This window comes from Neorhizobium sp. P1_A6 (genome assembly GCF_056406795.1).
The window spans coordinates 114298-168581 of the sequence record NZ_JBFTZM010000008.1 but is presented as its reverse complement, the minus strand read 5'-3'; the positions used below and the strand labels follow the sequence as shown (position 1 = coordinate 168581).

Below are 54284 nucleotides of genomic sequence, written 5' to 3'. Positions count from 1 at the left end.
CGCGATCGTCGCCCCGCCGGATGCCGCCGCCGCGACGGCGGTGCTGTCGTCGATGTCGATCCCGCGCACAACCGATACGGTCCTTCGCGGCGAAAGCCTGTTCAACGATGCGGCTGCGCTGCTGATCTTCGACGCCGCTCTCTCCGTGCAATCGGCCGGCAGTCTCGATGCGGGCGTGGCGCTGCATCTTGCCGTCGCGGTGCCTGGCGGCCTGCTGCTCGGCATCCTGGCCGCCTGGGTGGTCCGGCATCTCATGCGGTTCGTCGCCGGCACGCTCGGCGGCATCCTCCTGCAGTTCGTCCAGACCTTCCTTCTCTGGATCCTCGCCGAACGGCTCGGCCTGTCGGCGGTGCTTGCCATCGTTGCCTTCGCGATGACGCTCGCGAGAAGCAGCGAAGCCCGCTCCTCGGCGCGCATGCGGGTGCAGTCCTATGCGGTCTGGACGGCCGTCGTCTTCGTTCTCAACGTCATGGCGTTCCTGCTGATGGGCATGCAGGTTCGCGACATCGTCGGCGGAATGCCGGCGGATCACCTCTGGGATGCGGCCCGCTTTTCGCTGCTGACGATCATGATCGTCATCGTCGTGCGGTTTGCGGTCTGCGTCGGCTACAATCGGCTCACCGCCTGGCATGAGCGCAGCCGCGGCAGGCCGGAACCCGCGACGACGACCCAGGCACTGCTGGCCGGCTGGTGCGGCATGCGCGGTCTGGTGACGCTTGCGACCGCCTTCGCCCTGCCTGTGGACTTTCCGCAGCGCGACGTGGTGGTGCTGACCGCTTTTTCGGTGGTGCTTGCGACCCTCGTCGTCCAGGGATTGACGCTCACCCCGATCATCCGGTGGCTCGGCCTCGACCGACGCGCCGAGGGGCATGGCGAACTCGCCGTCATCCGCGGCAAGATCGCGCTCGCCGGCCTTTCCAGGCTCGACGGTGCGACCGAAACGGAAGCCGAATTGCTGCGCTCCAAATTCCGCATCGAGCAGCTGGCCGCTTCCCGGATCGAGGACGCCAACTCTCTCGAGACCTACCGGCGGCTGGCCTTGAAGGCGATTGCCGCACAGCGGGAAGAGCTGGAAAAGCTTCGCTCCGTGCACAAGGTCAATGTCGACGAATACAATCTGCTGCTCGAAGAGATCGACTGGCGCGAGCTTTCGGTCCTGCCGGAAGATGCGCGCCGGATCGAGGAGAGCTGATCCACCCGCCAGTCAATATCGTCTCCTTTTATCGAACGAACTGTCAATCATTGTTCATCTTCCGGATACGGGCGAAATGGGGCACATACGGTCCCAGAGAATTCAACCCGCGTGTCCAACCAGAGACACCGATCCGGAGATCTGAAAATGTCCACCACTGCCACCAATTCCCTGCTTCTCGTCGGCCGCGTTCTTCTGGCCGGCATGTTCGTCATGTCCGGCTTCCAGAAGCTCGTCGATCCCGCCGGCACCGCCGGCATGATCACCGGCGCCGGCCTTCCCGCCGCCACGCTGCTCACCTATGTCGCAGGCCTCTTCGAACTGATCACCGGCCTTGCCGTGCTGACCGGCTTCCAGACGCGTATCGCAGCAATCCTGCTTGCGCTCTTCTCGGTCTTTACCGCGCTGGTCTTCCATTCCGGCGCCATCAACGTCCCGGGTTTCCCGGAGGCCGCCAACGGCCTGCTGACGGTGTTTAACAGCCTGATGATGATGAAGAACCTGACGATTGCCGGTGGGTTCCTGGCTCTCGCCGCCATCGGCGCCGGCGCATTTTCTGTCGACGCCCGCCGTGGTTCTGTCGCAATCGCTGCCTAAGCTTTCAAAATTCCCTGCCCAAGACTGCCCGCCGGATGAGAAGTCCGGCGGGTATTTTTTATGATCAATCGGTCTGGACTGCCGGCAGTTCCGTCATGTCGGGCAACCAGGAAACGGCCGAGCGGCACCAGATCTGGCGCTGCGGCTTCAACTCCGCCCGCTGGTCGATGCTGCCCCAGCGAATGCCCCAGATCCTCGCCGCCTCACCTTCGCCATTGACGAAAAGCGGCGAGCCGCATTCGGGGCAGAAATACTGCTGGCGGACGCGGCCGCTCTCGGCCACCTTGCGATAGAGCTTTGGCTCGTGCCCGGTGAGCTTCAGATCGCTTTCGGGGACGACGGCGGTGACACGAAACGGCGAGCCGCTGAGCAGCTGGCAATCGGTGCAATGGCAGATACCGACCCGCTTCGGATCGAGTTCCGCCTCATAGGTCACATGGCCGCAATGGCATCGACCGGTTACATGCATCGTCCTTCCTCCTCTTCAAAAAACTCAGAGCACGGCGCGGACTGCCTCGACGATCCTGGCGATCCGCGGATCGTCTTCGTGAGCCGGCTTGCGGGCCCTGACCAGGCAGGCTTCCGACTTCAGGATCACCCCATCCGACAGGATCTTCAGGTGATTGGCCCTAAGCGTCGATCCCGTCGAGGTGATATCGACGATGATATCCGCCTGGCCGGCGGCCGGCGCGCCTTCGGTGGCGCCGAGGCTTTCGACGATGCGGTAGAGCTGGATGCCGTGCTGGCTTGAAAAGAACTGCTGGGTGAGCCGCCAGTATTTCGTGGCGATTGCCAAACGACGGCCGTGGCGGGCGCGAAAATCCGCCGCCACGTCGCCGAGGTCGGCCATCGTTTCGACGTCGAGCCAGATTTCCGGCACCGCGACCACCACATCCGCGTGGCCGAAGCCGAGGCGGGCGCAGAATTCGACCCGTCCGTCGGCGCCGGCCATGCCTTCGCGCACCAGGTCTTCGCCGGTGACGCCGAAATCGACGGCGCCGCTCGCAAGCTCGCGGGCGATCTCGGAGGCCGAGAGATAGGCGATCTCGACGCCTTCCATGCCCTCGATGCGGCCGCGATAGGAGCGGTCGTTGCCGACGGCGGAAATGGCGAGCCCGGCGCGCTCGAAGATCTCGGATGTCTCTTCCTTGATACGGCCCTTGGAGGGCAGAGCAATGGTGATCGTGCTCATCTCAGTGCCCTCGCAGCTTCAATCCGGTCGAGCCAGAGCGAGAAACCGACCGCCGGAATATGCTCCCTGGCGCCGAGCAGGGTCAGCAGCCGGTCGAAACGGCCGCCGCCGGCAAGCACCGCGGACGACCCCGCCTCGGTCACTTCGAAAACGAGGCCGGTATAATAGTCGAGCGGACGGCCGAAGGCGGCGCGGTAGGTCATGGCGGAGAGATCGGCACCGGCATTGGCGAGTGCCGCCAGCCGGGCGTCGAAGCGGGAAACCGCCGTCCCGAGCTTCAGGCCGGCGGCATCGGCAAAACCGGCCAGAGCGGCCGGCGCTTCGGCGAGCGGCAATTGCAGCGTCAGGAACTCGCGCAGCAGCAGCAGCGCGGTGCCGTCCAGCCGGGTTTCGGCCAGTTCCAGCTTCTCCTTGAGCCTTTTTGCGATCTCGGTCGGCGAACGGCTGGCATTGGTGGAATAACCGGTTTCCTGCATGGTGCGGTCGATGCGGGCGACGAGATCCGCCTCGTTGTCCGAAGCGATCAGTTCGGCGATCTGCAGATCAAGGCCGGTGACCGGCTGGGGCTTGGCGAGCCGTTCCAGCAGCGCTTCGAGATGGGCCATGTCGCCGAACGCGTGGATCAGCCGCCGCTGCCAACCGAACGGCAGGCCGAGCGCCTTGACCACCGCCTCGAACACCGCCTGGTCGCCGAGTGTGAGCGCGAGCTTGCTGCCGGGCAGCAGCGCTTTCAGGATGCCGGTCGCATCGCCAATGGCGCGGGCGTCGGAACTGGCGATATCCTTATTCCCGAGATCCTCGATGCCGGCCTGATAGAATTCGTGGGAACCCTCGCGGCGCTGGCGAAACACTTCGCCGAGGTAAGAATACCGTTTTGGCGTGCCGGTTGCGGTTTCAATGTGTCGCAGGCAGACGGGAATGGTGAATTCCGGGCGCAGGCAGAGATTGGCGCCGGTCTCGCTTTCGGTGAGGAAAATCCGGCGGCGCAGATCCTCGCCGGCCATGTCGAGGAAGGGTTCGGCCGGCTGGATGACCGGCGTGTTGACCCGCTCGGTGCGGCGTGCGGCGAATTCGGCGAGGAGGTCGGCGGAGAAGTCGGGCATGTCGATCAGGGGCATGGGATTGCTCCGAAGATAAGTCCCCTCCCCAACCCCTCCCCACAAGGGGGAGGGACTAACCCGCGGCGCTCCAAGAGCGCAATCGCAGGCGTCACCGTATCCGGGCGAGGCAGGCCCGCGCCGCGTAAAGCCCCTCCCCCTTGTGGGGAGGGGTTGGGGAGGGGTCTACACTCAAGCATTGCCCGCCCTTTTCCGATCCTCCGCCTGAGCCGCGAGAATCTCCTTCACCTTGGCGACCAGATCCGCCTCGGGAACGGTTTCCTGCGCCACGCGGGCCTCGCGCCAGCTGGCATTGTCCTCGATCTCGCCGGAAAGGCGCTTGCCTTCGATCAGGTCCTTCAACTGCACGACGCCCTCTGCCCGCTCATCGCCGCCCTGGATGATGGCGATCGGGCAGCCGCGGCGGTCGGCATATTTCAACTGGTTGCCGAACTTCTTCCAGTTGCCCTGGTACATCTCGGCGCGGATGCCTTCGTTGCGCAGGGCCTGGGTGAAGCGCTGGTAACGGCCCATGCTCTCGACGTCGCCATCCATGACGGTCACCAGAACCGGGGCGATCACCTCGTCCTGGCCAAGCTTGCCGAGGTTCTTCAGCGCCGTCATCAGGCGCGAGACGCCGATCGAGAAACCGGTCGCCGGAACCGGCTGGCCCATGAAGCGCGACACGAGGCCATCGTATCGTCCGCCGCCGCCGACCGAACCGAACACGACTTTTTCGCCTTTTTCGTTGGTGACGTCGAAGAGAAGTTCGGCTTCGAAGACCGGGCCGGTGTAGTATTCGAGGCCGCGAACGACGGAGGGATCGATCTTGATGCGGTCGGGTCCGTAACCGGCCGCATTTACAAGGCTCTTAATCTGCTGAAGCTCTTGGAGTCCGGCCATATAATTCGAACTTATCGCCAAGTCCATTCGCTGAGTACCAAGCGCATCCGGGCTTCGCAACAACAGCATGCTATTGGGATCGTCACCTTGTCCCGATAGTATGATGTCGGGTCGCAACGACTCCAAGACGGCATCAATTTGGTTCTCCTGCAGCTTCGCGCCCTTGGTGAAATCGCCGGACTCGTCTTTGCGGCCGTCACCGAGTAGCAGCCTCACCCCTTCCGGGCCGAACTTGTCGAGCTTGTCGATAGCACGCAGAACATTCAACCGACGCCCCGCATTCTCCTCGCCGCCAAGCCCGATCGCTTCCATGACGCCATCCAGAACCTTGCGATTATTGACCCGGATCACATAATCGCCGCGCTTGATGCCAAGCGCTTCCATCGTATCGGCCATCATCATGCACATTTCGGCATCCGCCTGGACGCCCGGTGCGCCGACCGTATCGGCGTCGAACTGCATGAACTGGCGGAAACGGCCCGGGCCCGGCTTTTCGTTGCGGAAGACGTAACCGGCGCGATAGGTGCGGAACGGCAGCTGGATCTCGTTGAAGTTTTCCGCGACATGGCGGGCGAGCGGCGCGGTCAGGTCGTAGCGCAGGCTCATCCACTGGTCGTCGTCGTCCTGCAGCGAGAACACGCCCTCGTTCGGGCGGTCGCTGTCGGGCAGGAATTTTCCAAGCGCATCGGTATATTCAAACAGCGGCGTCTCGACCGGGTCGAAACCGTAACGCTCGTAGACTTCGCGGATCTTCGCGGTCATCTCGTTGGTGGCATGGATATCGGCAGCGGAACGATCGACGAAGCCGCGCGGCAGGCGGGCTTTCAGTTTCTGAGGTTTCTTGCTCTTGTCGTTCATGATCGGAATTCCATTGCCAAAGGCCCCGGAGAGGCCGGATTTGTGTGCGGTTTCTTAGAGGATAGAGGCCTGAGCGGCAAGGGCGGCGGCTGGTGAAGACGCGGACGCGATGCTATATATTATACCACTGAAGGGGCAAAGGTCATGAGCAAACGCGTCGCCATTGAAATCCCGGAGGCAATGTATGGCTTGCTCAGCCGCTATGCGGATATCCATGGCTTCGATACCGATGCCTATGTCGCGCAAGTCCTGCATCGTCATCTGGAAGATCTGCATGACATTGCTGCAGCAGATCGTGCGATGGAAGAAATTCGAAATGGTAATTCCAGTACCTACACGATGGAACAGCTTGAACGCGAGCTTGGATTAGAGAATTGAAAGCCGGCCACCGCAGCAAGGTCTATCGCTAACCCATGCTCACCGAAGCTCTCCAATACGCCGCGACCTCCTTGGTCACGCCCAAAAAATTCCGTCCCTTTATCCATTCATCGGTCAGCCTGTGGTCGCGGGCCGGACGGTGTGCGAAGGATTGGGTGGCGCATGAGGAGAACTGCAAAGCCTTCATTCGCGAAACGGCGGCCGGAATGAAGCAGCGGCGGACCTGCGTCGTGCTGGGTTCGGGCCTGCTGCGCGATGTGCCGATCGATGATCTTTCGGAAAAATTCGATACGGTGGTGCTGGTCGACCTCGTGCATCTGGCGAGCGTGCGGATGCGGCTGAAGGCGAAGCGGTTCCGAAATGTCCGGCTGATTTCGCGCGACCTCTCCGGGTTCGACGATGCGGTCACGGCCAAAATTCCGGAGCCGCTCTCCTTCCTGCGGCAGGTGCCGTATCTCGATCTCGTCGTCTCGGCCAATATCCTGTCGCAGATCGGGGTGGGATCGAAACGCCGGCTGGAGGCCGAAAACACTCCCGCGCGCGAAGAAATCTTGCAGCGACTGGTCCGGGCGCATCTCGATGGCCTTGCCGCACTGCCCTGCAAAACGGCTCTGATCACCGACACCGCCTATCGCGTCGCCGATCGGGCAGGCCAGGTGCTGGAAGAGGCCGACCTGCTCTGCGGCGTGCCGGCGCCGGCGGCGAAACGGGCCTGGACCTGGCCGGTCGCGCCTTATGGCGAACTCAGCAAGGTGTATCAGGCGGTGCACGATGTCATCGCCTTGTGATGTCCGCGCGGTTGATTTCCGCAAGGATGACCGTAGATTCAGAACCATGTCACGTTCCGCCGCCATTTTGATGTTCTTTGCCTGGCTCCTTTACGGGGCCATGCCGGCCGTCGGCATGCCTTACATGCCCGTGGCGAGCCCAGCGGCCGTGCAGGATCATTCGCAACATCACGACCATGGCAAGGCGACCGAGACGGCGAAGGCCGGGCATTCCCATGGGTCATCGCAGCAGCCATGCCCGCATGGCGGCAAGACCTGCGTGACGCCGTTATGCGCCGCCTGCCTGACGCTGCTGCCGGAACTGGCGATCGGCGGCGATGGCCGGTTCGCCCATGCCTACCCTTCGCCGGCCATCGAACAGGCGCTCGCCTCTCCGGCAACGGCGCCGCTGACGCCGCCTCCCCGAGGCTGACGTAATGTCGGTTCACCTCATCATCAAAATTCTGTCGGACACGGAAAAGGAAACCCTATGTCTGCGAAAATCATTCTCATGACCGCTGTCCTCTCCACTCTCATGACCGGCTCGCTCGCCGCGCAGGAGATGAAGGGAATGGACCACTCCAAGATGGGCACGCCGACCGGCGGCAGCCCCTCCACCAAGGGATTCGAAGATGCGAATGCCAAAATGCACAAGGACATGGCGATCCAGTATTCCGGTGATACGGATACGGATTTCGTGCGCAGCATGATCCCGCATCACCGGGGCGCAATCGACATGGCCAAGGTCGAACTTGCACACGGCAAGGATCCGGAAATCCGCAAGCTGGCGCAAGCCGTCATCAAGGCGCAGGAGGCTGAAATCGCCGACATGCAGTCCTGGTTGAAGGCGCACGGCAAGTAACAAGTCCTCATGCAGATCGGCGCCGGGCAGGCTTTCGTCTTGCCCGGCGCTTTCTTTTTCGCCATATCAGCAGGTGGAGGCAGATCCATGCGCCCGATTACCGCCATCGGCTTCGATGCCGACGATACGCTCTGGCAGAACGAACAATATTACCGGCTGACGGAGGAACATTTCGCCAGGCTGCTCGGCGAGTTTGCCGAAGGTGCGCAGATTGCCGAGCGGTTGCTCGAAGCGGAAAAGCGCAATCTTTCCCATTACGGCTTCGGCATCAAAGGGTTCACCCTGTCGATGATCGAGACGGCGATCGAAATCACCAACGGCAAGGTGCCGACCAGGACGATCAGCGAGATCCTCGATATCGGCCGCGACCTTTTGCGCCATCCGGTCGAAACCCTGCCGCATGTGGAAGAGACGCTGGAGACCTTGAACGGCGAATATCTGCTGGTGCTGATCACCAAGGGGGACCTGTTCGACCAGGAGCGCAAGCTCGCGCAATCCGGCCTCGGCGATTTCTTCGATGCGGTCGAGATCGTCAGCGAGAAAAACGCCACCACCTATCGTCGCATCTTTTCCAAAGTGGCGGACGGGCCGGAACGGGCGATGATGGTCGGCAATTCGCTGAAATCCGATATCGTGCCGGCGATTGCGGCGGGAAGCTACGGCGTGTTCGTGCCGCATGCGCTGACCTGGATCCTGGAGCACGTGGACGCGCCGACCACGGCGCCGCGCTTCCACCAGATCGAACATCTCGGCGAGCTGCCCTCGATCCTCCAGAAAATCACGGCCGCCTGAATTTCAATCTCAGTTCATCGACCTCGCGCTGGCAAAAACAGCCTTCGAGATGGTCGTTGACCATGCCCATGGCCTGCATGAAGGCGTAGACGGTGGTCGGGCCGACGAAGGTCCAGCCGCGTTTCTTCAGGGCCTTCGACAGTTGCACGGAAACCGGCGTGGTGGGGTTGGCCCGGAGCGTGGCGAGGTCCATCACAGCCGGACGCAGATGCGGGCCCGGCTCGAAGCTCCAGAAGAACTTGGCGAGCGAACCGAACTCGCGCTTCAGTTCGATGGCGCGGGCGGCGTTGTTGATGGTCGAGACGATCTTGCCGCGATGGCGGATGATGCCGGCATCGGCGAGGCAACGGGCGATGTCCTCCTCGCCGAACTGGGCGATTTTTTCGAAATCGAAACCGGCAAAGGCGGCGCGGAAATTCTCACGTTTCCTCAAGATCGTCAGCCAGGACAGGCCGGACTGGAACCCTTCGAGGCAGATCTTCTCGAACAGGCGGATATCGTCGGTCACCGGCCGACCCCATTCCTCGTCGTGATAGTGCCGATAGTCTTCGAGACCGCCATGCCAGGCGCAACGCCCCTTGCCGTCTTCGCCGACTATGATTCCCGCCTTTTCCATCCTCGCTCCCTTGCTGCAAATCTTTTGGTTAACCGGCTTTGCGCCGGCTTTAACATTGGTCAACCATGTTTCAAAACCGGGCGGTAACCCTGCCAAAAGGTTTATAGGCCGGCCGGCTTTGAATGTTCCACCCGTTTACCATTCGCTTTCACCTCGCGGTCACCATGTTCGTCAACACCGACGCCAAATTATCCAAAAGTTTGAGGGGCGTCCGGTCGGTGATTTGTAACGTGTGGATCCGATCATGAAGAAAACCCTTTTCCTGGCCTTCGGCCTTGCTGCCGCCTTTTCCAGTTCCGCCACGCTTGCCCAGGACCGCTATCGCGAACGCCCGCCCGTGGTCGTCAGCCCCGATCTTGCAGCCCCGTGGGTGATGCAGCTTGCCGGCCCGAACGGCCGCCCGGTCGTCTATCCGCGCCAGGCTGCCCAGCCGCGCCCGGTCTACCAACAACGTGAAGCCTACCAACAGCGCGAGCAGCAGCCGATGGTTCGCCGCGGCATCTTCGACCGCTCGCCGGCCCAACAGGTCGCGATGCGGCCGCAGCCGATCCGCGGCCAGATCGAACCGCAGTTCCTGCCGCAGACAGTCGCCTACGACAGCAAGGAAAAGGCCGGCACGATCGTCATCGACACCAATAACCGCTTCCTCTATCTGGTGATGGGCAATGGCCAGGCTCGCCGCTACGGCGTCGGCGTTGGCAAACCGGGCTTCGAATGGGCCGGGGAGCACCGGGTGACCCGCAAGTCCGAATGGCCGGACTGGACGCCGCCATCCGAAATGATCCAGCGCGAAGCCGTCAAGGGCCACTATCTGCCGGCCCGCATGGACGGCGGCCCGGAAAACCCGCTCGGCGCCCGCGCCATGTATCTCGGCTCGACGCTCTACCGCATCCACGGCACCAACGCCCCCTGGACGATCGGCAGCGCGGTCTCTTCCGGCTGCATCCGCATGCGCAACGAAGATGTGACGGATCTTTATGAACGGGTGAATATCGGCACCAAGGTCATCGTCATGTAATGCCGGCAATTGCCGAAGGTGAGGCGGCGGAGACACAGTCCCGCCGCCTTTTTGCCATCACATGTTCTTTATTAGACCTGTCCCTGCTTGCTTTGATGCCCGAGTCGGCTAGTTTTTGCCGCTCAAACACATCGGAGAGGATTTGGGAATGAGGACAGGCAAGACCCTTGCTATGGCCATGGGGATGGCTGGCGTGATCTTCTTTACCGCCGGGCATGCGAGCGCAATCAGCCCGGCAGCGCCGTTGATCGAACGCCCGGCAAGCGACGTGACGCTGGTCGCAATACCGCGGGAAGTGCCGGAAGAATTCAAGCGCCGCATGGTGCGCTTCTCTTCGACCGAAAAGCCCGGCACGATCATCATCGATACCAACAACAAGTTCCTCTATTATATCGAAGGCCCCAACCGGGCGACCCGCTACGGCATCGGCGTCGGGCGCGAAGGGTTCGGCTGGTCGGGCGTCGTCAATGTCGGCCGCAAGGCGGAATGGCCCTCCTGGACGCCGCCGGCCGAGATGCGCGTTCGTGAACGTCGCGCCGGCCGTATTCTGCCGGCCGTGCAGGAAGGCGGCATCGACAACCCGCTCGGCGCCCGCGCCATGTATCTCTACAAGGGCGGCCGCGACACGATCTTCCGCATCCACGGCACCAACCAGCCCTGGACGATCGGCCTCAACATGTCGTCCGGCTGCATCCGCATGATGAACAAGGATGTCGAGCATCTTTATTCGCGCGCCGACATCGGCACCAAGGTGATCGTCATCGGCCCCGGCAACCGGCAGGGGAAAGTCGATTTCGAAGATCGCGGGATCGACATTTTCGCCACTATTTTCGGCGGTTGAACCACCAAGCAAAGATCCGGAGAGCGGCGAAAGCCGCTCTTTTTCATGGGTTTAGGTTTCGTTAACCATAACTGGCTTAGCTTCGTCGGCGACTGGTGCAAAAAAAGCACAGACCGGCGATGCATCCGCCGCTAAACATTGAGTCATCAAAGAGCCAACGTCCCTCCCTGCAGGCTGATTCATGCGCAAAATTCTTTCTCTCGCCTTCGCATCCACGCTTCTCACCGCTGGTCTTGCTTATATTGCTCCGGCTCAAGCGGCCGACCTGACCCCGGCCAATCCCGCCTATGTCGCCCCCGTCAGCACCGGAGGATTTGAAGTCTCCGTTTACGGCGGCTACGAATTCGCGCCGCATTCCCATGTGGACGTGTCCGACGGACCGGATTTCGCAGCCGGCTGGGATACCAATCCCTTCCAGATGCCTCCCTACTGGGGTGTCCGCGGCACCTACTGGTTCGATGGCGGCGCCCTCTCGAACTGGGGCGTTTCGCTCGATTACACCCACGCCAAGGTTTATGCCGACGACGAAACGATGGCCAAGGCCGGCGGCTGGAGCGTCTTCGAATTTACCGACGGCCTCAACCTCCTGACGGTCAACGCGCTCTACAAGTTCCCGATCGAGGGCAGCCGGTGGACGCCTTATGTCGGCGCCGGCGTCGGTATCAACGTGCCGCACGTCGAAGTGACCCGCGCTTCCGGCCGCACCTTCGAATATCAGTTCGGCGGCGCGACGATCCAGGCCCAGGCCGGCGTGAAGTACCAGCTGACCGAAAAGTGGGCGATGTTTGCCGAATACAAGGGCAACTACTCGTTCGTGGACGTGGATATCGACAGCGGCGCTTCTCTGAAGACCAACATCCTGACGCACGCCATCAACCTTGGCGTCTCCTACAAGTTCTAAGGCTTCAGGCCTATGTCGAAAAAGCCGGCGATTTCGCCGGCTTTTTTATTGGGTCTTTTTATCTGGCCGGGATCTTTTCCGGCTTCGGTCCGCCATAGGCCCAGTCCAGAAGCTCCACCGTGTGCAGGATCGGGATTGTGGTGCCGGAGGCGATCTGGGTGATGCAGCCGATATTGCCGGTGGCGATCACGTCCGCCTTGGTGGCCTCGATATTCCTGACCTTGCGGGCCTTCAACTGCTCCGAGATTTCCGGCTGCAGGATATTGTAGGTGCCGGCCGAACCGCAGCAGAGATGCCCTTCCCCCGGGTCGCGGACGGTGAAGCCCGCCGCCTTCAGGAGGTTCTTAGGCGCCATGGTGATCTTCTGACCGTGCTGCATCGAACAGGCGGAGTGATAGGCGACGTTGAGCCGCTTCGGCTCCAGCCTCGGCAGGTCGAGCGTCGACAGATATTCGGTAATGTCCCTGGCAAGGCTCGAAACCTTTGCCGCCTTGTCCGCATAGGCCGGATCAAGGCGAAGCATGTGGCCGTAGTCCTTGATCGTCGTGCCGCAGCCGGACGCGGTGATGATGATCGCGTCGAGCCCGCCACTGTCGATTTCGCGCGTCCAGACATCGACATTGCGGCGGGCAAAATCGAGCGCCTGCTCTTCACGGCCCATGTGGTGAACGAGCGCGCCACAGCAGCCCTCGCCCTCCGGCACCACGACTTCGACACCGAACCGGGCGAGAAGCCGCAGCGTGGCGTCGTTGATACCCGGATCAAGTACAGGCTGGGCGCAACCTGACAGGATCGCTACGCGGCCGCGCCTTTCTGCCTCAGGCGCACGAGTGCCGGGGTTTGCGGAATCGGAAACCTTGGCGGCGGATTTCGGCGCGAGGTCCAGCATTGCTCCCAACGGCCTTAGTGCCTGGACCCGCTTCAGGAGCGGCGCTAGAGGCCGGCCGAGCCTTGCAAAGCCGAGCGCGGTGCGGAAGCGGGCGGGATAGGGCAGCACGGCGGCAAGCAGGCTGCGGATCAGGCGGTCGACCAGCGGGCGGCGGTAGGTGTTTTCGATATGGATGCGGGCATGGTCGACCAGATGCATATAGTCGACGCCGGACGGACAGGTGGTGACGCAGGCAAGGCAGGAGAGACAGCGGTCGATATGGGTAACCACTTCCTCGTCCGCCGGCCTGCCGTTTTCCAGCATGTCCTTGATCAGGTAGATACGGCCGCGCGGGCTGTCGAGTTCGTTGCCGAGCGTCACGTAGGTGGGACAGGTGGCGGTGCAGAAGCCGCAATGGACGCAACGACGAAGGATCTGCTCGGATTCGGCCACATGCGGATCGGCAAGCTGAGCCAGGGTGAAGTTGGTTTGCATTTAATGGATATCCCTCGCGGAAGCTGCGTGTCGATCGGTGGCACTGCGTCCTGAAGCACACCCCCCTCTGTCCTGCCGGACATCTCCCCCACAAGGGGGGAGATCGAATCGCGGCAATGTCTCGCCAATTTCGACAGCGGTGATGGAGGCGGTATCGGCGCGCCCAGCCGATCTCCCCACCTGTGGGGGAGATGGCCGGCAGGCCAGAGGGGGGTGCCTGGGCACGACCGAAGACATATTCATCACCCCATCTTCCCCGGGCAAAAGATCCCCGCCGGGTCGAGTTTCTGTTTGACGCGGGCGGACAACAGCGCCACCGCATCCGGCAGCGGCTCGAAAGCCTGTGTCCCCGCGCGCACCGCATCCGACGCCCGCAGCAGCGTCGCATGGCCGCCGCCGAGAGCACGGATATAGCGGCGTAGCAGTTCGGCTTCCGGGTCTGCCTCCATGCGCATCCAGACCAACCCGCCCTGCCAATCGTAATAAGCATCGACGCCGGCTTCGAGTCGGAGGGCGGCGACGAGCTGATGGCCTGCAGATGGCGCGATCGAGACGCGCCAGACGGGCTTCAAAGTTCCATCCGAATAGGGATAGACATCGCGGATCTGGCGCCAGAGCGTTTGGCTCTGCTCCAGGCCGAGCCGCGAGACCGGACCGAAGGCCTCCATGACGGCAGCGAGTTTTTCGGCACGCACGGAAACCGACGCGCCAAGGCCTTCAAGCCGCAGGACAGTCGCTTCGCCTTCCGGCAATCCACCGCCGAGGAAACGGAACCGGACGGTCTGAGGCAGGTGGGCGGCGCCCGATACTTCGACCGGCAGCGCCATCGCCGCCGCCATCGCCTTTGCGGCGGCCGCGTCGTCGAGGCCGGAGATGACGATGGTCTCCACCGTCTGCGGCACCGGCAACACCCGAAAAGTCACCTCGGTCAGAAAACCGAGCGTGCCGTGCGAGCCGGCGAGCAGTTTGACGAGATCGAGGCCGGTGACGTTCTTCATCACCCGTCCGCCGGCGCGGATCGCCTCGCCCCGGCCATTGATGAAGCGGATGCCGAGCAGGCTGTCGCGGGCAGCACCCGAGACGAAACGGCGCGGGCCGGAGACATTGGCGGCAAACACACCGCCGATCGTCGGTTCGCCGAGCGTGCCCATCACGCCGCGATGATCCATCGGCTCGAAGGCCATCATCTGCCGGTTGGCGGCAAGCGCCGTCTCTATCTCGGCGACCGGCGTACCGGCTTTGACCGTCATCACCATTTCCGCCGGCTCGTAGTCGACAATTCCGGAAAGGCCGGTCGAGTTCATCATTTCGGCAGGCTCGACGGAGTTGCCGAAACCGGCGCGGGTATTGCCGCCGCACAGCGCAAGCTTCTTGCCGTCGCCGGCGGCATTGCGGATGATATAGGCGGCGTCCGCCTCGGAATTGGGTATCAGCGTCATGCGGCCGGCCGTCCATCGAGCGGGAAGACCTTCGACGGATTGAGAATCCAGCCTTCGTCGAAGGCGTAACGCACCGCCATCTGCTGGTTGAGGTCAGCCTCCGAATACTGGTGGCGCATCAGGTCGCGTTTTTCGATGCCGACGCCGTGTTCGCCGGTCAGGCAACCGCCGGCATCGACGCAGAGCTTCAGGATCTCGTTGCCGGCCTCTTCGGCCCTGGCCGCATCCTCGGGGTCGTTGGCATTGAACAGGATCAGCGGATGCATGTTGCCGTCGCCGGCATGGAAAACGTTGGCGACCCTGAGCCCAAAGCGGTCGACGATTTCGGAGGTCTTGTTGAGCACATAGGAGAGCTTGCCGAGCGGCACCGTGCCGTCCATGCATATGTAATCGGCGATGCGGCCGGTGGCGCCGAAGGCAGACTTGCGGCCTTTCCAGATCAGCGCCGCCTCGGTTGCCGACTGGCTTTCGCGCACCGTCTTGACGCCGTGGCGTCCAGCGATCTCGACGATCGCCTTCAGCATCGCATCCATTTCGGCTTCCGAACCTTCGACTTCGACGATCAGCAGCGCTTCCACGTCGAGCGGATAACCGGCATGGGCGAAGGCTTCGCAGATCTCGATCGCCGGCTTGTCCATGAATTCGATGGCGACCGGAATGATGCCGGAACCGATGATATCGGCAACGCAGGCACCTGCGTGTTCGGACGTATCGAAGCCGAACAGGACCGGGCGGGCGCCTTCCGGCTTGGCGATCAGCCGAACCACGGCCTCGGTGACGATGCCGAGCTGGCCTTCCGAACCGCAGACGAGGCCAAGCAGGTCGTAACCCGCCGCATCCAGATGTTTGCCGCCGAGCTCGATCACCGTGCCGTCGACCAGCACCATCTTCACGCCGAGCAGGTTGTTTGTGGTGACGCCGTATTTCAGACAGTGGGCGCCGCCGGAATTCATGCCGATATTGCCGCCAATGGTGCAGGCGAGCTGCGAGCTCGGGTCCGGCGCATAGAAAAACCCGTCGATGCCGACCGCTTCGGAAATGTTGAGGTTGGTGACGCCGGCCTGCACGGTGGCGGTGCGGTTGGCGTAGTCGACTTCCAGGATGCGCGACATCTTGGACAGGCCGAGCACGACCGCATCCTCCTGCGGGATGGCGCCGCCGGAAAGCGAGGTGCCGGCCCCGCGCGGCACGATCGGAATGCCATAACGATGACAGTATTTCATCACCGCGGCTACCTGCGCCGTGGTCTTCGGCAGGGCGACGGCGAGCGGCAGGCGGCGATAGGAGACGAAGGCGTCCGTCTCGAAAGGCACCAGCTCGCGCGCCTCATGGACCAGGCATTCGGGCGGCAGAAGCTCGGTCAGGTCGGCAATGATCGCCGCCCGGCGCGACAGCACCGCCTCGCGAGGCTTTAGAAAACTGATCGTATCGGCCACCGGCTCCTCCTAAAGACATTCAACTGGTATACTTTTTTTACCAGTGATACAAGAAGCGCGGAACGCCCGGCTGTGGCACCCGATGGAGACGGCAAAGTTGACGCATGAGCTTTTCGCGCCGGTGCCGCATGGTCGAACTGCGGACGAGGTCATCCTGCAGATCGAGAGCCTGATTCTCAACGGCGTGCTGCGCGACGGCGACCGCCTGCCGGGCGAGCGCGAGCTGGCGCAGAGGTTCGACGTTTCCCGGCCGATCCTGCGGGAGGCGCTGAAAGAGCTTGAGGCACGCGGGCTGCTGGTGAGCCAGCATGGCGGCGGCACTTACGTGGCCGATATCGTCGGCCAGATCTTCTCGCCGCCGCTGGTCGCCCTGATCCGCCGGCATCAGCGGGCGGTTCACGACTATCTGGAATATCGTCGCCAGCTCGAAGGCATGACGGCGGAACTTGCCGCCGAACGTGCGACGGACACCGACAAGCAACTCATCGAGCGCATCCTGGAGACGATGCGCAGTGCGCATCGGGACGGGCGTTTCGAGGACGAGCTGACATCCGACGTCGAATTCCACAATGCCATCGGCGACGCAGCGCATAACATCATTCTCATGCACACCCTGCGCGCCTGCTACCGGCTGCTCAGCGATGGGATCTTTTACAACCGCCGCGTCATCTTCAATGTCGGTAGCGCCCATGATGCCGTGATGACGCAACACGAGGCGATCGGCCAGGCGATACTGGACGGCGATCCTGCAAAGGCCCGAAAGGCTGCGGAAGACCATATCGACTTCATCTCCAAGGTCACCAACGAGGCCGAACGCACGGGAGAATGGAGCCGAATCGCACAACTCAGGATGATTCAGACCACGATCTGAGGCCCCTCCTCCTGATGGCCGGACGTCATGCACAGCTACAATTGAACACCTGTGCAAATTTCTATTGACGTGAAACCAAGTGGCCTCACAATGGTTATCGCTTCCGTGGTGGTTATCCACCGTGATTCTTGTCAAAAGAAGCCGCTGAGGGTCGTTAATCCTCGCGCAAGCATTATATTAGTAAATTACCATTTGCTGGAGGACTAAACAGAAATTGGGCTTGATGGATCGGGTTACGAGCAATCTCAGGTTGATGCTGCAGCGGCCGCCGCGGCAGCAATATGCTGCGCTTTGCTACCGGATAAAAAAGAAGCCGGGACAACTCGAGGTTCTTGTTGCGACCAGCCGCGATACCGGCCGCTGGGTCGTGCCCAAGGGCTGGCCGATGACCGACAAGAAGGCTCACCAGGTGGCCGAACGCGAAGCGTTCGAAGAGGTTGGCGTCAAGGGCAAGGTGGAGAAGGAACCGCTCGGTTTCTATCACTACCGCAAGACCCTCGATAACGGCCTGAAGATCCCTGTGCGGGTGCAGGTCCATGCGCTCGAAGTGGACGAATGCCTGAAAAGCTATCCGGAAAAGGGCTCTCGAACACTGGAATGGGTTTCCTGCGAAGAGGCCGCGATGCGCGTCAATGAGCCGGAACTGAAGATTCTCTTCCTGCAGTTTGCCGAACGAATGCAGCCGCGCGTTCCGCAGCTTGCAATCAAGGCTGCAAGTTAGAGCGCTTCGAAGCACCTTCACAATTCCGCAATATTGCCTTCGCCTGCGCTCGCTATTAAGCGATAGGTATTGATTTCTTCCCCGAGGCGGAGACGGCAGGCAAGTTCCGTTCTCGCGCCTCACTTTTCACCCAAGGATGGAGATATGGGCCAAAGAAGGCCGCGCCTGGCGAAGCCGACGCTCGACAAGGATTTGGAGAAATTCTCCTCCGTGGAGGAAGCCGCCCGACAGATGTCGCGCGGGCTTGCCGCACCGGGAACGGCGCTGCTGTTCATCATCCTCGTCGCCATCTTTGCAGCCGCCTACGTGACGGGCAAACCCGGCGCCGTCGTCGTCATCGCCGCCTCCGGCCTTGCCGCCTACATGGCGATGAACATCGGCGCCAACGACGTCACCAACAATATCGGCGCGGCCGTCGGCGCCCGTGCCATGACCATGACCTTCGGTCTCGGGCTTGCGGCCGTCTTCGAAGTGGCAGGTGCCGTGATCGCCGGCCGGGGCGTCGCCAACACGATCGCCAACGGCATCATGCAGGGCGGCATGATCACCAGCCCCGACGTGCTGATATGGGCGATGATGGCGGCACTCCTCTCGGCCGCGGTGCTGATCAACGTCGCGACCTGGCTCGGCACACCGATATCCACCACCCATTCGATCGTCGGCGGGGTCATGGGCGCCGGGATCGCGGCCGCCGGACTTTCCGCAGTCAAGTGGGGAACGATTGCGGGCATCACCGCGAGTTGGGTCTTTTCGCCGATCCTCGGCGCCGTCATCGCCGCCGCCTTCCTGTTCTTCGTCAAGGAAACCATCATCTACCGCGAGGACAAGATCGCCGCGGCGAAAAAATGGGTGCCGGTGCTGATCGGCGTGATGACCGGCGCCTTTGCGGGCTACCTGGCGCTGCTCGGGCTGGGAGAACTGGTGGACGTCTCAACGCCGGTCGCGACGCTGATCGCCCTGTTGACGGGCCTCGCCGCCTGGCGCCTGCTGATCCCGGTGATCGCCCGGCAGGCCGAAGGGCTCGAAAACCGCAACCAGTCGCTTCGCACGCTCTTTCGCATTCCGCTCATCCTTTCTGCAGCGCTACTCTCGTTCGCGCATGGCGCCAACGACGTTTCGAACGCCATCGGTCCGCTTGCCGCAATCGTTTCGGCAGCGCAAAGAGGCATTTCGGCCGGGGTGCACATTCCGCTGTGGGAACTGATCATCGGCGGCCTCGGCATCTCGCTCGGCCTGTTGCTTTACGGCCCGAAGCTGGTCCGGCTGGTCGGCGCCGAAATCACCAAGCTCAATCCGATGCGCGCCTATTGCGTCTCGCTGTCGACGGCACTGACCGTGATCGTCGCATCCTGGATCGGGCTGCCGGTCTCCTCGACCCATATTGCCGTCGGTGCGGTGTTCGGCGTCGGCTTTTTCCGCGAATGGTATACCCGCCATTCCCGCCGCCGCTTCGAATACATGCGGGTGCGGGCCGGCAAGGACCTCGATACCACCGAGCCCTTCGAGCGCAATGACGATGAGCTGAAACGGCGTTACCTGGTGCGGCGCTCGCATTTCTTGAGCATCATCGCGGCCTGGATGATAACCCTTCCGGCGGCCGCAACCCTTGCGGCGCTGATCGCCACCGCTATGTTCGCGCTGTTCGTCTAGCTTCGAGGTTTCCATGCGCGCGAATTTCCGGATGCAGAGGCTGTTCATCGAGGCGCCCCTCGGCGGCGGTGCCCGCCATGAAGTGTCGTCGGAGCAGTTTAACTATCTCGCCAACGTGCTGAGGATGGAGGAAGGTTCGGCAATCCTGCTCTTCAACGGCCGCGACGGCGAATGGAAGGCGAGGATCACCTATCCGACCCGAAAGAAGATCGTGCTGGAGGCGATCGAGGAAACCCGGCCGCAGCCGCCGGCCTCCGATCTGCATTATCTTTTCGCGCCGCTGAAGGTCGGCCGCCTCGACTATCTGGTGCAGAAGGCGGTCGAGATGGGTGCAGGGTTCATCCAGCCGGTGATGACCCAGCATGTGCAGGGCAAGATCACCAGCATGGACCGGCTTCAGGCGAACGTGGTGGAGGCCGCCGAGCAGTGCGGCATTTTGTCGGTGCCGGAGGTCGCGCCGCCAAAGAAACTCGGCGACCTGCTCGACACCTGGCCCCACGATCGGCGCATCATCTTCTGCGACGAAGGCGACGAGGGCCAGAACCCGCTGCCGATCCTTACGGCAATCAAGGAGACAAAGCTGGCGCTGCTGGTCGGGCCGGAAGGCGGATTTTCGGACGAGGAAAGGGAAAGGCTGCGTTCGCTTTCCTTCGTCACCGCGATACCGCTCGGGCCCCGGATATTAAGGGCGGATACGGCCGCGGTGGCGGCGCTCGCAGTCATCCAGGCAGCGGTCGGCGACTGGCGGTGACCCGCTTGACATGACGGCCTTGAAATTCTGAATCTATCTTGAAAGAAATTCACTTGCAGCGCACATCAATCCGGTCCAATCAGCCGGCTATCCGTCTAGATCAGGCATTCCGAGCAAGGTAATTTTCATGGCCCGCGATACGACCGACCAGACACCGCTGACCTCGGTGTCCGAGCTTTCCGCCTACCTGGCGAAGGGAGCTCGGCCGAAGCAAGATTTCCGCATCGGCACGGAGCATGAAAAATTCGCCTTTTTCCGGGCGGACAACAGTCCGGTTCCCTATTTCGGCGACGCCAGCATTTCCGCGCTGCTGAAAGGCATGGAAAAGAAGCTCGGCTGGGAGCCGATCATGGACGGCGAGAACATCATCGGGCTCGGCGAGCAGTCCGGCATGGGGGCGATTTCCATCGAGCCCGGCGGCCAGTTCGAGCTTTCCGGCGCACCGGTCGAGAGCATCCACCAGACCTGTCGGGAATCCAACCAGCATCTCGCGGTTCTGCGCGAGATCGCCGAACCGATGGGCATTCGTTTTCTCGGCATCGGCGGCAGCCCGAAATGGACGCTCGCGGAAACCCCGCGCATGCCGAAATCCCGCTACGACATCATGACGCGCTACATGCCGAAGGTCGGTTCCAAGGGCCTCGACATGATGTACCGCACCTGCACGATCCAGGTGAACCTCGACTTCTCCTCGGAGGAGGACATGGCCGCCAAGATGCGCGTGTCGATGAAGCTGCAGTCGATCGCGACCGCGCTGTTTGCGTCCTCCCCGTTCACCGAAGGCAAGCCGAACGGGCTGGTCTCCTGGCGTGGCGACATCTGGCGGGACACCGACAACCAGCGCTCCGGTGTGCTGCCCTTCGTGTTCAGGCCAGATTTCGGCTTTGCCGACTATGTGGAATGGGCGCTGGACGTGCCGATGTATTTTATCGTCCGCGACGGCAAATACCACGACTGCACGCATGTCACCTTCCGCCAGTTCATGAACGGCGCCCTCAAGGGCGAGGTCAAGGACTGGGAACCCACCATGGGCGACTGGACCAACCACCTTTCCACCCTCTTCCCAGATGTCCGCCTGAAGCGCTTCCTCGAAATGCGCGGCGCCGACGGCGGCCCGTGGCGGCGGATCTGTGCTCTGCCGGCCTTCTGGGTCGGCCTGCTCTACGACGACACGGCGCTTGCCGACGCCGAAACACTGACGGCCGACTGGACGGTCGAGGACGTCATCGCCATGCGCGATGCCGTGCCGGCGAAGGGCCTGAAGGCTGAAATCAAGGGCAAGTCGGTGCTCGACGTCGCCCGCGAGGCGGTGGCGATCTCCAAGGCGGGTTTGAAGGCGCGGGCGCGGCTGAACGGCGAAGGCCAGGACGAAAGCATCTTCCTGCAACCGCTTGACGAAGTGCTTGCCAAGAAGACGACCATGGCAGACGACATGCTGTCTCTCTACCACGGCCGCTGGAACGGTTCGGTCGAGCCGGTGTTCGAGGAATACCAATACTGATGCGAGATTGAGATCGGTTCTAAAAACCGGTTTCCGTTCAGCACTTTCTGGATATAGTGGTGCATCACCCGAACCGGAAAGGATTCTCTCCATGCTGCCACTGTTCGACATGATGCTCAGAGCTCAGGACGGCGCAGGCATGGAGGCGATCGCCAAGCAGTTCAACCTGGCTCAGGAACAGGCTACCCAGGCCATGGCGGCGCTGATGCCCGCCTTTTCCTCGGGGTTCAAGCGCACCAGCGCCAATCCTTACGACCTCACCTCGCTGATGAGCAGCATGGTGTCCGGCGCCTATGCGAAATATTTCGAGGACCTGACCAAGGCCTTTACACCGCAGGGCACGATGGACGGCAATGCCGTACTCGAAAAGCTGTTCGGCTCCAAGGAAGTCTCCCGCGCGATCGCCGCACAGGCCGAACAGCTCACGGGGATCGGCCAGGAAGTCTTCAAGAAGATGATGCCGGCCATGGCCGACACGCTGATGGGCGGGCTGTTCAAGCAGATGAGCGGACAGTTGACCGGCGCCAACGAAGCGTTTGCCGCCTCCCCGATGGGGCAGATGCAGCAGCAATGGCTGGAAAGCATGGGCCTGCAGCCGAAGGCGAAACCGCAGCCAGCCGCCAATCCCTTCGACAATCCCTTTGCCCAGGCGATGCGTTCCATGTGGGGGCTCGACAAGCCGGAACAACCGCAGCCTTCGACCGGGAACCCCTTTGCCGACAATCCGTTTGCCAAGGCTTTCCAGGACATGATGGGCGGCGCCTTCGCGAGCCCGAGCAGCACGGCCGCACCTACACCGGAAAAGCCCAAGGACGCAACCGCGGCCGAGGCCAATCCCTATCGCGACGTGCTGAACAACATGTTCGACAGCGGGCTTGAAGTGCAGAAGAGCTACCAGAAGAACATGGAAGCGATCTTCGACACCTATCTGCGCAATGGCACAGGCGCCAATGCCGAGCCGGCGGCGGCGCCTGCCGCTCCAAAGCCATCCAAATAAAAAAAGCCCGGCACGGATCGACCGGCCGGGCAAGCAGCAGGGCTATTGGCTATCACCCTGCGGGGAAAAGGTCAGGCAAGATCAGCGATTGGCCGGTCTTGCAAAGCGATGCCGCGCACGCTCACGAGCGGAGCGGGACAGGAGCAGAGACGGATCGTCCAGCACGCCGGACCGATTGAGCGCCATCACCACATCATGCCGTGTGATGCCGATATCGTTGAGCTGGCGGTCGTCGAGATCATGGAGGCGATTGCTCGCCAAACGATTGCGAAAGGCACGCCATACGGATTTCGTTCGCAGCATCACGACAGCCAGACGGCCTTGCGTGCCGCGCTCCTCGTGAACCAGATCGAGTTCAGTTCCGCAGTCGGTCGTGCTCATTGGTCTATCCTTTCGCAGGCACGAGAAAGGCCGTCCCTTCCGTGGAGGTCCGACGGAAGGGCTGCCTGGGTAGGCGCTCAGGGAAGAAGCACCCTTCGATTTTGATTTGCGATCCCCTTATCGCGGAAAACCTATTGATCAGTCCAACGAATGTTTCTAATGATTAGCATCAACCTCTCTGATGGGTCACTCTCATGTCCGCTCCGCTTGATATCGACCAGCTGCATACCTTCATTTCGATCGTAGACACCGGCAGTTTCACCAAGGCCGCCGATCGGGTGTTCAAGACCCAGTCCGCCGTTTCGATGCAGATGCGTCGGCTCGAGGAACGGATCGGCAAACARCTGTTTGCCAAGGACGGCCGCGGCAACCGGTTGACGGCCGAGGGCGAGAAGCTCCTGAACTATGCGCGGCGCATCATTCGCCTCAACAACGAGGCGATCGCCGCCTTCGACGACAACCGTCTCGAGGGCACGCTCCGGATCGGCACGCCGGACGACTATGCCGATCGCTACATGCCCGAGATCATCGGCCGTTTTGCCAAGACGCATCCGAATGTCGAACTCTATATCGTCTGTGAGCCCTCGGTCAGCCTTGCCGAGAAGATGGCGCGTGGTGAACTCGACATTGCGCTGGTCACCCACAACCCGCGCCAGCGGATTTCCGACGTGGTCCGCACCGAGCCGCTCTGCTGGGTCGGTTCGGCAAATCATCCGCTGAAGGACGACGCCCCTGTGCCGCTCGCGGTCGGCCGCCGCGATTGCCTGTGGCGCCAACTCGCCTGTTCGGCGCTCGATGCGGACGGACGCGAATACCAGGTCCTGTTCACGAGCTGGTCTTCGACCGTCGTCGCAGCCGCGGTGCTTGCCGGCATGGCTGTCTCGGTGCTGCCGGAATCGGCGCTCAGGACCGGCATGAAGGTGCTGGCCGCAGCCGACGGCTTCCCGCCGCTTCCGCCGGTGCAGATCGGCATCATGAAACGGCCGGGGCTTTCGCCATCGCTGATGAATGCCATCACCGACCACATCACCGCCTGTCTCGACAACATCTCGCCGGCGGTCATTCCGGACGATCTCGACGGAGAGGCCAAAACGTTCCAGCGCATGCCGCGGGCCCGGGCCGTACAGGTGATGCCGGGGTGGTAAGGGTCACGAGTTCGGCCTTGCCTTCCCCTCACCGGTCGCGCTAAATCGCCCTGTTCTCAGGGCGGGGCGAAACTCCCCACCGGCGGTAGGCGGCGCGAGCCGTGAGCCCGCGAGCGCCTTCCGATGGAAGGGTCAGCAGATCAGGTGCGATGCCTGAGCCGACGGTCACAGTCCGGATGAAAGAGAACGGACGTGCAGCACCCGCATCCCGCGGGTTCTATGGACGTGCGTAATCGCCTTGGGTGCCGTGTCGTAACCTGAAGGAGATTCCATGACACACACCCGCTTCGCTTTCGTCAAAGCAAACTGGCATTCCGAGATTGTCGACAAGGCTCTCGAAGGCTTCCTCGAGCTCATGCCGAGCGAAAACGTCGATATCTTCGACGTGCCCGGCGCCTTCGAGCTACCGCTCATGTCGCGCGATCTGGCGGCGACCGGAAGATATGCCGCGGTCGTGGCCGCAGCGCTGGTCGTCGACGGCGGCATCTATCGGCACGATTTCGTGGCTTCGGCGGTGGTCGATGGATTGATGCGCGCCGGCCTCGATACGGGAGTACCGGTCCTGTCGGTGTCGCTGACGCCACATCATTTCCAGGAAACCGCGCACCACAAATCGATATTCAGCGCGCATTTCGTCGAGAAGGGACGCGAGGCCGCCCAGGCGGCCCAGATGATCGTCGATACGCGGCAACGCATCGCCGCCTGACGCATAGGCGCCAAAAACAAAAGCCGGGCTGGACCCCGGCTTCCCTGTTTATTGCAACGCCCAGGCGCGAGCACCGCCGGCTTGCGGACCTGCGGCCGGATCAGGCCAGGTTCTTCTTGAAGAACGCCACCGAGCGGCTCCAGGCAAGATCGGCGGCCGCCTTGTCGTAGCGGGCGGACGACGTATCGTTGTTGAAGGCGTGGTTGGCGCCGTCATAGACGAAGATCTCGAAGGTCTTGCCGTTCTTTTCGAGCGCTGCCCTGAAGGCCGGGATGCCGGCATTGATGCGCTCGTCGAGCCCGCCGTAATGCAGCATCAGCGGCGCCTTGATGGCAGGCACGTCCTCAGCCTTCGGTTGGGCACCGTAATAGGCGACGCCGGCGCTGAGGCTGGGTGACTTCACGGCCAGATTGTTGACCGCACCGCCGCCCCAGCAGAAGCCGATCGCACCGACCTTGCCGTTCGCACCGCTGATGCCGGCGAGATAGGCGCGGCTTGCCTCGCCGTTGGCCGAAACGTCGTCGGGCTTCAGCGAGGAGAACATCTGCCGGGCCTGCTCTTCGTCCGCCGGCGTGCCGCCCTGGGGCGCCAGGAAATCGACTGCGAGCGCATTGAAACCCTCCAACGCCATGCGGCGGGCGACGTCCTTGATATGGGCGTTGAGCCCGCGGTTCTCGTGGATGACGAGGACGCCGCCGCGCGTGCCGGAGGCATTCTTGGGTTTTACGAGATAACCCTTCATCGTCGCGCCGCCGGCGCCCGGATATTTAACGTCCTCCGTGGTCAGCCGGTCGTCATTGGCGGCAATGATATCGGCCTTGGCCGAACTGGCGCCGATCAGGGGCGCAATCGCCGCGGCAGCTGCACCGGAGCCCGCAAGCTGAGTCAGCTTCTCCATGAAGCGACGGCGGTCCAAAGTCAGGTGCGTGTATTCGTCATAGGCGTCGATCATCGCCTGGGTGATCTTCGGGGTCTCGTTGTCCATGACTATTCCTCCGTAGCGGACTGTATGACGAAGAAATCTACAACGAGGAGCTTTCACTTGCAGATGAAACACTGAGTGATCCAAGTGTTGGATGTTACACTTGTTCGTGAGCTCGTTTTGAGCGGACGAGCCAGCCGGGATTGTGACGGGCTCATCCGATGGCTCGGCAGATCGCAGCGGTGCGGCCGTTCATTCTCGCCTCGCCCGCCTATCTCGATAACATGGCGAACGCTGGCCAGGCTAAAGCGTCCTAGTTCAGAGCCAGCCAGACCGCGAGCCAGACCCACATCGCCATCACCGCAAAAAAGCCAGCCATGAAGAGCGGGCGGCGATAACGCAGCCGGTTGCTGGTGAGGTGAACGTAGGAATGCGCATATCGGGACAGGACGAAGATCCAGGCAAGAGCGACCGTGCCGCCATTGTCTGCGGTCGAGACGTACAGCACGAGGCAGGCGGCGTAGAACAGGACCGGCAGTTCGAACTGATTCTTGAGGTTGTTGTGGACAGCCAGGCTTTCGGGAGGCTCTTCCCGGCCTTCGCGGAAATGGCCTGCCTCGGCACTGCCTGCCCGGACGGCCAGATACCGCTTCCTCGACAGCAGCCAGTAGAGAAAGAAGACCAGCGCGGTATGCGCGATCATTGGCCAAAGCGTCGCATCAGTGGAAAGCATCGGTTCTCCTCATTTTCATCGGGGGAACCAGATAACGCGGGCTCTCCTGTACGCAAATGGCGCCGGTTGACCGGCGCCATGTAATCTCATCCATAGCTGCGGGTTATTGCGGGGTCAGGTTCTCGGTGCCGGAGCCGTCCTTGCCGGAAATGGTCCAGGCGCCTTCCAGCGATCCGTCGTCATTGACCTTGTAGACGACGAGGCCGACCGCCTTGCCGAGCACATAACCGGCAGCGAAGGAATCGCCATAAAGCATGCAGATCCCGCTGGACGTGGAGGAACCGGTCTTCCACTCGATCGAGCAGGTCGTTTCGCTGGTCAGCGCGATTTTTGCGGTTCCCTTGTAGGCGGAACCATCGAGGTTCGTGCCCTCGACCTTATACGTACCTGCGCGAACGGTTTGCGCCTGCGCAGGCGTCACGAATGCTGCGCCCAAGAGGAGCGCGCAAGCCAGAAACTTCTTCATGTTTACCCCCGAAAAATTCTCCCGTCGGCACAATCACCAACGTTCGTTATCTAGCAGGGAATCACGAAAGAAATAAGCGCCCGGGCCATCGCGACAGGGCATCGCGACCGGCATCCGGTTGACTTTCTTGAAACATGGGGGGAAGGGGCAATAACCCCTTTCCCCCGACGGATGTCAGCCCCCGGAGCCCGGATAGTTGGGGCTCTCGCGGGTGATCGTCACGTCATGCGCATGGCTTTCGCGCAGGCCCGCGCCGGAAATGCGCACGAAGGTGGCGCGCTCCTGGAATTCCTTGAGATTGGCGCCGCCGACATAACCCATGGCCGCCTTCAGGCCGCCGCCGAGCTGGTGCAGCACGCCCGAGACCGGCCCCTTGTAGGGGACTTGGCCTTCGATGCCTTCGGGAACGAGTTTCAGCGTGTCGCGCACTTCCGCCTGGAAGTAACGGTCGGCGGAACCGCGGGCCATGGCGCCCACCGAGCCCATGCCGCGATAGGCTTTGAACGAGCGGCCCTGGTAGAGATAGACTTCGCCCGGGCTTTCGTCGGTGCCGGCGAGCAGCGAGCCGATCATCACAGCGGATGCACCGGCAGCGATCGCCTTGGCGAGGTCGCCAGAGAACTTGATGCCGCCATCGGCGATAACCGGGATGTTCTGTGCCCGCGCCGCTTCGACGGCCGACATGATCGCCGCGAGCTGCGGAACGCCGACGCCGGCGACGATACGGGTGGTGCAGATCGAGCCCGGGCCGATGCCGACCTTGACCGCATCCGCGCCGGCATCGATCAGCGCCTTGGTGCCGTCGGAGGTAGCAACATTGCCGGCCATGACACGCACGTGGTTGGAGATGCGCTTGACGTTGGTAACGGCGTCAAGCACGCGCTGCGAATGGCCATGGGCCGTATCGACGACCAGAAGATCGACGCCAGCCTCGATGAGACGTTCGGCACGCTCGAAACCATCGTCGCCGACGCTGATCGCGGCGGCGGCGCGAAGGCGACCTTGCGCATCCTTGGAGGCGTTCGGGTTGAGCTGCGACTTCTCGATGTCCTTGACGGTGATCAGGCCGACGCAACGGCCTTCGCCATCCACCACCAGCAGCTTCTCGATGCGGTGCTTGTGCAGCAGGCGCTTGGCCTCGGTCTGGTCGACGCTGCTTTCCTTGACCGTGATCAGGTTCTCACGGGTCATCAGCTCGTAGATCTTCTGAGCCGGATCGGAGGCGAACCGCACGTCGCGGTTGGTGAGAATGCCGACCAGCCGGCCCGGAACGTGGCCGCCGCCGTTTTCGACCACCGGAATGCCGGAAATGCTGTAGGACTTCATCAGCGACAGCGCGTCGGCCAGCGTCGCGTCCGGGCCGATCGTCACCGGATTGACGACCATGCCGCTTTCGAACTTCTTGACCTGGCGGACCTGTTCGGCCTGTTCGATCGGGGTCAGATTGCGGTGGATGACGCCGATGCCGCCGGCCTGCGCCATGGCGATGGCCAGCCGGCTTTCCGTCACCGTATCCATGGCCGAGGAGATGATCGGCAGGTTGAGTTCGATGTCCTGGGCGATGGTGGTGGCGATATTGGTCTGGCCCGGCATGACTTCGGAATGGCCGGGCTGCAGGAGCACGTCGTCGAAGGTAAGCGCATCTGCGCCGGTTGCGGTTTCAATGATGCGTGCCATTGCCAAATTCCTTCGATCTAGAAAATGCGGGATGCGCTCAGGAACGACTCTATACGTCCCGACGCTCCGGCAACAATTGCTTGGAAGTTGGCGAGGGCTGGTAACACGTTCATGACAAGAAGGGAATAGCAAAAACCCGAGAGGTGTTTCTCCCGGGTTTTGATCGCTTTCCAGCACAATCAGATGTCGAACTGGTAACTCTTCGGCACGAAACGGTAGCCGGTCCCCTGCTTTTCGACGAAACCGACCGCCGGGAACGGCATGTGATAACCAAGGAAGGCGACCTTTTCCGTGGCGATCATGTCGAAGACTTTCTTGCGGGTGGCCGCTCCCTGCGCCTTGTCCATGTCGAAACGCACTTCCCATTCGGGCCGCTGCAGCGACAGGACGTAGTGGTTGGCCGTATCGGCGGTCAAAACCAGACGCTTGCCCTGCGACTCGATATTGAAGATCAGCATACCCGGCGTATGGCCCGGCGCGAGCATCGCGGTAATGCCGGACGTCACCTCTCCGCCGTCTTTCAGGAAGGCCATCCTTTCGGCAAGTGGCTTTACGTTGGCGAGCACGCTCTTCTGATTGCCCTCTGCCGGCGTGCCGGCGCGGGCGCTATCGGTCCAGAAGTCGTATTCCACCTGGCCTGCGACATAACGCGCCTTCGGGAAGGCAGGCCTGCCGTCTTCCATGATGCCGCCGATGTGGTCGCCATGCATGTGGGTGATGACGATGATCGAGATATCCTCCGGCATGTAGCCGGCGGCGGCAAGCCCCTCGACCAGGCGTCCAGCCCCCTGGGCATGAGCCGCCTTGCCGAGACCCGTATCGAACAGGATGACGTCGCTGCCGGTATCAATGAGCGTCGGGGAGAAGCTGTTGACGAACTGGTCCGTGGGCAGGAAATTCTGGCTCAGCAGCGTTGCAAGCGCTTCGGCTGGCTGATTGAGGCCGAAGGTTTCACCGGGAGCGCCGGAAGGACGAGCGCCGTCCTTCACCACCAGAACCTGAAATCCGCCGAGCTTGAATTTATGAATGTCCGGCGGGATGACGCGATCGATTGCCAACTGCTGCTTCTCCTGGGCAAAAACCTCAGCATTGATGATTGCCGGAGCGGCGAGGATGCCCAGACCGGCCGTGCCGATGAGGGTGCGCCGTCCGATACCTGAATTCGCCATGATTTAACTGCCTCCTGGAATTGCCGCCAGACCCTTGGGTCCGATACGCAGGGAACATAACCGCGGCTCAGGATGAGAAAATCCGATCTCACGCAGACGTGACCCAAAACGTGAAATGGTGAGATTCTCCAATTGGCAGACCGGATCAACAGGTCTATGGACTGCCCTTAATCCCCGCCCGTCGCAGGCCCCCTCATGAACCGCATCGTTCCCCTCATTCTCGCCGTCGCCCTTTTCATGGAGCAGATGGACTCCACCGTCATTGCAACGGCACTTCCGGCGATTGCCGCGGACCTGAATGTCGGTCCGATCACGCTCAAACTGGCTCTGACTTCCTACATGGTGGCGCTCGCCATGTTCATCCCGATCAGCGGCTGGATGGCGGACCGCTTCGGCGCCAAGCGGATCTTCCGCGTCGCGATCTTCGTCTTTGTTGTCGGCTCGATCTGCTGCGCGTTCTCGTCCGATCTCTTCCAGTTCGTGCTGTCGCGCTTCCTGCAGGGCATGGGCGGGGCGATGATGACGCCGGTTGCACGCCTGGTTCTCCTGCGCACCACGAAGCGCAGCGAGCTCGTCTCGGCCATGGCGCTGCTCACCATTCCGGCGCTGGTCGGGCCCCTCACCGGGCCGCCGATCGGCGGTTTCATCACCACCTATTTCACCTGGCACTGGATCTTTCTGATCAACGTGCCGGTCGGTGTGCTCGGCATCTATCTCTCGACGATCTTCCTGCCGGACATAGAGGCCACCAATCCGCCTTCGATCGACTGGCGAGGATTTTTCCTCACCTCGGTTACCGCCGCCGGCACGGTCTTCGGGCTTTCGGTCATCGGCCTTCCGGCATTGCCGCCGGCCATCGGCATCACCGCGACGGCGCTCGGGCTTGCGGCCGGCGTCGCCTATGTCGTCCATGCGCGCAGCCACCCCGCCCCGATCCTCAACCTCAGGCTCTTCAAGGACGACGCATTCCGGGCCGCGAGCAGCAGCGGTACGCTGTTCCGCATCTCGACAGGCGCCATTCCATTCCTGATGCCGCTGATGCTGCAGCTCGGTTTCGGCCTCAACCCGTTCCAGTCAGGCCTCATCACATTTGCGGGCGCGCTCGGCGCGCTGATCGTGAAGTTCGCAGCCCGCCGCGTCTTTGCAATGACCGGTTTCAAGATGACGCTGATCGTTTCGGGCCTACTCGGGGCGGCGACCACGGCGGCAAACGGCTTTTTCACGCCGGAGACGTCGCACGCGCTGATCATCGCCTTCCTGCTGATGTCGGGCGTCTGCCGTTCCTTCTTCTTCACTGGCTCGAACGCACTCAGCTATTCCGAGATCAGAGACGAGCAGGCGAGCCAGGCGACCTCGATTGCCTCCGTCCTGCAGCAGATCAGCATGGCGCTCGGCGTCGCCTTTGCGGCCTTCATCCTCGAAGCGTCGGCGGCGGTCACCGGCACGCATCTGCAGCTCTCGGACTTCCACCTGGCATTCTTCCTGGTGGCGGCTCTTTCGCTGCTCGCCGTCCTGCCCCTGCTGAGGCTGGACCCGGCGACGGGCTCCGCCGTCTCCGGCCACCGGGCCGGCAGGATCCAGCCGGAAGCCGGCGAGTAATCAGGCCCGATCGTCCAGGTCGGAGTCTTCCGCTTCGGCGTATTCCACGTCCGCATCCTCCATCCCGGTCTCCTCCACCTCGGTTCCCGGGGCAGTCTCGCCGGCCCTGCGGCCCTTGAAATGCTTGGCGAGCAGGAACATCTCGACCGATTCCTGGCGCGACGCACCCGGCTTCACGTGGATGACCTGCTTGAAATTCTGCTTCAGCATGTTGAGCAGGTCGCGTTCGGTGCCGCCCTGGAAGGTCTTGGCCAGGAAATGGCCGCCCTCGCCCAGCACTTCGACGGCAAAATGCGCCGCCACCTCGCACAGATGCATGGTGCGCAGGTGATCGGTCTTCTGGTGGCCGGTGGTCGGCGCCGCCATGTCCGAAATGACCAGGTCCGGTGTGCCGCCGATCGCTTCCATCAACAGGCGCGGCGCTTCCGGATCGAGAAAGTCGAGCTGCAGGATCTTGACGCCGGCGAGCGGCGCCATTTCCAGAAAATCGATCGCTGCGACGCGGATATCATCATCGGTCGAACCGGTGACATTGGCGGCGATCTGCGACCAGCTTCCCGGCGCAGCACCCAGATCGATAATCCGGCGGGCGCCTTTGAGGATCTGGTGCTTCTCGTCGATCTCCAGAAGCTTGAAGGCCGCGCGGGCGCGATATCCTTCGAGCTTGGCGCGCTGGACATAAGGGTCGTTGATATGACGCTCGAGCCAGCGCCGCGACGACGCCTTGAGCTTGCCCTTCTTGACCTTCTGGCCGAGCTTGCGGCCGGTGCGATTGCCGCTACCGGGGGATTTGGAGGGTGGTTTCGTCATCGCCTTGCTCCAGCCTCATCCTGTCCGCCGGCACCCGGATTGCCCGCCTGGTTACCCCCTGGGCGGCGCGGCCGCACTCGGCGCCACACGCCGTCATCAGCCATCATGTCCGTCAACAGGCCCTCGCGCAGGCCCCGGTCGGCCACCCGCATGCGCTGGCTCGGCCAGCGACGGCGGATCGCTTCCAGAATGGCGCAGCCGGCCAGCACCAGATCGGCCCGGTCAGGACCGATGCAGGGATTGGCGGCGCGGCCGGCAAAATCCCAGGAGAGCAGTTTTGCCTGCATGGCGGAGACTTCCGCATCCGACAGCCACAGGCCGTCGACCTTGCGGCGGTCGTAGCGCGGCAGGTCGAGATGCACGCCGGCAAGCGTGGTGACCGTGCCCGAGGTGCCGATCAGATGGAAATCCTCGGCACCCTGACGACGGAAGGCGGCAAGCGGCGGGCAATCGAAACCGGCCAGCATGCCTTCGACTTCCGTCACCATGGCGTCAAAAACTTCCGGCGTCACGTCGCGCCCGCCATGCCGCTCCGACAGCGTCACGACGCCGACCGGAAGCGAGGTCCAGTGGGTGATATGATTGGCAAGCCGGCTCGAACGGCTGTCATCGATGCGGATGACGGCTATTTCCGACGAACCCCCGCCGATATCGAAGAGAACGACGGAGCGCGCTTCGCGGCCGACCAGGGACGAGCAGCCCGAGACTGCAAGCCGTGCCTCGGTCTCCCGATCGATGATTTCGAGTTCCAGCCCGGTTTCCGAGATCACCCGCGCCAGGAACTCCTCGCCGTTTTCGGCGGCGCGGCAGGCTTCGGTGGCGATCAGCCGCATGCGGCGGATCGGCCGGTTGGCAAGCTTTGTGGCGCAGATGCGCAGGGCTTCGACGGCACGGTCCATGGCATCCTGCGACAGCCGGCGGCTGGTGCCGAGCCCTTCGCCCAGGCGAACGATCCGCGAAAACGCATCGACGACGCGGAACTGGCCCGGCCTTGTCGGCTGGGCGATCAGCAGGCGGCAATTGTTGGTGCCGAGGTCGAGCGCCGCATAGAGATCGTTGACATAGGAGAATTTTTCGCCGCGGGAATCCGTGCCTTGGCTTTCATTTCCGGCCCTGCCGCGGGCATCCTTGGAGGAGGCCTGACCCGAACCGGCGGGTACAGAGGTCTTGGCCACACCCGGCACCGCCTTGGCGGGCGTCAGCGGCCGGCCCTGAAGGCCGCGGCCGCCTCTGTTCTTCTTGCGCCGATTGCGCGGCGGCGATTTTGCCGAATGCGGCTGTTGCCCGCCCTCGACACGGACCTGACCCTGCTCTGTCACGGGCGCCGCACCCGTACCCTGTGCCGGCTGCTGAGCGCCGCCGGATTTCGCGCGCCGCCGCTTGCGCTTGCGCGCCTGTGGGTTGGGTTCCTGGTCATGGGGACGTCCGGCAGGTGCAGTCGTATCGACCGCATCCGAATGGCTTGCAGGCGCCGCGTCACGACGTTTGCCGTTCCGCTTCGCCTTCCGACGCCTTGAGGATTTACCCTCTCCGCGCGGTACCGCCGACGCCCCGCCTTCCGGCGGCTTTGCGCCGCTATCGGGGTCCATCACTTTTATGTCCATCTCGCCGCGCAAAGCCTCTTGAAGGTATGCCGCTGGCGTCTGATTGTTTCGTTGGCGCGAAGATAACAGGCAGCGACGTTTTCGCCAACGGCTTTTTGCCGCTCACGTCAGGGACGTGTCAGCGGGCAGCTTTCCAGCTTTTCCGCAGCGGCGGCGAGAAAGCTTCCACGGCATCGATTTTTTTCGAAATCGGTATTTGCAATCTGCCCGCTTTTGTTTATAAGCGCCGCACACCGGCCCGGGCATTCACCGGCGCGCCCTGCTGGGGAATAGTTCAACGGTAGAACGACGGACTCTGACTCCGTTAATCTTGGTTCGAATCCAGGTTCCCCAGCCAATTCTTTCTAAAATTCCCTTTCCGGATATCGTTTTGGCATCATTGGCGACCTGATGCCCAGAACTGGTGCCCACAGGTGATGTCCACGCGCGAAATCGCGCGGCGGCGTCGCTCCCGGCCGCCGGCTTCTACTCAGCCCTTATTGTTCGGACCATAAGAAGGCACAGATCACGCGGAGGAAGCGGATAAACGCGCTTATTCCGCCGCCGCCTTCGCGCCCTCCTTCTTGCTTTCCCATTCCTGCGGGGTCATCGTCTTGATGTCGAACTGGTCACGGGTCCGTGCATAGGTGTGCCCGCCCATGCGCCCCACCGCGTCCATGAGCTGCTGGTCGATATGCAGGTTCGACGGGTTGACCGCGTCGCTGCGGACATAGACGCCGAGCACCTCCCCTAAAATGATTTCCCGCGCCGGGCCGACCTGCAGGGTCGTGTGGCGGCGGCATTCGAGCGCTGCCGGTGCCGCGAGAATGCGCGGGCTGCGCACCATCTGGCCGGGGACGGTCGCAAGGCCTGCCTCCTCCATCTCGTCGACCTCGGGGCCGAACTTGATCGCGCAGACCTCCATCTGGTCGACCAGCGCGTTATCGCAGATGTGGACCGTGAACTCTCCGGTCTCGCGGATGTTGCGGGCGGTATCTTTGAAGCGCATGTCCGAATAGTTTTCGACGCCGATGGCGACGATGGCCGGATCATGGGTCAGCACATTGAAGAAGCTGAACGGACCCGCATTGGGCTGCCCTTGCCTGCTGACCGTCGTCACCAGGGCGATGGGGCGCGGGATCACGGTGCCGATCAGAAGCTTGTAGCGCTCGCGCTCGTTAAGCTTGGCGAAATCGAAATGAGTATGGTCGGTCATGTGTCAGGCCTCGGCAGCGATACGATGGGTTTCAAGCGGGGTGTGGCGGGAGAGGTTCTCGAACCCGTCTTTGGTGACGACATACATGTCGCCGACATTGCAGCCGGCGGAGAGCGGTTCCAGCCACTGTGTGTGCATCACGAACACCATGCCTTCTTCCATCCGGTCGTAGTTGTGGGAGGAGATGTTGAAACTGTTTTGGCTGCCAGCCATGCCGACGGAATGGCCGAGATTGGGGTTATGCGGGCCTTCCGTCGCCGGATAGACATGCATGAGCTTGCGGCCCTGGGCCTCCCAGTCGATGTTCTTGACGTACTGACGCGGGATAAGGCGCGCGCTGCCGTCATCCATCGGCGCCCAGTTATAGGGCATGGTGCGCGCCTCCGGGGAGGTCAACATGCCACGCTCAATCATCGGCTCGAAGGCGGCATTGTTGACATCGCGCATCAGCGCACCCGGCCGGATCAGTTTTTCGGCGTGCTTGACGCCTTCCGTGCAGACGGCGAGCACCTCCTCCTGCCGCTTGGTGATCTGGCCGACGGCGATCATGCGGGCGATCTGGGCCGTGTAGCCGCGGTAGGTGATGTTGGAGACATAGAGATTGATCAGGTCGCCCGGACGCACGACATGGCCATAGGGTTTGCCGCAATGGGTGCCGAACTCGTTGATACCGATCTGGTAGCCGTCGCCGGTCTCACCGCCGAAGGATAGCTGGGCCTGCGTGAAGGCGGCATAGATCTCGTGGTCGGTGACGCCAGGTCTGGCGACGTGATAGGCGGCCTGTGTCGCGATGCTGACCAGTTGCGCGGCGGCCCTAAACATCTCGATCTCGCGCGGTGAACGCACCTTCTGCATCCGGTCGAGAATGGCGTTGTCGGCGATGAACTTGCTCTTTGGCATGAATTCGTCGAGCGCCGCCCAGAATGTCAGCGAGGTACGGTCGCCGATCCGGCCGATCTGAGCCTTCGCCAAGCCCATGCCTACCAGCACTTCGGCGCATTTCTCGGCAGTCTTGACCACCGAGTCGCCCGGGCGGTCGGCGTATTCGCGGCCGATCGGGCCGATCTGCCAGATATCCTCGACCAATACCGGTTCACCCCCCGGCGGCAGGAGCACGGACTGGGTGAAGAAGGAGAGAAGGGTCAGCGGCTTGCCGGTGTCTGTCGGGATGACCAGAACGCCTTCGCGCATCCAGTCGCAGATATAGCGGAGATAGTGGTTCGACGTGTGAAACCAGCCGACACCGCCGGTGTGGACGATCAGCGCGTCATGCCCCGCTTCGACCGCCTGACGGCGGATGCGGCGCAGGCGATCCTCGAATTCCTCGACCGGCAGCGGCAAGGGTGCTGCAAAATCGAAGTCCGGCTGGAAATCGGCGAGCAGCGATCCGACACGATAAGAGCCCGCCTTGGTTGCACGCATGTTCATTGGGTATTCCTTCCAGAATTCTAAAAAATAGGTCAGGCCTGCTTCTGCGGTGCCAGCACCCGTCTTGCGACAAGCAGCACCACGAGCGTCAGAGCGATCAGAACTCCCGACATCGCGGCAACGCGGACGTCGAGCGACTCTTCGATGAGAGCGAACATTCTGAGCGGCAGCACCGTCGTTCGGGCATCGGCGAGGAAGAGCGAGACGGACACGTTGTCGAGCGACTGGATGAAGACGAGAAACGCACCGGCAAGAATGCCCGGCAACAGGAGCGGCAAGATTACCCGTCGCAGCGTCGTGAACCACCTCGCCCCCATCACCGTCGAAGCCTCCGCCAGCGATGGATTGATGCCCTGGGCAACGACGGATGCGGCTCTGTACATCAGTGGTCCGAAGACGACCACATGGCCGGTCACTGTCAGCCAGAGCGAAGGCTGGAAGCCGACGAAGTTGGCGACGATCAGTGCCGCGAGACCGTAGACCAGGCTCGGCAGGACGAGCGGCGCGAGCAGAAGAGGTTCGATGGAACTCACGGTGCTGCGTTTCATCCGCGCCATGCCGATGGTGGCGGGAACCGCAAACAGCAGGGACCCTAGAACCGCGAGAGCGGCAATCTTCAACGAGTTTCCGGCCGCAATGTGCTCGGTTCCTGAACGGATCGGGTCGAACAAGGCCTCGTACCAGCGGATCGAGAAGCCCTGCGGCGGGTATTTCAGGCTCTGTCCTGACGTAAACGACATGGTGATCGCGATGATGATCGGGGCGACCAGATAGATCAGGCTGAGGCCGCCGAAGCCGAAGACAAATGCCTTATAGAGGAAAGCGGGGATAGGATTTTCACGCTTGTTATGCATGGCCAACGAGCCTCCTGTGACGGGAAATCATGGTCATTGCGACCAGCAGAATTCCGGTCGAGAGCAGCAAGACGACAGCAATCGCCGATGCCATGGACCAGTCGAACAGCGTGCCGACCTCGCGATAGATCAATTGTGGGACATATACGTTGCGGGCGCCGCCGATGACTGCCTGCGTCACGAAGGAACTGCTGGTACTGGCAAAGACGAGTATCCACCCGGCCAGCAGGCCCGGCAGCATCATCGGCAGAAGTACGGTCACGAAAATTCGCCAGGGTCCGGCCCCGGAGACCTGCGCGGCCTCCGTGAATTGGACGGGTGTCCGCGACAGGATCGCGATCAGCGGCAGAATGATAAGGGGCAGATCGATCTGGCACATGGCCAGCACCAGCCCAAGTTCGGTGGACATCAGAGAGAACGGTTGTCCTGCAAGACCGAGAGCCACGAAGGTCTCGCTGATCGGCCCCTGCCGCCCGAGGATGACGATCCAAGCAAAGGTTCGCACCACGTTGCTGGTCAGCATGGGAATAAGCGTCAGAAAGATGATGACTTGACGCGCAGTCTTGCCGCTGTGCCAGTAAAGGAGCGCGATCGGAATGCCGAGAAGAGTCGTGCTCGCCACGGTTTGCAGACCGAGTTTTGCAGTATTCATCAGCACGCGATAATTGAACGCATCGCCTAGGAACCGTCCGTAATTGCTGAGTGTCAGTCCGTCTGGGCCGGTGAAACTGAACCCAATGAGAACGGCGAGCGGCGTCGCAAAGAACGCCACCGACAACAGGAGCATCGGGATAACGTATGGGAAGCCGCTCGCCTTCATCATGTCACCTCAACCAGCAACGAGGGCGTCGAACTTGCGTATCCATTCCGCACGGTTCTTGTTGATCGAAGCCCAGTCCGGATAGACCATGTTGGCAAGCTGGTCGCGCTTGACGAAGGCCTCAATGCCCGGCGTCAGGGAGACGCTCTTGTTGGTCGGGAACATCTCCTGCGGCGGCATCTTCAGCTTGTCCTGTGCCGCCTTGGAGATGGCTGCATCCATGTAGGCATAGGCGGCCTCGACGTTTTTCGAACCCTTGGTCAGGTGGATGTTGACCGGGGCTGCGGGAGAGCCGGTTTCCGGCTGGACGAACTCCGCCTTGAGGCCAAGGCTCTTCAGGCGGGCGACATTGCCGGTGGAGCACATGAAGACCGCGATCTCGCCCTGCTGGAAGAGCGTCATCTGGTGGTTGGTGCTGGCGACGACGCCCTTGATCTGCTCCGGATTGTCCTTGAACAGCTTGAAGACGGCATCCATGTCCGTGGTGCTGGTCCCGAAGATCTTGGCGATCTGGCTGTAGGCCATGACGCCGGTGTTCGAGCCGAAGCCGGTCCAGGATACTTTGCCCTTGTAGGCCGGGTTTTCGAACAGGTCGCGATAGCCCTTGGGGGCCGGCACGAGATCAGGATTGTAGGCGATGCCGTTGACTTCGATTGTCACGGTCGGGCCGTACTCGCCCTGGAAGGCCGGGTCGAGCATGCTCCAGTTCTTGAGCTTGCTCGGATCGATCTTCTGGATCAGGTCGTTGTCGATGGCGGTCGCCATCTGGCCGGGCGACATCAGCAGCGTGTCGTAAGGCGGGTTGCCGGGGCTCGCCATCACCTTGGCGAGTTGGTCCTGCGCCAGTGCCGGGGCGACCGTCAGATCGAAACCGGCTTGCCTGACGAGCGGCGTCAGGACCGTGCGGTAGCCATCTTCCCAGTTGCCGGGGAAGGTTGCGGCGACGACGCTGCCGCTGGCGGCGCGGGCGGAAAACGGCATGGTTGCGGCTGCGGCCGCACCGGCAGCGAGCAGGCCAAAATTACGGCGGGTCATATTGAAATTGGTCATGCGATCACCTCTATTGGTTGTTGATTGACGGCTTTCATTCACTGGCTTCATTCACTGGGAGACTTCCGGTTCGCCCGGAAAGACGTGGGCTCGTGCTGTGTCGATCTCGGCAAAAACCTGCGTCCCGGTTTCGGGAACGTAGGTCGAAGGGCCACGCACCTCGGACGCACGCAGATTTGTGCCGTCGTCGAGAACGAGGTCGTGGACCAGCGTCGGGCCGAGCGGCACGGATACGGTCACGCGTGCCGCAAGCGAATTTTCGCCTGGCTGGCTTGTCAGCCGAACCTCCTCCGGTCGGAAGGTGACGGTGACCTTCGATCCGGCGGTGAAATTCAGGCGGCGCGGCAACTGGAGGGTTTTGCCACTCGGCAAGCAGATCACCGTGGCTTCAGGATCCAGACGCGCAACCGTTCCATGGAGAATATTGGCCTGCCCGATGAAGGTGTTGACGAACAGCGTGTTGGGCCGGTCATAGACGGCCATCGGCGTATCGATCTGCTCGACATTACCCTTGCTCATCAGGACAAGACGGTTTGCCAAGCTCTGGGCTTCTTCCTGGTCGTGGGTGACGATCAGCGTTGTGATCCCGAGCGTTTTCTGAAGATGCAGAAGTTCGACCTGCAGGTCGAAGCGAAGCGCCCGGTCCAGTGCGCCGAACGGCTCGTCGAGCAGAAGCAGCGAAGGGCGTCCTGCTATGGCGCGGGCAACCGCGACACGCTGCTGCTGGCCGCCGGACAGTTCGCGTGGAAGCCGATTGCCGTAACCGTTGAGACGAACGAGGGACAACATTTCCTCGACGCGCGCCTTTCGCTCAGTGCGCGGAACCTGCTGGCAGGCGAGTGGATAGGCGATGTTCTCGGCCACGGTCAGATGCGGGAACAGCGCATAATTCTGGAAGACCATGCCGATGCCGCGAGCTCGGGCAGATATGTTGGCGAGGTCGGCCCCACCGAGCACCATTCGGCCAGACTTTGGGTGGATCAAGCCTGCAATAGCCCGGAGCACCGTAGATTTGCCGCAGCCGCTTGGCCCGAGGAGTGCGACGATTTCTCCAGCGTTGACCTCAAAGGACACATCGCTGACGGCATTCTGTCCGCCATAACTGTGCGTGAGGTCTTTGACACTGAGCTGCTTTCCTTCAATCGAGTTCGCAATATGAGGCATGCAAATTCCCCCATGATCTGCCGCAACGATGGGACGCGAGTAGCGACCGGGAGCTAAGCGGATATGTCGTTGGCTAAAAAATCTGGTCAGGGTCTGGTTCATGCCCATCGAATTGCAAGCACCGTGCCAGTTCCAAACTGTCACCTGAAGAATCGAAGCAAGGTAATGTTTTAAATACGTTATTTTTTACGCGATTAAATTCGCAAGTTTATTATCACAGATTTTTGCATCTGAATAAATCAGTACAGCTGCATATAATTTGGCCTCGATAGTTTAGTTCTTGAGCAGAGACCTGGTAGCCGGCGGGGAGAATTCACGCCACTTTTTATCGGAAACGCGCCCCATTGCAGGGATTTTGCCTTCAAAATTAGGAAAATATCCCTACAATTGGAGCTAAATTGGATTTGAGACGGCGTTTTCCCATGACAGCAACGTTGAGCCCGATGAAATTTTATGCACTTAGTTTCGTATCAACTCTCGAATCTATCTTCGAAAGAAGATGCGAATATCGATGAGAGAAATATCTGGCTTCATTCTCAATAACTTAGGAATCAGTCCGTCAACTTGGCACGGCGATTGCTTCAAAATCCCCGAGAATTCAAACACAGCAAAACAACGAAAGGGGATCCCATGAACAGCATCAACGGAATTCTGCGAAGCGGACTTGCCGGCACATTCGCAGCCTTGCTCTCCCTGTCGGCACAGGCAGCCGAAGGTCCGGCAGTCAAGATGGTGCCGGAAGCGGACGTGGCGAAGTTGCCGGGCGTGGCCTTCAACCAAAAACTGGCAGACGGCCTGCCGCCTGCCATCAAGGCGTCGAAGGTCCTCAAGGTCGCAACCGACCTCACCCCGCCGATCAGCTTCCGCGCAGAGGATGGAAAGCTGATCGGCATCGATGCCGATATCGCCGCGGCCCTCGGCGTTGTTCTCGGCATCGACGTGCAGATGACCGACGTTGGTGCCGGGGCCGCGATCGTTCCTGCTATCCTGTCGAAGCGTTTCGACATGACCGTCTCCGGCATCAACGATGATCCGGAACTGGAAAAGCAGGTCGATGTCATCGACTACATGTATGACGCGACCACGATCATGACCATCAAGGACAACCCGCTCGGCATCAAGAGCATGGCGGATCTCTGCGGCAAGAAGGTCGCCGTGCCGGTCGGCACTTTCCAGGGGCGCATGGTGGAGGCCGCGTCTGCCAAGTGCGCCACGCCGATCAACATCATGTCCATCCCGAAAATGCCCGACGTATTGCAGGCAGTGCGCACCGGCCGCGCCGATGCGACCGTCAACGGTTATGCCACGAGCGTCTACACCACGGTAAACCAGACCGGCAGAGGCGTCGGCCTGCAGGCTCTTCCGGATGTCCGCCTCGCGGTGGGATATCTCGGCATGCTGGTATCGAAGGACAACCCACAGCTTCGCAACACGGTCGTGGCAAGCCTTCAGCATATGGTCGATAGCGGCGCCTATGAAGCCATCATGAAAAAATGGAGCCTTGGTCCGCTCGCCGTGAAGACGGTCAAAGTCAACGACGCCGCCAGCATGCCGGTGGATTGAGCCCATGTCCCTTTTTGCTCAAGCCGTCAGCATCGCCATGGCACCTCCCGTCGGCAAGCCGATACGGTGGGGGCAAATCACAACCGGTACCAGCGCGATCCTCGCGCTGGCCCTCCTTATGATGATCATCGGCCGTAGCCAGAGCGTTCAATGGAGCGAAATCCCTCGCTTCATGATCGATCCGATGATCCTGGGCGGCGTCGTCCTGACGCTCCAACTGACGGCAGGAGCAATGGTGGCCGGGATTGCCGTCGGCTGCATCGTGGCCATCATGGCCACCAGCCAGAATATCGTGCTGAAAACGATGGCCGTCGGCTTCGTCTGGTGGTTTCGGGGCGTGCCGCTGATCGTCCAGATCTTCTTCTGGTTCAACATCGGACTTTTTATCCCCGAGGTTGGTCTTGGCGCCTATACGATATCGATCAACGATCTGGTCACTCCCGCGGTCGCCGGGTTCCTGGCGCTCGGTCTGCACGAGGCCGCCAATATGAGCGAGATCATTCGCGGCGGCCTGACGGCGGTGGATCGTGGACAGCGTGAAGCGGCATCGTCTCTGGGCTTGAGGCCACTGCAAACCTTGCGGACAGTCGTTCTGCCGCAGGCGGTCCGCCTCGTCGTTCCACCGACCGGCAACCAGGCCATCGGCATGCTGAAGGCCAGTGCCATCGTCTCCGTCATCGGCATGCAGGACCTGCTGACCCAGGCGCAGGCGATCTATGCGCGCAACTTTCTGGTCATCGAACTGCTGTGCGTTGCATCGCTCTGGTATCTCGCGATCACCACAGTCGCCTCGATCGGCCAGCATTTCCTGGAACAGCAACTCGTGCCCAAAGGCCCGTCTGGCGGCTCGCAAAAGGAGACCCGGCAACGGGCCTGACAGGTCGCCTGCATCGTTCAACCCAACCAAGCAAGGATCGCCAGCGCAGCGTATCCGATCAGGAAATCCCAAGGAGCAAACCATGAAACTCGGCATTGATGCACAGAAACTTCCCGAAGCTGTAAAGCGCGGGCCGCTTGCAAGCCTCGACCATGTCAGGGAACTCGGTCTCGGCGGTCTTTTCTTCACCACGGTTCTCGATATGAGCCCGACGCTGGACAAAGTCGAACTGCGCGACATCAGGGCGAAGGCCGATGAACTCGGCCTTTATCTCGAAAGCGGCGTCGGCAAGATCAATCCCTATTGCAGCGCCGAGGCTCCGGAGTTCCGGGCAATCGGCGACGGCGACATCATTCTCGGCTTCTCCCGGATGATCGAGGCAGGCGCTGCCATCGGCTGCCGTGAACTCTGGGTATCGCCCGGCAATTTCAAATCCGAATATCGCGGCAGGTTGGCGAATGACCGGTTCCGGACCGACGTCACCTGGGAAGAGCAGTTGCTCGCCATCGAAAAGGTTCTGCTGAAGCTAGCACCTGTGGCCCGCGCCAATGGCGTTCACCTCAACATGGAGACCCATGACGAGATCACCTCCTTCGAAATTCTTCGGCTGATCGAAAAGGTTGGCGAGGATTGCATGGGCGTGGTCTTCGACACGGCCAACGGTCTGCAGCGCGCCGAACATCCGGTCTTTGCCGCAAAACGCGTCGCACCCCATGTCCGCCAGACCCACATCAAGGACGCCTATGTCGGGCGGGCACCCGGTGGCTTCGATTTCCAGACCCGGCCCGTTGGCGGCGGCATCGTCGATTTCGGTTCGATCCTTCCCATCCTCTCGAAGGCGAACCCAGATCTGAATTTTTCGCTGGAAGTTGCCGCATCCGTCGAAGACAAGCCCCGAAAAGCCAATCCGCGCCAGTGCATCCAGATCGACGATCCGATCTGGCGCGCCGGCCACCCGGATCTCAACGCCGAAGAGCTGGATGCTTATATCGCCATGGTGGACGCCTATGAAAAGCGCGTCACCTCGGGGGAAATTCCGGATTGGGAAGCGTACGAAGCCAGCCAGTACGGCTACCCCACCTATGAGAGGCAGTCCTACGGCTACAAGGAATCTGTGATCTTCATCAAGGACTCGGCTCGCTATGTCGAAAGCATTTGCGCCGAAAACGGCATCTCCCTTTCTTCGCCGGCGACAAAGCGGCAGGCGGCCTGAACGACCGGTCCGTCAGCATCGGCGGCATGCGCTGCCGATGCCCTTTAAAATCATGGGAAAGTCTGGCTTTTTGTCGAGATCGGCATATACGCAGGAATATTCTCATGGAAATAATAATGCTGCCGTAAGGGCATTTGGAGCAGGAAATGAAAAGGACGCGCCGTCAAAGCGCCAAGGCAGTACCGAAAGCGCATAGCGCAGCGGAAACCACTGAGACCAACAACGACGATGTTTCAGAGCGCATCCGGACAACGCTTGGCACCGCAATCGGTGAAGGCGCGCTGAAGCCGGGAACCAAGATTCTGGAGGATGCAATCGCCGAACATTTCGGTGTCAGCAGGACGGTCGTCCGAGGAGCCCTCGGCGTGCTGGAGAGCGACCATCTTCTGGAGCGAAAGAAAAATCGCGGTACCTTCGTCGCAGAACCTGGGATCGAAGAAGCCAGGGCTCTTTTCGAATCACGCCGGAAACTGGAGCACGTCATCCTCGAACTGGTCATGAACCGCGCCGAAGCGGAGCAGCTGGACGCTCTCGAAAAGCTGGCGGACGAGGAAGAGCAGATCCATCATCACGGCGACGAGAAATCGAAGACTGTCCTATCCGGCAAATTTCACATCGTGCTCGCCGAACTCGGTGGCAACGCGGTCATGACCGAAATGCTGTCGAAGATCGTTGCCCGCCTCTCGCTCGTGATGGCCCTCTACGAGGAAGAGAAGCAGGACGACTGCGGCGCCGATCACCATCGTCTGATCGTGACCGCGCTGAAAGCCAAGGACCTAATGAAGGCGCAGCAGTTGATGGACCATCATCTTGCTGACATCGAAGGCCGTGTGCGGCTCACTGAGGGCCAGGGTGACCGGCATACGTTCATGRCTGTGCTGGAGAACTTTTCGTAAACTGGATCGGCGCCCAACGTCTGTCCGAGCGGAAATTATTGCCGCTCGACACGACCTGTTGGCTGATGCCCATAGCCAGGGCACAAAGGTGGCATCCACGGTCGCTCGCGACAGGAAAACAGAGGGAATTTCGCGGCTCTTCAACCGTTTGCCGTAAGATGCAGACCTAAATAATCCTGCCCCCGCCGACGGGTGGGAGGCAGGGCAAATCGTGTCCGGGTTTTACCGGGCAATCAGCACCGGCAGCTTGCTTTTCTCCAGGATCGAAGCGGTCACGCCGCCGAATACCCGCTCCCGCAGGCGGGAATGTCCGTAGGCGCCCATGACGATGAGGTCGGCGTTGATCTCCAGCGCGTGCCGTTCGAGCACGTCCTCCACCGGTCGGCCGCCGCTTGCCAGTTGTTCGACGACGACATTTATCCCGTGTCGGGCGAGATAGGAGGCGACGTCGGCGCCGGGCTCGCCGCCGCTGACCCAGTACGCGCTGTCAGGATCGACCAGCACGACATGCACCTCTTCGGCCCAGGTCATCATCTCCAGGGCCTCGCGTGCGGCCCGAGCCGCCTCGGCGCGGGAATTCCAGGCGAGCAAGACCCGCCGCGGCTTCAGGGTCGTCCTGAGGTTCTTCGGCGCCAGAAGAAGGGGGCGGCCCGCTTCGAACACGCCGCCGTCGACGATTTTCCGGGTGAGAACGCTATCGCCGCGCACGCCGTCTCCGATCACCAGCACATCGGCATAAAGCGCGCGGCGATGAATTTCCTCGCCAACAAAAACGCCTTCGGAGTAGATGACGTCGATGTCGAACGACAGACCATTCGTCGTGCAGGCGGCTGCCGCCTGTTTCCGGATGCCGTCGAGCAATCTCAAGTCCTCGTCCCGCTGGTCGAGCCACACCGTGCCGGCCGGAAAATCACCCATGGTTGCCGGAACCGCGAGGCCGATGACCACGACGGAAAGATGCGCTTCGAGTTCGATCGCGATCTCCATGGCACGGGCGAGATCAGCAGTTGGATCCGTATTGCCGATCATCGCGAGCACTGTCTTGAATGACATTGTCTGTCCCCTCTGCATAACGCCTTGATTGGCCTATGGAAGGAAAGCCTAGAACCGGCACCGGCCCGAGCCATGATCTTCGTCAATCGAAAGCGGAATTTCAGATTGCTGCGCACTATCTGAGGATCGGCTGGGATCATAAACCCCGCTTCTGCCTCCACGATGAAAGCACTCGCCATGCCGAAACGCAGCGCAGGTCTTTTGATATTCCGCCAGGCTGCCGGAGATCGGCAAGTGTTTCTGGTTCATCCCGGCGGACCGTTCTGGGCACGCAAGGACGAAGGAACCTGGTCCATTCCCAAGGGCCTTGTCGATGAAGGAGAAGACGAACTGGCGGCCGCGAAACGGGAGGTTTTCGAGGAGGTAGGAGCGAGTATTGACGGCGACTTCGAATGGCTCGGCGAATATCGCCAGCCGGGCGGCAAGCGGGTGATCGCCTGGTCGATCGAGGCCGATATCGACGTCGAAAAGATCGTCAGCAACACGTTCCGGATCGAGTGGCCGCCGAAATCGGGGCTGATGAAGGAGTTTCCGGAGGTCGACAGGGCCGGCTGGTTCAGCCTCGATGAGGCGAAGCGCAAGATATTGAAGGGGCAGCAGCCGATCCTCATCGATTTTGCAGCTCGACGGCCGTCATAATACGAGGAGCCCAAATCCAACTTTGCATGTCGAAGTGACGGCACGCCGGTAAAAGCCCTCCCCGCTTGATTTAGATCACCGTAAGGCCCTTGATGGACGGATACGAGAACTGCCTGACATCAGCGTTCATGGAGCCTCCCTTTGAACCGTATCGCAAAAGCCGCCATCATTGTCGCAGTCGTAGGTGCCGCCGGTTATTTCGGCTGGCGGTATCAGCAGGACCTTCGGGCCGAGCGAGCCATGCAGGGAATTGCCAGTGGAAACGGCCGCATCGAGGCGGTCGAAATCGATGTCGCGGCGAGAACCGCGGGACGCCTTTCCGATATTCTGGTGAAGGAAGGCAACTTCGTCAAAGCCGGCGCGATCGTCGCCCGCATGGATATCGAACAGCTCGGCGCCCAGAAGCGGGAAGCGGAGGCCCAGCTTGCAAGGGCGAAGATCGCCATCGAAACCGCGAAAAGCCTCGTCGTCCAGCGCCAGGCGGAAAAGGAAGCTGCGGCCGCAACGGTCTCCCAGAACGAGGTCCAGCTGCAATCGGCTCGCAAGCGGCTGGCCCGCAGCGAGCAGATGAGCCGCAGCGGATCGGTGTCCGAACAGTTGCTGGACGACGACCGCGCCAGGGTCGAGGGAGGAGTGGCGACCGTCGCGGTGGCCAAAGCCAACCTTGCGGCGACCGATGCGGCGATCGGCGCGGCGCAGTCTCAGGTCGTGGATGCGGAGGCATCGGTCGAGGCGGTGCAGGCGACTGTCGCGCGGATCGATGCCGATCTGCGCGATTCCGAGCTCAAGGCCCCGCGCGACGGACGGGTGCAATATCTCGTGGCGCAGCCGGGCGAAGTGGTCGCTGCCGGCGGCCGCGTGCTCAACATCCTCGATGTCGGCGATGTCTACATGACGTTCTTCCTACCGACCGGGGAAGCCGGGCGCACCCCGATCGGCGGCGAGGCCCGGATCGTTCTCGACGCAGCCCCCCAATATGTCATTCCGGCCCGGATATCCTTCGTGTCCGATGTCGCGCAATTCACGCCGAAGACGGTGGAGACCGAGGAGGAACGACAGAAACTGATGTTCCGCCTGCGGGCGCGCGTCTCTCCGGAACTGCTCCAGAAATATATCGCGCAGGTCAAGACCGGGTTGCCGGGCCGGACCTATGTGAAGCTCGATCCCGCCGCAGAGTGGCCGGCGGCGCTGTCACGGCCGATCACCCCATGAGCCCGGAGCAGCAAGCGAAGGGCGCTCCGGCGGAACCTGCCTATGTGGCGCGGCTGACGGATGTCGGCCATTCCTACGGCAAAACGCGCGCCATCGACGGCATAAGTCTCGACTTGCCATCCGGGCGTATGGTCGGCCTGATCGGCCCGGACGGGGTGGGCAAATCCTCGCTGCTTTCGCTGATCTCCGGCGCACGCCAGATCCAGACGGGCGAGGTCGAAGTGCTTGGCGGCGACATGCGCAGCGCCCGCCACCGCGATCGCACCTGCCCGGCCATCGCCTATATGCCGCAGGGGCTCGGCAAAAACCTCTATCCGACGTTATCGGTGTTCGAGAATGCCGATTTCTTTGCCCGCTTGTTCGGCCAGGGCCGCGAGGAGCGGGAATATCGCATCGCTAACCTTCTGAAACGCACCGGCCTTTCGGGCTTCGAGGACCGCCCCGCCGGCAAGCTTTCGGGCGGCATGAAACAGAAGCTCGGCCTTTGCTGCGCCCTCATTCACGATCCGGACCTTTTGATCCTCGACGAGCCGACGACCGGCGTCGACCCGCTGTCGCGCCGGCAGTTCTGGAGCCTCGTCGACGATATCCGGAGGGAGCGACCGGAGATGAGCGTGATCGTTGCAACCGCCTATATGGAGGAAGCGGCGCGCTTCGACTGGCTGGCGGCCATGGATGCCGGCAAGGTGCTGGCGACCGGCACACCGCGCGAAATCCTTACCCATACCGGCGCCGCCACGCTCGACGATGCCTTCATTACGCTGATGCCGGAGGAGAGGCGCGCCACGCACAAGGTCATTCCGCTTCATCCCCCGGCAGATTTCGACGAGGCCGAATTTGCCATCGAGGCGGAAGGCCTCACCATGCGCTTCGGCGATTTCACGGCGGTGGACAATGTCAGCTTCCGCATCCGCCGCGGCGAGATCTTTGGCTTCCTCGGCTCGAACGGCTGCGGCAAGTCCACGACGATGAAGATGCTGACCGGCCTGCTGCCGGCAAGCGAAGGCACGGCGAAGTTGTTCGGCAAGACGGTCGATCCGAAGGACATGGATGTCCGCAGGCGCGTCGGCTACATGAGCCAGGCTTTCTCGCTCTATACGGAACTGACGGTCCGGCAGAACCTCGACCTGCATGCGCGGCTGTTTCAGCTGCCGGCCGACACGATCTCGGCACGGATCGAAGAAATGGGCCGGCGTTTCGAGCTTACGGACGTCATGGACGCACTGCCAGACGGTTTGCCTCTCGGTGTCCGGCAGCGGCTTTCGCTAGCTGTGGCGCTGATCCATTCGCCGGAAGTGCTGATCCTCGACGAACCGACTTCGGGCGTAGACCCGATCGCCCGCGACCAGTTGTGGGCGGCGCTGATCGAGCTCTCCCGCAAAGACCATGTCACCATATTTATCTCCACCCATTTCATGAATGAAGCGGAGCGCTGCGACCGCATCTCGCTGATGCATGCCGGCAAGGTGCTGGTGAGCGATACGCCCGATGCGATCCGCAAAAGCCGCTATGCCACAACGCTGGAGGAGGCGTTTATCGCCTATCTCGAAGATGCGATCGGCGAGACGACTGCCTCATCCGCATCGGCACCCTCGACGGCAGACGACGGGCGCAAGTTCGCCGGAGCACGGCCGCACCGCTCCTTCGACCCGCTTCGCATCTGGAGCTATAGTCTTCGAGAGACCCTGGAGATCCGCCGCGACCCCATTCGGGCCACCCTGGCGCTGATCGGCAGCGTGATCCTGATGTTCGTGATCGGCTACGGCATCAACATGGACGTCAAGGACCTGACATTCGCGGTTCTCGACCGGGACGACACGGTCGCCAGCCGCGACTATATCGCCGACATCGCCGGTTCCCGCTATTTCGTCGAGCAGCCGCCGCTCGGCGATTATGCCGATCTCGACCGGCGCATGCGCGACGGCTCGCTGAAGCTGGCGATCGAGATTCCGGCCGGTTTTGCCGAACATGTCGCCCGCGGCCACGATGTTGAGATCGGGGCGTGGATCGACGGCGCCATGCCGCAGCGGGCGGAAACCACGCGCGGCTACGTGCAGGGCATGCACGCCCACTGGTTGGCGCAAAAGGCGCGCGAAATCTTCGGCGATGCCGCCAAGGGGCAGTTCTCGATCGAGACCCGCTTCCGCTACAATCCCGGCATCGAAAGCCTGGTGGCGATGGTCCCGGCCGTCATTCCGCTGCTGCTTCTGCTGATCCCGGCGATGCTCGCGGCGCTGTCAGTGGTGCGGGAAAAGGAACTCGGCTCGATCGTCAATTTCTACGTGACGCCGGTGACGCGGCTGGAATTCCTCATCGGCAAGCAGCTTCCCTACCTGGCGCTCGGCATGATGAACGCCGTGCTCCTGTGGCTGTTTGCGATCCTGGTGTTCCAGGTGCCATTCACCGGCAGCTTAGCTGCCTTCACCGCAGCGGCACTTCTCTATGTCGCTTTCGCGACCGCCTTCGGCCTGCTTGTTTCGACCTTCATGTCGAGCCAGATCGCCGCGATCTTCGGGACGACGTTGATGACGATCATACCGGCGGTGCAGTTTGCCGGCATGATCGATCCGGTCTCCTCGCTGCAGGGCATCGGGGCGGTCATCGGCCAGATTTATCCCACGACCTATTTCAACATCATCTCGCGCGGCACCTTCTCGAAGGGCCTCGGCTTCGAAAACCTCTTCGAAGCTTTCCTGCCGCTCATTGTTGCCGGGCCGCTGCTGATTGCGGCGAGCGCCGTCTTTCTCAAGAAACAGGCACGGTGACGGATGCGGCTCGCCAATATCTTCCACCTCGGGATCAAGGAATTGCGCGGGCTGATGCGCGATCCGATATTGCTCGGGCTGATCGTCTATTCCTTCACGATCGCCGTTTATACGGAAGCAAAAGCCGTTCCCGAAACATTGAACAATGCGCCGATCGCGATCGTCGACGAGGACAATTCGCCGCTCTCGCGCCAGATCGCCGACTCTTTCCTGCAGCCCTATTTCAAACCGCCGGCGATGATCACGGCGGGCGAGATGGATGCTCGCATGGATGCCGGCACCGACACGTTCGCACTCGATATTCCGCCGAACTTCCAGAGCGACCTGATCGCCGGCAAATCCCCGGTCGTCCAACTCAATGTCGATGCGACCCGCATGACCCAGGCATTTTCCGGATCCGGCTATGTGCAGAATATCGTCTCGACCGAAGTCGCCGGTTTTGCCGCCGCAGATATCGACGGTCGCGCGCCAACGGTGAACCTCGCATTGCGCGCGCGGTTCAATCCCGAACTCAACCAGATGTGGTTCGCCTCGGTGATGAACGTCATCAACAACGTCACCATGCTGGCGATCATCCTGACAGGCACCGCCCTCATCCGCGAGCGGGAACACGGCACGGTTGAGCATCTTCTGGTGATGCCGCTGACGCCGTTCGAAATCATGGCTGCAAAAGTGTGGTCGATGGGGCTGGTGGTGTTCGTCGCCACCCTGCTTTCGCTGATCTTCGTGGTGCAGGGATTGCTGAAGGTTCCGGTCGAGGGATCGATCATGCTGTTCATGGCCGGAGCGGCGCTCCATCTTCTCGCTGCAACCGCGATGGGGATCGCGCTCGCGACGCTTGCGGGCTCGATGCCGCAGTTCGGCCTGTTGCTGATGCTGGTGCTGCTGCCGCTGCAGATCCTCTCAGGCGCGACCACGCCCCGCGAGAGCATGCCGGAAGTGATCCAGACGATCATGCTCGCTGCGCCGAACACACATTTCATCCTGCTCGCCCAGGCGATCCTTTACCGCGGCGCCGGGTTCTCGGTGGTCTGGCCGCAATTTGCGTGGCTGCTCGTCATCGCGACGGTGTTGTTTGCCTTTTCGCTGCGCGGCTTCCGCAGGTCGTTGCGATAAAACCTACCTGAACATGCCGGTGCTTATTCCTGCTTCTGCCGGCGAAGAAACGGGAGTAGAATTACCGGGTCGATCAACGAGGAAGCTCGAAAATGGGAAAAGAGGCTCCTTCACCCGGAACGTCCGCCAAAGACATCGCCAAGGAGCAGGACGATTACCTGGAAGAGTCGCTCGTAGAGACTTTTCCGGCAAGCGATCCCATCGCACCGGGCCATCCCCGAAGGCCGGAGAAACAGCCGGTTGCTCCCAAGCGCAAGTAAAAACGGGCCGAAGTGCTCCTCGGCCCGCATTATCTGATGCTTAGTTCTTGCCGCCGGTCTTGCGGCCCTTGTCGGCCTTGCCCTTTGCGGAAGAGGTCTTGGCGTCATAGCCCTGGCCGTGGTTGGTGCCGCCGAGATGGCCGCCGCCGCTGGTATTGACGACCTGGCGCTGGGCTCGTTTTACCTGCTGTTCTGCATCTGTCTTTTTCATGGAAATTCTTTCGTTATTCGAAGAGAAAGGCCGAGAGGGGTCAGCCACCCGACCGCTTCAACGGTCCGTGCCTGTACATCCGTGGTCAAATACCGGAGTTGGTTTTGGGACCGGAGTTGGTTTTGGCTTTAGGCTATCTGCAGGTTTTCAGCTGCATTCTTGCCGGTGCGGTTGTCCCGCACGACATCGAAGCTCACCTTCTGGCCTTCAGCCAGATAGGTCATTCCCGAACGTTCGACGGCCGAGATGTGGACGAACACGTCCGTCGATCCGTCGGCGGGCTGGATAAAGCCGAAGCCCTTGGAGGTGTTGAAAAATTTTACGATTCCGCTGCTCATGAAGATGATCCTTCCGATCGAACACAGGTCGCCGTCCGGCAAAATGCCAGCGACAAAAGAGATCGATTTTGAAAGGAAAGATCAGCTCGAACGCAAAAGGCGTGAAAACGAAGCTCGACAACCAATTTCGATGGTAACCCCTATCGGTCAACTATGTCTTGAGCAAGGCATTTCTCGCAACCCCGCACATTGCCTTTGGCGCAAGTCCGGCGCATGATGAGGACTTCAGCAGCTATATAAAGGGCGCTGCTGCTTCAGGATTTTCACGCCCTGGCCCCAATGAAAGGAGGACGTCATGTCTTCCGAATTCTCTCAGACCACCTCCCGCAACCTGGTCCGCGTCAGCGGCCCCGGATACCGGGAAAATATCGAACTTCACCAATTCAGTGAGCGTACGCAGCCAAGCGGACTGCTTGTCGGCGGTCGGGCAGACACGACGGGAGCAGCCATGATGCTTGCCCGTTTTGGCGATCATCCCGAGAAGAGCTTTGGGGCCGCAATATCGGCTTCGTTGAGCAAACACAGAGATACCGTAACACCGCAGCTTTGATAGTTCGGCTGGCAAAGGCAGGATTTCGCAGATCCGTCATTTCACGCTTTGCATGCCTGTCTGCCGAACAACGGTTTCACTCTCCACTATCCATCGCCGCCCAAGGAGGACAAAATGGCTAAAGGCCAGGTACGAAGTAACCGCGAAACTCGCAAACCGAAAAAAGACAAGACTGCAGCCGTGACGGCCGCGCCCGCAGGCGCACAGGTCAAGCTCGCCGGCAGCGGTCTCACCTTGGGCAAAAAGCCGAAATAATGTTTCGGGCAGGAGGCGCCGCACCACGGCGCCTCCGACGCCGGCCCCCTTCGAAATTCGCAGGCTCAAGCAGGCGACAGGGATGATTGCCATCCGGTCGTTGCTGGATCGTTTGCGTTTCGCTTTCTTGGAAAATGTGTCCTTTGACCATCCGCTCCCATCGGGCGCGGAGATGTGATCCTATTTCCAATCCCTGCGTCGGCGGAAAGCTTTGCCGGCTAGCGCAATCCGGGAGGCTTCTTCGAAACGCGGGTGGCGCGGATGCCACCAAGCCAAATCTCCGAACCCGTCAGCGGCGGTCCCTGGATCGGCATACCCCGGAAGATGGCATGCAGGCTCGATGCGTCGGGGCAGCTTTCTGCGGATTGTTCAGCCTGCGGCTGGTTGTTCGTCAGCATTTTCTCGAAATAAAGCTGGAAATTCGGATGCGAGGATCGTGAGGACATCGTGCCCCTCCTTGGTCGTCGGGGCTAGGGCTCGCATCGGGTCCCTCAGGCGGCTGCGCCCTTGCCAGTTGCAGCCGACCAGCCACGATGGGCCTCATTCCCGCCCATGGCAAGCACCGCCTATCCGTTTTGAGACAAGACTTGAAACTGACGCATTATTTCGCCATATATGATTCACGTTTTCAGCCTTTTCGGCTACCTGATCCTCCCGGCTCCGCCGGTTGCTTGGCGACACCCTTGATTTTGCGAACGTCGAACTCCGCCCCGTCGGCTGGAGCATTCTTGCGTTGGCCGTTGTCGCGTCCCGCAGTCTATCCTTTAAGGTTACATCAATGATCGATACCGTCCGTAATGCCGCCCAGAATCTGTTTCGCAAACCCGATGCAGAAGAAGGCTCCAATGCAGCGAAGCTGCAGGAATTCCG

The 54284-nt window shown here is 61.6% G+C and carries 57 protein-coding genes, 1 tRNA gene and 1 riboswitch (2 of these 59 only partly in view); of the genes, 32 read left to right on the top strand and 26 right to left on the bottom strand.

Translation table 11 applies throughout. The annotated features are described in order from the left end of the window. Together AC1D3C_RS17800 and AC1D3C_RS17795 are read left to right on the top strand one after the other, a co-directional pair. On the top strand, window positions 1-1192 hold the 3' portion of the coding sequence (locus AC1D3C_RS17800) for a cation:proton antiporter (RefSeq protein ID WP_477483811.1). The gene continues 350 nt to the left of window position 1, outside the view; only the last 1192 of its 1542 coding nucleotides appear in the window; the start codon falls outside the window, past its left edge; it ends in the stop codon at window positions 1190-1192. Window positions 1193-1339: 147 nt separating this feature from the next. Next, window positions 1340-1789 carry a DoxX family protein gene (locus tag AC1D3C_RS17795; RefSeq protein WP_477483810.1) on the top strand — a complete coding sequence of 150 codons (450 nt, stop codon included), beginning with the start codon at window positions 1340-1342 and terminating at the stop codon, window positions 1787-1789. A 64-nt stretch (window positions 1790-1853) separates the two neighbouring features. Here AC1D3C_RS17795 and AC1D3C_RS17790 read toward each other — a convergent pair whose 3' ends face one another. From AC1D3C_RS17790 to hisS, 4 genes are all read right to left on the bottom strand, one after another. After that, on the bottom strand, window positions 1854-2258 hold the full coding sequence (locus AC1D3C_RS17790; RefSeq protein WP_477483809.1) for a GFA family protein: 405 nt from the start codon (window positions 2256-2258) through the stop codon (window positions 1854-1856). A 24-nt stretch (window positions 2259-2282) separates the two neighbouring features. Continuing rightward, window positions 2283-2981, bottom strand: coding sequence for an ATP phosphoribosyltransferase (gene hisG / locus AC1D3C_RS17785; protein ID WP_477483808.1), 699 nt, complete (start codon window positions 2979-2981; stop codon window positions 2283-2285). Further along, window positions 2978-4099 carry an ATP phosphoribosyltransferase regulatory subunit gene (locus tag AC1D3C_RS17780; protein WP_477483807.1) on the bottom strand — a complete coding sequence of 374 codons (1122 nt, stop codon included), beginning with the start codon at window positions 4097-4099 and terminating at the stop codon, window positions 2978-2980. Before AC1D3C_RS17780 ends, hisG begins: the two co-directional genes overlap by 4 nt. Window positions 4100-4270: 171 nt before the next feature. After that, a complete protein-coding gene (gene hisS / locus AC1D3C_RS17775) occupies window positions 4271-5839 on the bottom strand; it encodes a histidine--tRNA ligase (protein WP_477483806.1) in 1569 nt (522 codons plus the stop codon). Window positions 5840-5983: 144 nt separating this feature from the next. Here hisS and relB point away from each other — a divergent pair, with 144 nt between their 5' ends. From relB to AC1D3C_RS17750, 5 genes are all read left to right on the top strand, one after another. Next, window positions 5984-6217: a type II toxin-antitoxin system RelB family antitoxin gene (gene relB, locus AC1D3C_RS17770; protein ID WP_172746650.1), complete on the top strand. Its 234-nt coding sequence runs from the start codon at window positions 5984-5986 to the stop codon at window positions 6215-6217. Between the two features lie 35 nt (window positions 6218-6252). Continuing rightward, window positions 6253-7005, top strand: a complete 753-nt coding sequence (locus AC1D3C_RS17765) for a hypothetical protein (RefSeq protein WP_477483805.1) — start codon at window positions 6253-6255, stop codon at window positions 7003-7005. Between the two features lie 46 nt (window positions 7006-7051). Next, on the top strand, window positions 7052-7417 hold the full coding sequence (locus AC1D3C_RS17760) for a hypothetical protein (protein ID WP_477483804.1): 366 nt from the start codon (window positions 7052-7054) through the stop codon (window positions 7415-7417). A 57-nt stretch (window positions 7418-7474) separates the two neighbouring features. Beyond that, on the top strand, window positions 7475-7846 hold the full coding sequence (gene copM / locus AC1D3C_RS17755; protein ID WP_477483803.1) for a CopM family metallochaperone: 372 nt from the start codon (window positions 7475-7477) through the stop codon (window positions 7844-7846). 87 nt (window positions 7847-7933) lie between these two features. Further along, window positions 7934-8638 carry an HAD family hydrolase gene (locus tag AC1D3C_RS17750; RefSeq protein ID WP_038548757.1) on the top strand — a complete coding sequence of 235 codons (705 nt, stop codon included), beginning with the start codon at window positions 7934-7936 and terminating at the stop codon, window positions 8636-8638. Here AC1D3C_RS17750 and AC1D3C_RS17745 read toward each other — a convergent pair. Next, on the bottom strand, window positions 8625-9254 hold the full coding sequence (locus AC1D3C_RS17745; RefSeq protein ID WP_038540148.1) for a DNA-3-methyladenine glycosylase I: 630 nt from the start codon (window positions 9252-9254) through the stop codon (window positions 8625-8627). The two genes, AC1D3C_RS17750 and AC1D3C_RS17745, sit on opposite strands and share 14 nt — an antisense overlap. A gap of 241 nt (window positions 9255-9495) precedes the next feature. On the opposite strand from AC1D3C_RS17745, the gene AC1D3C_RS17740 reads away from it, so the two are divergent. The 3 genes from AC1D3C_RS17740 to AC1D3C_RS17730 all read left to right on the top strand — a co-directional run bounded on the left by AC1D3C_RS17740 (window position 9496) and on the right by AC1D3C_RS17730 (window position 12014). Continuing rightward, complete coding sequence (locus AC1D3C_RS17740; protein WP_477483869.1) at window positions 9496-10272, top strand: L,D-transpeptidase; 777 nt, start codon at window positions 9496-9498, stop codon at window positions 10270-10272. Between the two features lie 148 nt (window positions 10273-10420). Next, complete coding sequence (locus AC1D3C_RS17735; RefSeq protein WP_477483802.1) at window positions 10421-11113, top strand: L,D-transpeptidase; 693 nt, start codon at window positions 10421-10423, stop codon at window positions 11111-11113. A gap of 181 nt (window positions 11114-11294) precedes the next feature. After that, the gene (locus AC1D3C_RS17730; protein WP_477483801.1) at window positions 11295-12014 is read left to right on the top strand and encodes an outer membrane protein; all 720 of its coding nucleotides are present in this window, start codon (window positions 11295-11297) and stop codon (window positions 12012-12014) included. Between the two features lie 58 nt (window positions 12015-12072). Here the strand turns inward: AC1D3C_RS17730 and glcF are convergent, their stop codons facing one another. The 3 genes from glcF to AC1D3C_RS17715 all read right to left on the bottom strand — a co-directional run bounded on the left by glcF (window position 12073) and on the right by AC1D3C_RS17715 (window position 16252). Further along, entirely contained in the window at window positions 12073-13377 is a 1305-nt protein-coding gene (gene glcF / locus AC1D3C_RS17725; protein WP_477483800.1) for a glycolate oxidase subunit GlcF, read from the bottom strand. 242 nt (window positions 13378-13619) lie between these two features. Beyond that, the gene (locus AC1D3C_RS17720; protein ID WP_477483799.1) at window positions 13620-14816 is read right to left on the bottom strand and encodes an FAD-binding protein; all 1197 of its coding nucleotides are present in this window, start codon (window positions 14814-14816) and stop codon (window positions 13620-13622) included. Next, the gene (locus AC1D3C_RS17715) at window positions 14813-16252 is read right to left on the bottom strand and encodes an FAD-linked oxidase C-terminal domain-containing protein (RefSeq protein ID WP_477483798.1); all 1440 of its coding nucleotides are present in this window, start codon (window positions 16250-16252) and stop codon (window positions 14813-14815) included. The genes AC1D3C_RS17720 and AC1D3C_RS17715 overlap by 4 nt, the downstream gene beginning before the upstream one ends. Window positions 16253-16349: 97 nt before the next feature. Between AC1D3C_RS17715 and AC1D3C_RS17710 the strand changes: the two genes are divergently transcribed. The 6 genes from AC1D3C_RS17710 (at window position 16350) to AC1D3C_RS17685 (ending at window position 22743) form a co-directional block, all read left to right on the top strand. Further along, entirely contained in the window at window positions 16350-17123 is a 774-nt protein-coding gene (locus AC1D3C_RS17710; RefSeq protein WP_477483797.1) for a FadR/GntR family transcriptional regulator, read from the top strand. 214 nt (window positions 17124-17337) lie between these two features. Further along, window positions 17338-17844: an NUDIX hydrolase gene (locus AC1D3C_RS17705; protein ID WP_105418566.1), complete on the top strand. Its 507-nt coding sequence runs from the start codon at window positions 17338-17340 to the stop codon at window positions 17842-17844. Between the two features lie 144 nt (window positions 17845-17988). Continuing rightward, entirely contained in the window at window positions 17989-19494 is a 1506-nt protein-coding gene (locus tag AC1D3C_RS17700) for an inorganic phosphate transporter (RefSeq protein WP_477483796.1), read from the top strand. 13 nt (window positions 19495-19507) lie between these two features. Next, complete coding sequence (locus AC1D3C_RS17695; protein WP_477483795.1) at window positions 19508-20245, top strand: 16S rRNA (uracil(1498)-N(3))-methyltransferase; 738 nt, start codon at window positions 19508-19510, stop codon at window positions 20243-20245. A 127-nt stretch (window positions 20246-20372) separates the two neighbouring features. Then, a complete protein-coding gene (locus AC1D3C_RS17690; protein ID WP_477483794.1) occupies window positions 20373-21746 on the top strand; it encodes a glutamate--cysteine ligase in 1374 nt (457 codons plus the stop codon). Window positions 21747-21837: 91 nt separating this feature from the next. Beyond that, entirely contained in the window at window positions 21838-22743 is a 906-nt protein-coding gene (locus tag AC1D3C_RS17685; protein ID WP_477483793.1) for a DUF937 domain-containing protein, read from the top strand. An 81-nt stretch (window positions 22744-22824) separates the two neighbouring features. Here AC1D3C_RS17685 and AC1D3C_RS17680 read toward each other — a convergent pair whose 3' ends face one another. Then, window positions 22825-23124 (bottom strand): YjiS-like domain-containing protein, encoded by a 300-nt coding sequence (locus AC1D3C_RS17680; protein WP_038583911.1) that lies wholly within the window; start codon window positions 23122-23124, stop codon window positions 22825-22827. 194 nt (window positions 23125-23318) lie between these two features. Between AC1D3C_RS17680 and AC1D3C_RS17675 the strand changes: the two genes are divergently transcribed. After that, entirely contained in the window at window positions 23319-24269 is a 951-nt protein-coding gene (locus tag AC1D3C_RS17675) for a LysR substrate-binding domain-containing protein (RefSeq protein ID WP_038540107.1), read from the top strand. Window positions 24270-24317: 48 nt separating this feature from the next. Further along, window positions 24318-24461: riboswitch (FMN riboswitch) on the top strand. 79 nt (window positions 24462-24540) lie between these two features. Then, window positions 24541-24975 (top strand): 6,7-dimethyl-8-ribityllumazine synthase, encoded by a 435-nt coding sequence (locus AC1D3C_RS17670; protein ID WP_038540104.1) that lies wholly within the window; start codon window positions 24541-24543, stop codon window positions 24973-24975. A gap of 100 nt (window positions 24976-25075) precedes the next feature. Here the strand turns inward: AC1D3C_RS17670 and AC1D3C_RS17665 are convergent, their stop codons facing one another. The 5 genes from AC1D3C_RS17665 to AC1D3C_RS17645 form a co-directional block, all read right to left on the bottom strand. Beyond that, window positions 25076-25960 (bottom strand): dienelactone hydrolase family protein, encoded by an 885-nt coding sequence (locus AC1D3C_RS17665; RefSeq protein WP_477483792.1) that lies wholly within the window; start codon window positions 25958-25960, stop codon window positions 25076-25078. A 250-nt stretch (window positions 25961-26210) separates the two neighbouring features. Then, window positions 26211-26630: an MAPEG family protein gene (locus tag AC1D3C_RS17660; RefSeq protein ID WP_477483791.1), complete on the bottom strand. Its 420-nt coding sequence runs from the start codon at window positions 26628-26630 to the stop codon at window positions 26211-26213. Window positions 26631-26733: 103 nt separating this feature from the next. Then, on the bottom strand, window positions 26734-27096 hold the full coding sequence (locus tag AC1D3C_RS17655; protein WP_038540094.1) for a hypothetical protein: 363 nt from the start codon (window positions 27094-27096) through the stop codon (window positions 26734-26736). A 174-nt stretch (window positions 27097-27270) separates the two neighbouring features. Beyond that, a complete protein-coding gene (guaB, locus tag AC1D3C_RS17650; RefSeq protein WP_477483790.1) occupies window positions 27271-28773 on the bottom strand; it encodes an IMP dehydrogenase in 1503 nt (500 codons plus the stop codon). 179 nt (window positions 28774-28952) lie between these two features. Continuing rightward, on the bottom strand, window positions 28953-29942 hold the full coding sequence (locus AC1D3C_RS17645) for an MBL fold metallo-hydrolase (RefSeq protein WP_038540087.1): 990 nt from the start codon (window positions 29940-29942) through the stop codon (window positions 28953-28955). Window positions 29943-30137: 195 nt separating this feature from the next. Here AC1D3C_RS17645 and AC1D3C_RS17640 point away from each other — a divergent pair, with 195 nt between their 5' ends. Then, complete coding sequence (locus AC1D3C_RS17640) at window positions 30138-31541, top strand: DHA2 family efflux MFS transporter permease subunit (protein WP_477483789.1); 1404 nt, start codon at window positions 30138-30140, stop codon at window positions 31539-31541. On the opposite strand, the gene AC1D3C_RS17635 is transcribed toward AC1D3C_RS17640, so the two are convergent. Both AC1D3C_RS17635 and AC1D3C_RS17630 read right to left on the bottom strand, forming a co-directional pair. Next, entirely contained in the window at window positions 31542-32351 is an 810-nt protein-coding gene (locus AC1D3C_RS17635) for an RlmE family RNA methyltransferase (protein WP_477483788.1), read from the bottom strand. Beyond that, window positions 32348-33943 carry a Ppx/GppA phosphatase family protein gene (locus tag AC1D3C_RS17630; RefSeq protein ID WP_477483787.1) on the bottom strand — a complete coding sequence of 532 codons (1596 nt, stop codon included), beginning with the start codon at window positions 33941-33943 and terminating at the stop codon, window positions 32348-32350. Before AC1D3C_RS17630 ends, AC1D3C_RS17635 begins: the two co-directional genes overlap by 4 nt. A gap of 275 nt (window positions 33944-34218) precedes the next feature. On the opposite strand from AC1D3C_RS17630, the gene AC1D3C_RS17625 reads away from it, so the two are divergent. Further along, window positions 34219-34292, top strand: a tRNA-Gln gene (locus AC1D3C_RS17625). Window positions 34293-34487: 195 nt separating this feature from the next. On the opposite strand, the gene AC1D3C_RS17620 is transcribed toward AC1D3C_RS17625, so the two are convergent. The 6 genes from AC1D3C_RS17620 to AC1D3C_RS17595 are packed head-to-tail and all read right to left on the bottom strand — an operon-like array spanning window position 34488 to window position 40466. After that, window positions 34488-35150 carry a flavin reductase family protein gene (locus AC1D3C_RS17620; RefSeq protein WP_477483786.1) on the bottom strand — a complete coding sequence of 221 codons (663 nt, stop codon included), beginning with the start codon at window positions 35148-35150 and terminating at the stop codon, window positions 34488-34490. A 3-nt stretch (window positions 35151-35153) separates the two neighbouring features. Beyond that, window positions 35154-36578: a M24 family metallopeptidase gene (locus AC1D3C_RS17615; RefSeq protein WP_477483785.1), complete on the bottom strand. Its 1425-nt coding sequence runs from the start codon at window positions 36576-36578 to the stop codon at window positions 35154-35156. A 32-nt stretch (window positions 36579-36610) separates the two neighbouring features. Next, window positions 36611-37432, bottom strand: a complete 822-nt coding sequence (locus AC1D3C_RS17610; RefSeq protein ID WP_038540075.1) for an ABC transporter permease — start codon at window positions 37430-37432, stop codon at window positions 36611-36613. Continuing rightward, window positions 37425-38252, bottom strand: coding sequence for an ABC transporter permease (locus AC1D3C_RS17605; protein WP_247036375.1), 828 nt, complete (start codon window positions 38250-38252; stop codon window positions 37425-37427). Before AC1D3C_RS17605 ends, AC1D3C_RS17610 begins: the two co-directional genes overlap by 8 nt. A gap of 9 nt (window positions 38253-38261) precedes the next feature. Next, window positions 38262-39302: an extracellular solute-binding protein gene (locus AC1D3C_RS17600; protein ID WP_477483784.1), complete on the bottom strand. Its 1041-nt coding sequence runs from the start codon at window positions 39300-39302 to the stop codon at window positions 38262-38264. Between the two features lie 51 nt (window positions 39303-39353). After that, window positions 39354-40466 (bottom strand): ABC transporter ATP-binding protein, encoded by a 1113-nt coding sequence (locus AC1D3C_RS17595; protein ID WP_477483783.1) that lies wholly within the window; start codon window positions 40464-40466, stop codon window positions 39354-39356. A gap of 630 nt (window positions 40467-41096) precedes the next feature. On the opposite strand from AC1D3C_RS17595, the gene AC1D3C_RS17590 reads away from it, so the two are divergent. The 4 genes from AC1D3C_RS17590 to AC1D3C_RS17575 all read left to right on the top strand — a co-directional run bounded on the left by AC1D3C_RS17590 (window position 41097) and on the right by AC1D3C_RS17575 (window position 45015). After that, window positions 41097-42029, top strand: a complete 933-nt coding sequence (locus tag AC1D3C_RS17590) for an ABC transporter substrate-binding protein (RefSeq protein ID WP_477483782.1) — start codon at window positions 41097-41099, stop codon at window positions 42027-42029. A 4-nt stretch (window positions 42030-42033) separates the two neighbouring features. Beyond that, entirely contained in the window at window positions 42034-42906 is an 873-nt protein-coding gene (locus tag AC1D3C_RS17585; RefSeq protein WP_038540066.1) for an amino acid ABC transporter permease, read from the top strand. An 82-nt stretch (window positions 42907-42988) separates the two neighbouring features. Continuing rightward, the gene (locus AC1D3C_RS17580) at window positions 42989-44119 is read left to right on the top strand and encodes a sugar phosphate isomerase/epimerase family protein (RefSeq protein WP_477483781.1); all 1131 of its coding nucleotides are present in this window, start codon (window positions 42989-42991) and stop codon (window positions 44117-44119) included. 146 nt (window positions 44120-44265) lie between these two features. Continuing rightward, entirely contained in the window at window positions 44266-45015 is a 750-nt protein-coding gene (locus AC1D3C_RS17575) for a GntR family transcriptional regulator (RefSeq protein ID WP_477483780.1), read from the top strand. A gap of 222 nt (window positions 45016-45237) precedes the next feature. Here AC1D3C_RS17575 and AC1D3C_RS17570 read toward each other — a convergent pair whose 3' ends face one another. Beyond that, window positions 45238-46068: a universal stress protein gene (locus tag AC1D3C_RS17570; RefSeq protein WP_477483779.1), complete on the bottom strand. Its 831-nt coding sequence runs from the start codon at window positions 46066-46068 to the stop codon at window positions 45238-45240. A gap of 177 nt (window positions 46069-46245) precedes the next feature. Between AC1D3C_RS17570 and AC1D3C_RS17565 the strand changes: the two genes are divergently transcribed. From AC1D3C_RS17565 to AC1D3C_RS17545, 5 genes are all read left to right on the top strand, one after another. Next, complete coding sequence (locus tag AC1D3C_RS17565) at window positions 46246-46707, top strand: NUDIX hydrolase (protein WP_477483778.1); 462 nt, start codon at window positions 46246-46248, stop codon at window positions 46705-46707. Between the two features lie 141 nt (window positions 46708-46848). After that, window positions 46849-47919, top strand: coding sequence for an HlyD family secretion protein (locus tag AC1D3C_RS17560; protein ID WP_477483777.1), 1071 nt, complete (start codon window positions 46849-46851; stop codon window positions 47917-47919). After that, window positions 47916-50684 (top strand): ribosome-associated ATPase/putative transporter RbbA, encoded by a 2769-nt coding sequence (gene rbbA, locus AC1D3C_RS17555; protein WP_477483776.1) that lies wholly within the window; start codon window positions 47916-47918, stop codon window positions 50682-50684. Before AC1D3C_RS17560 ends, rbbA begins: the two co-directional genes overlap by 4 nt. A 3-nt stretch (window positions 50685-50687) precedes the next feature. Beyond that, entirely contained in the window at window positions 50688-51800 is a 1113-nt protein-coding gene (locus AC1D3C_RS17550) for an ABC transporter permease (protein ID WP_477483775.1), read from the top strand. A gap of 92 nt (window positions 51801-51892) precedes the next feature. Next, window positions 51893-52060 (top strand): hypothetical protein, encoded by a 168-nt coding sequence (locus AC1D3C_RS17545; protein ID WP_477483774.1) that lies wholly within the window; start codon window positions 51893-51895, stop codon window positions 52058-52060. A gap of 40 nt (window positions 52061-52100) precedes the next feature. Here the strand turns inward: AC1D3C_RS17545 and AC1D3C_RS17540 are convergent, their stop codons facing one another. Together AC1D3C_RS17540 and AC1D3C_RS17535 are read right to left on the bottom strand one after the other, a co-directional pair. Further along, complete coding sequence (locus AC1D3C_RS17540) at window positions 52101-52271, bottom strand: hypothetical protein (RefSeq protein WP_477483773.1); 171 nt, start codon at window positions 52269-52271, stop codon at window positions 52101-52103. A 128-nt stretch (window positions 52272-52399) separates the two neighbouring features. Further along, on the bottom strand, window positions 52400-52609 hold the full coding sequence (locus AC1D3C_RS17535; RefSeq protein ID WP_038548738.1) for a cold-shock protein: 210 nt from the start codon (window positions 52607-52609) through the stop codon (window positions 52400-52402). 295 nt (window positions 52610-52904) lie between these two features. On the opposite strand from AC1D3C_RS17535, the gene AC1D3C_RS17530 reads away from it, so the two are divergent. Both AC1D3C_RS17530 and AC1D3C_RS17525 read left to right on the top strand, forming a co-directional pair. Then, the gene (locus AC1D3C_RS17530; protein WP_477483772.1) at window positions 52905-53159 is read left to right on the top strand and encodes a hypothetical protein; all 255 of its coding nucleotides are present in this window, start codon (window positions 52905-52907) and stop codon (window positions 53157-53159) included. Between the two features lie 114 nt (window positions 53160-53273). Continuing rightward, entirely contained in the window at window positions 53274-53414 is a 141-nt protein-coding gene (locus AC1D3C_RS17525; protein WP_167551667.1) for a hypothetical protein, read from the top strand. 218 nt (window positions 53415-53632) lie between these two features. On the opposite strand, the gene AC1D3C_RS17520 is transcribed toward AC1D3C_RS17525, so the two are convergent. After that, complete coding sequence (locus tag AC1D3C_RS17520) at window positions 53633-53860, bottom strand: hypothetical protein (RefSeq protein WP_247037980.1); 228 nt, start codon at window positions 53858-53860, stop codon at window positions 53633-53635. A gap of 332 nt (window positions 53861-54192) precedes the next feature. Between AC1D3C_RS17520 and AC1D3C_RS17515 the strand changes: the two genes are divergently transcribed. Then, a protein-coding gene (locus AC1D3C_RS17515) for a hypothetical protein (protein WP_038540037.1) crosses the window boundary here: on the top strand, window positions 54193-54284 show its 5' portion. It continues 91 nt past the right edge of the window; 92 of the gene's 183 nt are visible here — the first part of the coding sequence; it begins with the start codon at window positions 54193-54195; its stop codon lies beyond the right edge, outside the window.

What these genes read in the sequence shown, in the direction of transcription:
- AC1D3C_RS17795 (WP_477483810.1), top strand. Translation starts at nt 1,340, where the DNA reads ATGTCCACCACTGCCACCAATTCCCTGCTTCTCGTCGGCCGCGTTCTT.
- AC1D3C_RS17790 (WP_477483809.1), bottom strand. Translation starts at nt 2,258, where the DNA reads ATGCATGTAACCGGTCGATGCCATTGCGGCCATGTGACCTATGAGGCG.
- hisG (WP_477483808.1), bottom strand. Translation starts at nt 2,981, where the DNA reads ATGAGCACGATCACCATTGCTCTGCCCTCCAAGGGCCGTATCAAGGAA.
- AC1D3C_RS17780 (WP_477483807.1), bottom strand. Translation starts at nt 4,099, where the DNA reads ATGCCCCTGATCGACATGCCCGACTTCTCCGCCGACCTCCTCGCCGAA.
- hisS (WP_477483806.1), bottom strand. Translation starts at nt 5,839, where the DNA reads ATGAACGACAAGAGCAAGAAACCTCAGAAACTGAAAGCCCGCCTGCCG.
- relB (WP_172746650.1), top strand. Translation starts at nt 5,984, where the DNA reads ATGAGCAAACGCGTCGCCATTGAAATCCCGGAGGCAATGTATGGCTTG.
- AC1D3C_RS17765 (WP_477483805.1), top strand. Translation starts at nt 6,253, where the DNA reads ATGCTCACCGAAGCTCTCCAATACGCCGCGACCTCCTTGGTCACGCCC.
- AC1D3C_RS17760 (WP_477483804.1), top strand. Translation starts at nt 7,052, where the DNA reads ATGTCACGTTCCGCCGCCATTTTGATGTTCTTTGCCTGGCTCCTTTAC.
- copM (WP_477483803.1), top strand. Translation starts at nt 7,475, where the DNA reads ATGTCTGCGAAAATCATTCTCATGACCGCTGTCCTCTCCACTCTCATG.
- AC1D3C_RS17750 (WP_038548757.1), top strand. Translation starts at nt 7,934, where the DNA reads ATGCGCCCGATTACCGCCATCGGCTTCGATGCCGACGATACGCTCTGG.
- AC1D3C_RS17745 (WP_038540148.1), bottom strand. Translation starts at nt 9,254, where the DNA reads ATGGAAAAGGCGGGAATCATAGTCGGCGAAGACGGCAAGGGGCGTTGC.
- AC1D3C_RS17735 (WP_477483802.1), top strand. Translation starts at nt 10,421, where the DNA reads ATGAGGACAGGCAAGACCCTTGCTATGGCCATGGGGATGGCTGGCGTG.
- AC1D3C_RS17730 (WP_477483801.1), top strand. Translation starts at nt 11,295, where the DNA reads ATGCGCAAAATTCTTTCTCTCGCCTTCGCATCCACGCTTCTCACCGCT.
- glcF (WP_477483800.1), bottom strand. Translation starts at nt 13,377, where the DNA reads ATGCAAACCAACTTCACCCTGGCTCAGCTTGCCGATCCGCATGTGGCC.
- AC1D3C_RS17720 (WP_477483799.1), bottom strand. Translation starts at nt 14,816, where the DNA reads ATGACGCTGATACCCAATTCCGAGGCGGACGCCGCCTATATCATCCGC.
- AC1D3C_RS17700 (WP_477483796.1), top strand. Translation starts at nt 17,989, where the DNA reads ATGGGCCAAAGAAGGCCGCGCCTGGCGAAGCCGACGCTCGACAAGGAT.
- AC1D3C_RS17695 (WP_477483795.1), top strand. Translation starts at nt 19,508, where the DNA reads ATGCGCGCGAATTTCCGGATGCAGAGGCTGTTCATCGAGGCGCCCCTC.
- AC1D3C_RS17690 (WP_477483794.1), top strand. Translation starts at nt 20,373, where the DNA reads ATGGCCCGCGATACGACCGACCAGACACCGCTGACCTCGGTGTCCGAG.
- AC1D3C_RS17685 (WP_477483793.1), top strand. Translation starts at nt 21,838, where the DNA reads ATGCTGCCACTGTTCGACATGATGCTCAGAGCTCAGGACGGCGCAGGC.
- AC1D3C_RS17680 (WP_038583911.1), bottom strand. Translation starts at nt 23,124, where the DNA reads ATGAGCACGACCGACTGCGGAACTGAACTCGATCTGGTTCACGAGGAG.
- AC1D3C_RS17670 (WP_038540104.1), top strand. Translation starts at nt 24,541, where the DNA reads ATGACACACACCCGCTTCGCTTTCGTCAAAGCAAACTGGCATTCCGAG.
- AC1D3C_RS17665 (WP_477483792.1), bottom strand. Translation starts at nt 25,960, where the DNA reads ATGGACAACGAGACCCCGAAGATCACCCAGGCGATGATCGACGCCTAT.
- AC1D3C_RS17660 (WP_477483791.1), bottom strand. Translation starts at nt 26,630, where the DNA reads ATGCTTTCCACTGATGCGACGCTTTGGCCAATGATCGCGCATACCGCG.
- AC1D3C_RS17655 (WP_038540094.1), bottom strand. Translation starts at nt 27,096, where the DNA reads ATGAAGAAGTTTCTGGCTTGCGCGCTCCTCTTGGGCGCAGCATTCGTG.
- guaB (WP_477483790.1), bottom strand. Translation starts at nt 28,773, where the DNA reads ATGGCACGCATCATTGAAACCGCAACCGGCGCAGATGCGCTTACCTTC.
- AC1D3C_RS17645 (WP_038540087.1), bottom strand. Translation starts at nt 29,942, where the DNA reads ATGGCGAATTCAGGTATCGGACGGCGCACCCTCATCGGCACGGCCGGT.
- AC1D3C_RS17640 (WP_477483789.1), top strand. Translation starts at nt 30,138, where the DNA reads ATGAACCGCATCGTTCCCCTCATTCTCGCCGTCGCCCTTTTCATGGAG.
- AC1D3C_RS17635 (WP_477483788.1), bottom strand. Translation starts at nt 32,351, where the DNA reads ATGACGAAACCACCCTCCAAATCCCCCGGTAGCGGCAATCGCACCGGC.
- AC1D3C_RS17620 (WP_477483786.1), bottom strand. Translation starts at nt 35,150, where the DNA reads ATGACCGACCATACTCATTTCGATTTCGCCAAGCTTAACGAGCGCGAG.
- AC1D3C_RS17615 (WP_477483785.1), bottom strand. Translation starts at nt 36,578, where the DNA reads ATGAACATGCGTGCAACCAAGGCGGGCTCTTATCGTGTCGGATCGCTG.
- AC1D3C_RS17610 (WP_038540075.1), bottom strand. Translation starts at nt 37,432, where the DNA reads ATGCATAACAAGCGTGAAAATCCTATCCCCGCTTTCCTCTATAAGGCA.
- AC1D3C_RS17605 (WP_247036375.1), bottom strand. Translation starts at nt 38,252, where the DNA reads ATGAAGGCGAGCGGCTTCCCATACGTTATCCCGATGCTCCTGTTGTCG.
- AC1D3C_RS17600 (WP_477483784.1), bottom strand. Translation starts at nt 39,302, where the DNA reads ATGACCAATTTCAATATGACCCGCCGTAATTTTGGCCTGCTCGCTGCC.
- AC1D3C_RS17595 (WP_477483783.1), bottom strand. Translation starts at nt 40,466, where the DNA reads ATGCCTCATATTGCGAACTCGATTGAAGGAAAGCAGCTCAGTGTCAAA.
- AC1D3C_RS17590 (WP_477483782.1), top strand. Translation starts at nt 41,097, where the DNA reads ATGAACAGCATCAACGGAATTCTGCGAAGCGGACTTGCCGGCACATTC.
- AC1D3C_RS17585 (WP_038540066.1), top strand. Translation starts at nt 42,034, where the DNA reads ATGTCCCTTTTTGCTCAAGCCGTCAGCATCGCCATGGCACCTCCCGTC.
- AC1D3C_RS17580 (WP_477483781.1), top strand. Translation starts at nt 42,989, where the DNA reads ATGAAACTCGGCATTGATGCACAGAAACTTCCCGAAGCTGTAAAGCGC.
- AC1D3C_RS17570 (WP_477483779.1), bottom strand. Translation starts at nt 46,068, where the DNA reads ATGTCATTCAAGACAGTGCTCGCGATGATCGGCAATACGGATCCAACT.
- AC1D3C_RS17565 (WP_477483778.1), top strand. Translation starts at nt 46,246, where the DNA reads ATGCCGAAACGCAGCGCAGGTCTTTTGATATTCCGCCAGGCTGCCGGA.
- rbbA (WP_477483776.1), top strand. Translation starts at nt 47,916, where the DNA reads ATGAGCCCGGAGCAGCAAGCGAAGGGCGCTCCGGCGGAACCTGCCTAT.
- AC1D3C_RS17550 (WP_477483775.1), top strand. Translation starts at nt 50,688, where the DNA reads ATGCGGCTCGCCAATATCTTCCACCTCGGGATCAAGGAATTGCGCGGG.
- AC1D3C_RS17545 (WP_477483774.1), top strand. Translation starts at nt 51,893, where the DNA reads ATGGGAAAAGAGGCTCCTTCACCCGGAACGTCCGCCAAAGACATCGCC.
- AC1D3C_RS17540 (WP_477483773.1), bottom strand. Translation starts at nt 52,271, where the DNA reads ATGAAAAAGACAGATGCAGAACAGCAGGTAAAACGAGCCCAGCGCCAG.
- AC1D3C_RS17535 (WP_038548738.1), bottom strand. Translation starts at nt 52,609, where the DNA reads ATGAGCAGCGGAATCGTAAAATTTTTCAACACCTCCAAGGGCTTCGGC.
- AC1D3C_RS17530 (WP_477483772.1), top strand. Translation starts at nt 52,905, where the DNA reads ATGTCTTCCGAATTCTCTCAGACCACCTCCCGCAACCTGGTCCGCGTC.
- AC1D3C_RS17525 (WP_167551667.1), top strand. Translation starts at nt 53,274, where the DNA reads ATGGCTAAAGGCCAGGTACGAAGTAACCGCGAAACTCGCAAACCGAAA.
- AC1D3C_RS17520 (WP_247037980.1), bottom strand. Translation starts at nt 53,860, where the DNA reads ATGTCCTCACGATCCTCGCATCCGAATTTCCAGCTTTATTTCGAGAAA.